Annotated in this window: 52 protein-coding genes (1 of these 52 cut by a window edge); 22 read left to right on the top strand and 30 right to left on the bottom strand. The window is 62.1% G+C overall.

What is annotated here, in order from left to right:
- From GTW23_RS05855 to GTW23_RS05825, 7 genes are all read left to right on the top strand, one after another.
- Positions 1-350 carry the 3' portion of a transglutaminase-like cysteine peptidase gene (locus tag GTW23_RS05855; RefSeq protein ID WP_252915016.1) on the top strand. 220 nt of this gene lie to the left of the window's left edge, so the window shows 350 of its 570 coding nt (coding positions 221-570); its start codon lies off the left edge, out of view; the stop codon is at positions 348-350.
- 108 nt (positions 351-458) lie between these two features.
- The gene (locus GTW23_RS05850; RefSeq protein WP_252915014.1) at positions 459-1,796 is read left to right on the top strand and encodes a metallophosphoesterase family protein; all 1,338 of its coding nucleotides are present in this window, start codon (positions 459-461) and stop codon (positions 1,794-1,796) included.
- Positions 1,796-5,293, top strand: a complete 3,498-nt coding sequence (locus GTW23_RS05845; protein ID WP_252915013.1) for an ATP-binding protein — start codon at positions 1,796-1,798, stop codon at positions 5,291-5,293. Before GTW23_RS05850 ends, GTW23_RS05845 begins: the two co-directional genes overlap by 1 nt.
- Before the next feature lie 218 nt (positions 5,294-5,511).
- Positions 5,512-6,996, top strand: coding sequence for a SulP family inorganic anion transporter (locus GTW23_RS05840; protein ID WP_252915011.1), 1,485 nt, complete (start codon positions 5,512-5,514; stop codon positions 6,994-6,996).
- 13 nt (positions 6,997-7,009) lie between these two features.
- Complete coding sequence (locus GTW23_RS05835; protein WP_252915010.1) at positions 7,010-7,864, top strand: universal stress protein; 855 nt, start codon at positions 7,010-7,012, stop codon at positions 7,862-7,864.
- 285 nt (positions 7,865-8,149) lie between these two features.
- Positions 8,150-9,064 carry a retron St85 family effector protein gene (locus tag GTW23_RS05830; RefSeq protein WP_252915008.1) on the top strand — a complete coding sequence of 305 codons (915 nt, stop codon included), beginning with the start codon at positions 8,150-8,152 and terminating at the stop codon, positions 9,062-9,064.
- Positions 9,058-10,035: a retron St85 family RNA-directed DNA polymerase gene (locus tag GTW23_RS05825; RefSeq protein WP_252915006.1), complete on the top strand. Its 978-nt coding sequence runs from the start codon at positions 9,058-9,060 to the stop codon at positions 10,033-10,035. The genes GTW23_RS05830 and GTW23_RS05825 overlap by 7 nt, the downstream gene beginning before the upstream one ends.
- A 176-nt stretch (positions 10,036-10,211) precedes the next feature.
- Here GTW23_RS05825 and GTW23_RS05820 read toward each other — a convergent pair whose 3' ends face one another.
- The 3 genes from GTW23_RS05820 to GTW23_RS05810 form a co-directional block, all read right to left on the bottom strand.
- On the bottom strand, positions 10,212-11,618 hold the full coding sequence (locus GTW23_RS05820) for a bifunctional enoyl-CoA hydratase/phosphate acetyltransferase (protein WP_252915004.1): 1,407 nt from the start codon (positions 11,616-11,618) through the stop codon (positions 10,212-10,214).
- A gap of 312 nt (positions 11,619-11,930) precedes the next feature.
- Positions 11,931-12,512, bottom strand: a complete 582-nt coding sequence (locus tag GTW23_RS05815; protein WP_252915003.1) for a cytochrome b/b6 domain-containing protein — start codon at positions 12,510-12,512, stop codon at positions 11,931-11,933.
- The gene (locus GTW23_RS05810) at positions 12,512-12,784 is read right to left on the bottom strand and encodes a PepSY domain-containing protein (RefSeq protein WP_152008205.1); all 273 of its coding nucleotides are present in this window, start codon (positions 12,782-12,784) and stop codon (positions 12,512-12,514) included. Before GTW23_RS05810 ends, GTW23_RS05815 begins: the two co-directional genes overlap by 1 nt.
- Before the next feature lie 130 nt (positions 12,785-12,914).
- On the opposite strand from GTW23_RS05810, the gene GTW23_RS05805 reads away from it, so the two are divergent.
- The 4 genes from GTW23_RS05805 (at position 12,915) to GTW23_RS05790 (ending at position 15,708) form a co-directional block, all read left to right on the top strand.
- The gene (locus GTW23_RS05805) at positions 12,915-13,229 is read left to right on the top strand and encodes a PepSY domain-containing protein (RefSeq protein ID WP_193217221.1); all 315 of its coding nucleotides are present in this window, start codon (positions 12,915-12,917) and stop codon (positions 13,227-13,229) included.
- A 4-nt stretch (positions 13,230-13,233) separates the two neighbouring features.
- On the top strand, positions 13,234-13,905 hold the full coding sequence (locus GTW23_RS05800) for a response regulator transcription factor (RefSeq protein WP_152008203.1): 672 nt from the start codon (positions 13,234-13,236) through the stop codon (positions 13,903-13,905).
- Complete coding sequence (locus GTW23_RS05795; protein WP_252915002.1) at positions 13,902-15,317, top strand: sensor histidine kinase; 1,416 nt, start codon at positions 13,902-13,904, stop codon at positions 15,315-15,317. Before GTW23_RS05800 ends, GTW23_RS05795 begins: the two co-directional genes overlap by 4 nt.
- 139 nt (positions 15,318-15,456) lie before the next feature.
- Positions 15,457-15,708, top strand: coding sequence for a phosphoethanolamine transferase domain-containing protein (locus GTW23_RS05790; RefSeq protein ID WP_193217220.1), 252 nt, complete (start codon positions 15,457-15,459; stop codon positions 15,706-15,708).
- Positions 15,709-15,831: 123 nt separating this feature from the next.
- On the opposite strand, the gene GTW23_RS05785 is transcribed toward GTW23_RS05790, so the two are convergent.
- From GTW23_RS05785 to GTW23_RS05750, 8 genes are all read right to left on the bottom strand, one after another.
- Positions 15,832-16,968: an ABC transporter permease gene (locus tag GTW23_RS05785; RefSeq protein WP_252915001.1), complete on the bottom strand. Its 1,137-nt coding sequence runs from the start codon at positions 16,966-16,968 to the stop codon at positions 15,832-15,834.
- Positions 16,965-17,882 carry an ABC transporter ATP-binding protein gene (locus tag GTW23_RS05780; protein WP_252914999.1) on the bottom strand — a complete coding sequence of 306 codons (918 nt, stop codon included), beginning with the start codon at positions 17,880-17,882 and terminating at the stop codon, positions 16,965-16,967. Before GTW23_RS05780 ends, GTW23_RS05785 begins: the two co-directional genes overlap by 4 nt.
- Positions 17,879-18,832: an HlyD family secretion protein gene (locus tag GTW23_RS05775; protein ID WP_252915577.1), complete on the bottom strand. Its 954-nt coding sequence runs from the start codon at positions 18,830-18,832 to the stop codon at positions 17,879-17,881. Before GTW23_RS05775 ends, GTW23_RS05780 begins: the two co-directional genes overlap by 4 nt.
- Positions 18,832-19,509, bottom strand: a complete 678-nt coding sequence (locus tag GTW23_RS05770; protein ID WP_252914997.1) for a CerR family C-terminal domain-containing protein — start codon at positions 19,507-19,509, stop codon at positions 18,832-18,834. The genes GTW23_RS05775 and GTW23_RS05770 overlap by 1 nt, the downstream gene beginning before the upstream one ends.
- A gap of 157 nt (positions 19,510-19,666) precedes the next feature.
- Positions 19,667-20,434, bottom strand: coding sequence for an SDR family NAD(P)-dependent oxidoreductase (locus GTW23_RS05765; RefSeq protein ID WP_252914995.1), 768 nt, complete (start codon positions 20,432-20,434; stop codon positions 19,667-19,669).
- Positions 20,431-21,369, bottom strand: coding sequence for an SDR family oxidoreductase (locus tag GTW23_RS05760; RefSeq protein ID WP_252914994.1), 939 nt, complete (start codon positions 21,367-21,369; stop codon positions 20,431-20,433). The genes GTW23_RS05765 and GTW23_RS05760 overlap by 4 nt, the downstream gene beginning before the upstream one ends.
- Positions 21,366-22,268, bottom strand: coding sequence for a bile acid:sodium symporter family protein (locus tag GTW23_RS05755; RefSeq protein ID WP_252914992.1), 903 nt, complete (start codon positions 22,266-22,268; stop codon positions 21,366-21,368). Before GTW23_RS05755 ends, GTW23_RS05760 begins: the two co-directional genes overlap by 4 nt.
- On the bottom strand, positions 22,265-23,626 hold the full coding sequence (locus tag GTW23_RS05750) for a flavin-containing monooxygenase (RefSeq protein ID WP_252914991.1): 1,362 nt from the start codon (positions 23,624-23,626) through the stop codon (positions 22,265-22,267). Before GTW23_RS05750 ends, GTW23_RS05755 begins: the two co-directional genes overlap by 4 nt.
- A 79-nt stretch (positions 23,627-23,705) precedes the next feature.
- Between GTW23_RS05750 and GTW23_RS05745 the strand changes: the two genes are divergently transcribed.
- Positions 23,706-24,404 carry a TetR/AcrR family transcriptional regulator gene (locus tag GTW23_RS05745; protein ID WP_252914989.1) on the top strand — a complete coding sequence of 233 codons (699 nt, stop codon included), beginning with the start codon at positions 23,706-23,708 and terminating at the stop codon, positions 24,402-24,404.
- A 3-nt stretch (positions 24,405-24,407) separates the two neighbouring features.
- Here GTW23_RS05745 and GTW23_RS05740 read toward each other — a convergent pair whose 3' ends face one another.
- The 6 genes from GTW23_RS05740 to GTW23_RS05715 form a co-directional block, all read right to left on the bottom strand.
- Entirely contained in the window at positions 24,408-25,685 is a 1,278-nt protein-coding gene (locus GTW23_RS05740) for a DUF3422 family protein (protein WP_193217219.1), read from the bottom strand.
- 173 nt (positions 25,686-25,858) lie between these two features.
- A complete protein-coding gene (locus GTW23_RS05735; protein ID WP_252914988.1) occupies positions 25,859-28,066 on the bottom strand; it encodes a TRAP transporter permease in 2,208 nt (735 codons plus the stop codon).
- A gap of 66 nt (positions 28,067-28,132) precedes the next feature.
- Positions 28,133-29,131 (bottom strand): TAXI family TRAP transporter solute-binding subunit, encoded by a 999-nt coding sequence (locus tag GTW23_RS05730; protein WP_152008192.1) that lies wholly within the window; start codon positions 29,129-29,131, stop codon positions 28,133-28,135.
- Positions 29,132-29,252: 121 nt separating this feature from the next.
- Positions 29,253-30,593, bottom strand: a complete 1,341-nt coding sequence (locus GTW23_RS23465; RefSeq protein WP_252914986.1) for a sigma-54-dependent transcriptional regulator — start codon at positions 30,591-30,593, stop codon at positions 29,253-29,255.
- Positions 30,590-32,323: a sensor histidine kinase gene (locus GTW23_RS05720; protein ID WP_152008190.1), complete on the bottom strand. Its 1,734-nt coding sequence runs from the start codon at positions 32,321-32,323 to the stop codon at positions 30,590-30,592. The genes GTW23_RS23465 and GTW23_RS05720 overlap by 4 nt, the downstream gene beginning before the upstream one ends.
- A 205-nt stretch (positions 32,324-32,528) precedes the next feature.
- Positions 32,529-33,920: a CoA transferase gene (locus GTW23_RS05715; RefSeq protein ID WP_252914984.1), complete on the bottom strand. Its 1,392-nt coding sequence runs from the start codon at positions 33,918-33,920 to the stop codon at positions 32,529-32,531.
- Positions 33,921-34,011: 91 nt separating this feature from the next.
- Here GTW23_RS05715 and GTW23_RS05710 point away from each other — a divergent pair, with 91 nt between their 5' ends.
- The gene (locus GTW23_RS05710) at positions 34,012-35,208 is read left to right on the top strand and encodes a citrate synthase family protein (protein WP_252914982.1); all 1,197 of its coding nucleotides are present in this window, start codon (positions 34,012-34,014) and stop codon (positions 35,206-35,208) included.
- 153 nt (positions 35,209-35,361) lie between these two features.
- On the top strand, positions 35,362-35,967 hold the full coding sequence (locus tag GTW23_RS05705) for an NAD(P)H-dependent oxidoreductase (protein WP_252914981.1): 606 nt from the start codon (positions 35,362-35,364) through the stop codon (positions 35,965-35,967).
- A gap of 99 nt (positions 35,968-36,066) precedes the next feature.
- Here GTW23_RS05705 and GTW23_RS05700 read toward each other — a convergent pair whose 3' ends face one another.
- From GTW23_RS05700 to paaG, 4 genes are all read right to left on the bottom strand, one after another.
- Positions 36,067-36,684 (bottom strand): TetR/AcrR family transcriptional regulator, encoded by a 618-nt coding sequence (locus GTW23_RS05700; RefSeq protein WP_252914979.1) that lies wholly within the window; start codon positions 36,682-36,684, stop codon positions 36,067-36,069.
- Between the two features lie 4 nt (positions 36,685-36,688).
- Positions 36,689-37,999, bottom strand: coding sequence for a phenylacetate--CoA ligase PaaK (paaK, locus tag GTW23_RS05695; RefSeq protein ID WP_252914978.1), 1,311 nt, complete (start codon positions 37,997-37,999; stop codon positions 36,689-36,691).
- Positions 38,000-38,077: 78 nt separating this feature from the next.
- Positions 38,078-38,521 carry a hydroxyphenylacetyl-CoA thioesterase PaaI gene (paaI, locus tag GTW23_RS05690; protein WP_252914977.1) on the bottom strand — a complete coding sequence of 148 codons (444 nt, stop codon included), beginning with the start codon at positions 38,519-38,521 and terminating at the stop codon, positions 38,078-38,080.
- Entirely contained in the window at positions 38,518-39,309 is a 792-nt protein-coding gene (gene paaG / locus GTW23_RS05685; RefSeq protein WP_252914975.1) for a 2-(1,2-epoxy-1,2-dihydrophenyl)acetyl-CoA isomerase PaaG, read from the bottom strand. The genes paaI and paaG overlap by 4 nt, the downstream gene beginning before the upstream one ends.
- 112 nt (positions 39,310-39,421) lie before the next feature.
- Between paaG and GTW23_RS05680 the strand changes: the two genes are divergently transcribed.
- The gene (locus GTW23_RS05680; RefSeq protein ID WP_252914973.1) at positions 39,422-41,485 is read left to right on the top strand and encodes a 3-hydroxyacyl-CoA dehydrogenase NAD-binding domain-containing protein; all 2,064 of its coding nucleotides are present in this window, start codon (positions 39,422-39,424) and stop codon (positions 41,483-41,485) included.
- Positions 41,486-41,545: 60 nt separating this feature from the next.
- The gene (paaZ, locus tag GTW23_RS05675) at positions 41,546-43,582 is read left to right on the top strand and encodes a phenylacetic acid degradation bifunctional protein PaaZ (RefSeq protein WP_252914971.1); all 2,037 of its coding nucleotides are present in this window, start codon (positions 41,546-41,548) and stop codon (positions 43,580-43,582) included.
- Positions 43,583-43,649: 67 nt separating this feature from the next.
- On the opposite strand, the gene GTW23_RS05670 is transcribed toward paaZ, so the two are convergent.
- From GTW23_RS05670 to GTW23_RS05660, 3 genes are all read right to left on the bottom strand, one after another.
- Complete coding sequence (locus GTW23_RS05670; RefSeq protein WP_252914969.1) at positions 43,650-44,228, bottom strand: ferric reductase-like transmembrane domain-containing protein; 579 nt, start codon at positions 44,226-44,228, stop codon at positions 43,650-43,652.
- A gap of 38 nt (positions 44,229-44,266) precedes the next feature.
- Positions 44,267-44,755: a peptidase associated/transthyretin-like domain-containing protein gene (locus GTW23_RS05665; protein ID WP_252914968.1), complete on the bottom strand. Its 489-nt coding sequence runs from the start codon at positions 44,753-44,755 to the stop codon at positions 44,267-44,269.
- Positions 44,756-44,982: 227 nt separating this feature from the next.
- Positions 44,983-45,699 carry a hypothetical protein gene (locus tag GTW23_RS05660; protein ID WP_252914967.1) on the bottom strand — a complete coding sequence of 239 codons (717 nt, stop codon included), beginning with the start codon at positions 45,697-45,699 and terminating at the stop codon, positions 44,983-44,985.
- A gap of 164 nt (positions 45,700-45,863) precedes the next feature.
- On the opposite strand from GTW23_RS05660, the gene GTW23_RS05655 reads away from it, so the two are divergent.
- The 6 genes from GTW23_RS05655 (at position 45,864) to paaE (ending at position 50,547) form a co-directional block, all read left to right on the top strand.
- Complete coding sequence (locus tag GTW23_RS05655) at positions 45,864-46,754, top strand: PaaX family transcriptional regulator C-terminal domain-containing protein (RefSeq protein WP_252914966.1); 891 nt, start codon at positions 45,864-45,866, stop codon at positions 46,752-46,754.
- 98 nt (positions 46,755-46,852) lie between these two features.
- The gene (gene paaA, locus GTW23_RS05650) at positions 46,853-47,848 is read left to right on the top strand and encodes a 1,2-phenylacetyl-CoA epoxidase subunit PaaA (protein ID WP_252914965.1); all 996 of its coding nucleotides are present in this window, start codon (positions 46,853-46,855) and stop codon (positions 47,846-47,848) included.
- Positions 47,845-48,138, top strand: coding sequence for a 1,2-phenylacetyl-CoA epoxidase subunit PaaB (gene paaB, locus GTW23_RS05645; protein ID WP_152008176.1), 294 nt, complete (start codon positions 47,845-47,847; stop codon positions 48,136-48,138). Before paaA ends, paaB begins: the two co-directional genes overlap by 4 nt.
- Entirely contained in the window at positions 48,138-48,899 is a 762-nt protein-coding gene (paaC, locus tag GTW23_RS05640) for a 1,2-phenylacetyl-CoA epoxidase subunit PaaC (RefSeq protein WP_252914964.1), read from the top strand. Before paaB ends, paaC begins: the two co-directional genes overlap by 1 nt.
- Positions 48,900-48,904: 5 nt before the next feature.
- Complete coding sequence (gene paaD / locus GTW23_RS05635) at positions 48,905-49,447, top strand: 1,2-phenylacetyl-CoA epoxidase subunit PaaD (protein WP_244615139.1); 543 nt, start codon at positions 48,905-48,907, stop codon at positions 49,445-49,447.
- An 11-nt stretch (positions 49,448-49,458) separates the two neighbouring features.
- On the top strand, positions 49,459-50,547 hold the full coding sequence (gene paaE / locus GTW23_RS05630; RefSeq protein ID WP_252914963.1) for a 1,2-phenylacetyl-CoA epoxidase subunit PaaE: 1,089 nt from the start codon (positions 49,459-49,461) through the stop codon (positions 50,545-50,547).
- Positions 50,548-50,579: 32 nt separating this feature from the next.
- Here paaE and GTW23_RS05625 read toward each other — a convergent pair whose 3' ends face one another.
- The 6 genes from GTW23_RS05625 to GTW23_RS05600 form a co-directional block, all read right to left on the bottom strand.
- On the bottom strand, positions 50,580-50,888 hold the full coding sequence (locus tag GTW23_RS05625) for a hypothetical protein (RefSeq protein ID WP_252914962.1): 309 nt from the start codon (positions 50,886-50,888) through the stop codon (positions 50,580-50,582).
- A 158-nt stretch (positions 50,889-51,046) separates the two neighbouring features.
- A complete protein-coding gene (locus GTW23_RS05620) occupies positions 51,047-52,576 on the bottom strand; it encodes a catalase (protein ID WP_252914960.1) in 1,530 nt (509 codons plus the stop codon).
- Between the two features lie 597 nt (positions 52,577-53,173).
- Entirely contained in the window at positions 53,174-53,314 is a 141-nt protein-coding gene (locus GTW23_RS05615) for a hypothetical protein (protein WP_252914958.1), read from the bottom strand.
- A gap of 559 nt (positions 53,315-53,873) precedes the next feature.
- On the bottom strand, positions 53,874-54,908 hold the full coding sequence (locus tag GTW23_RS05610; protein WP_252914956.1) for a hypothetical protein: 1,035 nt from the start codon (positions 54,906-54,908) through the stop codon (positions 53,874-53,876).
- Positions 54,909-54,912: 4 nt separating this feature from the next.
- Positions 54,913-56,304: an exonuclease domain-containing protein gene (locus tag GTW23_RS05605; protein WP_252914953.1), complete on the bottom strand. Its 1,392-nt coding sequence runs from the start codon at positions 56,302-56,304 to the stop codon at positions 54,913-54,915.
- Between the two features lie 372 nt (positions 56,305-56,676).
- Positions 56,677-57,381, bottom strand: coding sequence for a DUF6656 family protein (locus tag GTW23_RS05600; RefSeq protein ID WP_252914952.1), 705 nt, complete (start codon positions 57,379-57,381; stop codon positions 56,677-56,679).
- Positions 57,382-57,457 lie beyond the last annotated feature (76 nt).

The raw sequence follows: 57,457 nt of genomic DNA, 5'->3' as shown, positions 1-57,457 counted from the left end.
TCAACCGCTCGATAAAGGCAGCAGCCGACCAGACCGCTTTCGGTCGCAAGGAATTCTGGACCGCCAATGCGCGATCGGGCGATTGCGAGGATTTTGCCCTCGCCAAACGCGCAAAACTGTTGCGTAGCGGCTTCAAGCCTTCCCAACTTCTGCTGACGATGGGATACAATGGCAGCGAGGCGCACACCGTGCTGGTGGTCAGAACCCGCGATGGCGATTATGTCCTCGACAATCTTGTCGACGAGGTTATGCCGGTGCAATCCGCGCGAATGAGCTTCCGCAAGATCCAGGCGCCGGATCATGGCGGCAAATGGCTTCAGGTAACCGGCAAGACCGGCCGCGCGCCCTGACACGCATCCGGCTGCAGACTGCCAAGTTTTGCTGATTCCCTCAGGGCCGTTTGAAAAGACGGCCCTTTTGCCGTCCAACCGCTTGCCGTCATACCGATAGCCTGTGCTATGGCTCGGCCTGACCCGATCAACCCAAATCCGGAAAAACCGGAGGACAATTCAATCGCCGGCTTCCGCTTCATTCACACCGCCGACATCCATCTTGATTCGCCGCTGAAATCCCTGGCGCTGCGCAATCGGGACCTTGCTGATCTGATTGGCGGCGCCACGCGGCAGGTTTTCAGCGATATCGTCGACCTGTGCGTCGGCGAACGCGTCGATGCATTGATCATTGCCGGCGATCTCTACGACGGCGACCAGACCTCCATGAAAACCGCCCGCTTTCTGGCAAGCGAGCTCAACCGCCTGGCGACAGCTGGCATTCGCACCTTCATCATTCGCGGCAATCACGATGCGCTGTCGCGCATTTCCCGCGAACTGGTGCTGCCAGACCTCGTCAAACTGTTCAGCGGGCGCGGCGAGCATGTTGTGATCGAACGCGAACAGGGCGAAAAGCCGGTTGTGATCCATGGCCTGAGCTTCGCCAACCCCACGGCGCCCGAAAGCCTGCTGCCGAAATATGGCCGGGCTCACCCCGATGCCATCAATATCGGCATCATGCACACAAGCCTTGGCGGCGCCCCCGGGCATGATCCCTATGCGCCCTGCAGTCCCGCCGAACTGGAGGCAACCGGGTATGACTACTGGGCACTGGGACACATCCACAAGCGCTCGGTTGTTACCGGCTCGGCCACCATCGTCATGCCCGGCATGCCGCAGGGCCGTGACATCAACGAGGACGGCCCCAAATCGGTTACACTGGTGTCAATCGTCGATGATGGGCAGGTGAGCCTTGAAGAGAAACCAACCGCTCTCGCCGAATTTGCCCGCATCACCATTGATGCGTCCGGTCTCAGCGAGTGGAGCGACCTCGCACATGTGCTTGCAGATACGCTGAAGCCGGTCCGCTCCGCTTCGACCGCTCCGCATCTGGTGGTTCGGCTCGCCCTTTCGGGGGAAACTCCGCTCGCCTGGCGCATGCGCCGCGATTCTGATTTGCTTCTGGCAGAGGCTGAGGAACGGGCCGAGCAGATCGGCAACACCTGGATCGAGAAGCTCGACATAGCCTGCACCCCGCCCGTTACTCCACAGGCATCTGCCGCAGACCCGCTTAACGAACTCCGGGCACTGATCGAAAACGACATCCTGGGCTCCGACGCCTACGAGACCGCGTTGGCAAGCGTGGCCGACACCTTGCAGGCGCAGCTGCCGACCGATATCCGGGATCTGTTCGGCACTGATGAGGCGGAGACCAAAGCGCGGCGCATGGAACTTGCCCGCCAGGGCGCCGATGACGTGCTGGCCCGGCTGCAGCCAGGTCAGGCCACCGGCAGCGAGACCGCCTGATGCGCCTCAATCGCCTCGACCTCACCCGCTACGGCAAGTTCACCGATCACGGGATCGATTTCGGATCGGCCGCCAAAGGCGGTTGCGACCTGCACATCGTCTACGGCCCGAACGAGGCAGGAAAATCGACCCTGTTCAGCGCCTGGCTCGACTTGCTGTTCGGGATTGCCGCGCAAAGCAGCTACAATTTTCTCCATCCCTACCCTAACATGCGCATTGGCGCCTGCGTGGAGATCGATGGAAAGACCCAGGAATTCGCGCGCATCAAGCGGCAGCAGAACAGCCTGCTCGACAACCGTGACCAACCTGTCTCCGATGGCGCACTGCTGGCCGGTCTTGGCGGGCTCGACCGCGACAGCTACCAGACCATGTTTTCGCTCGACGACGAAAGCCTTGAACAGGGTGGCGAAAGCATTCTGGCAAGCCGCGGGGACCTTGGAGAGTTGCTGTTTTCCGCAAGCGCCGGGCTCGGCGACCTCTCCCAACGGCTTTCGGGAATCCGTACCGAGACCGAGGATTTCTACAAGCCCCGCGCCCAGAAACGCATGCTTGGCGAACTCAAGGCCGAACTCGCAGAACTCAAGGCCGAGCGCGAGCGGATCGACACCCAGGCCAGCAGGTTTGCCCAGTTGGGCAAAGACCTTGAAGAGGCAGGCTCGCGGCATGACGAGGCAGGCGATCAGCGAAAACGGCTCAGGATCCGGCTTGCGGCAATCGAGCGGCTTCTCGCGGCCTGTCCCCGCCTGGCAGAGCTCGACCGGCTTCAGGACCAGCTTGCCCCCCTCTCCGACCTGCCCGAGGTTGCACCGGAATGGCGCCAGCAGGTCAGCGACCTTGGACAGCAGGAGGCAGCCCTACAGGCGGCAGGCGCCGCGCTCGAAGCCGAAATCGAGCGCCTGGGCTCCGAACGCGATGCCCTCGAGATTGACGTGCAGATCCTCTCACTTAGGGACCGGATGAGCGAACTCGAGCGGCTGCGCACCCGCCATGAAACGGCCGGCGAGGATCTGCCGGAGCGGCGTGCGGCGCTGTCCCGAATCGACGGGCGCATCGAGCAGATCCTGGCCCGGCTCGGGCAGGCATCGGCATCATCAGCCGAAGATCTGCTGCTGGACACGACCAGAACCGCCACGCTCCGCGACCTTGTTGATGCCCGCGCGAGCCTCGACGTCCGCATAACCTCAGCCCGCAAGGAACATGCCGACGCGATCGTCAACCACGACGAAGCCTTGGCTCAACTGCGTGCCGCGGGCGGCGCGCTTGAGCAAGGGGCTCCCCAACAACGCCAGGTCCGGCTGACCGAACTCGCCGAAGCGCTCACGGTCCTGCGCAACGACAATCATGACCTACTTTGCCGGACCGCGAGCCGCACCGTCGCCGCAGCGCGCGACAATTACGAGGCCCTGGTCGAAACTCTGGCACCCTGGAAAGGAGACATCGGCGAGTTGCGCGCCATGCTGCCACCCTCCGCGGAAACGATACGAGGCTGGAAAGCCGGGATCGAGGACCTTGAGCGCAAATGCCTCTCGACCGATGAGGACCGTGCCCGGCTCGACCAGTCGCTCAAGCGGTTAGAGGCGGAAACCGGCGCTCTCAGCCGTTCCGGCGCGCTCCTCTCGGAGGCGGAGACCGAAGCGCTGCGCACGACCCGCGACGACGCCTGGAAAACGCACAAGGCAAGGCTCGACCCCGAGACTGCAACAGGCTTCGAAGCCGCCATGAAGGCCTATGACGGCGCCGCCGACAAACGTGCCATGCACAAGGCCGATGTCGCCAAGCTCAATGAAATCTCGGTGCAAGCGGAGATCACAAAGGCCGCGCTCGAGAGTGCCGGAACCGCCAGATCCGCGCTGAAACAGGCAATCGCCGAGCTGCGAGAACGGATCGCCACCGCACTCGGCCAGCTGTCGCCCACACTGCCGGCCGGCATGACGCCCGAAGCCATCGCGGACTGGCTGGCCCGCCGCGAGCAGGTGCTCGACGCCGACGAGGCACTGCGCGCCCGGCTTGGCGAGTTGCAAGCCGTTGAGGAGGACCGGCAGGCCGCAGCCTCCCGTTTGCAGCGGTTGCTTTCACCGCTCGACCCCGAAGCAACCACCGGCGACAGTCTCGAAAACCTGCAAAACCGTGCCCAGCATCTGCTCAACCGCGAAACCAGGCTCGACGGCTACCGTCAGGCATTGGCCGAACAGGAGCGCCTGCTCACCCGCCGGCAGCGCGATGTCGAGAACGCCAAAGCGGAAGCCGATGCCTGGATGCTGGCATGGAAGCAGGCCTGTGACGGTTGCTGGCTCGGCAAAGGACCGCAGGCGCCAACCGCCGCGGTGGTTCGCGAGGCTCTGCCGCTGCTTGCAGAACTCGCAACCGCGATCCATGAACGCGACGGACTTTCCGACCGCATCGCCAAGATGCAGCGCGATCAGGCCGACTACACCGCAGCGCTTCACGCAACAGCATCCGAGGCCGGCTCCGACACCCGGGACACCCCGGCCGGCACCATCGCCCGGCAGTTGGCGGACCGGCTGGCAATGGCTGAGAAGGCCGGTGCCCGCAATGATGATCTGACACGACAGTTCGAGGAGGCTTTGGCCCGGCAGCGCCAGCATGATGAAACCCGCGCGGCCCATGCCGCCAGGAAGACGCAGATGCTCGATGCACTCGGCACAGATACATTGCCCGATGCGGCACTCAGGATCGACCAGGCTCTCGAACGCAAGCAGCTTGGCCAGCGGGTCAGCCAGATTGCCGCCGAGATCTGCGAGACGCTCGGCGTCGGCTCGCTTGAGGAAGCCCGCTCCCGGTTGAGTGCAGCCGATGCCGACGAGTTGAACGCGGAACGGCAGGAACTCGAGGCCTCGCTTGAAAGGCTCGACGCCGAAATCCAGCACCTGTTCGCCGCTCGCACCCGCGCCTCGGATGCGCTTGATGCTGTCGGCGGCGACGACGCGGTAGCCCGCATCGAACAGCGTCGCCGCACCACGCTGGAAGCCATCGCCGAAGGCGCCGAGCGCTATCTGAGGCTATCCGCCGGCGTCATCGCCATGGAGCAGGCGCTGACGCTTTACCGCGAGCGCCACAGCTCCTCAATGATGCAGCGCGCCTCGGAAGCCATCCGCACCATCAGCCGCGGCCGCTATACCGGCCTTGCATCCCAACCCGACCATGGACGCGACAAGGGGCGCGAACTGCTGATGGCCATTCAGAATGACGGCACCTCGAAACAGGCGGCAGAAATGTCCAAGGGCGCCCGCTTCCAGCTCTATTTGGCGCTTCGCGTCGCAGGCTTCCACGAGTTTGCCGCAACGCGCGACACGGTGCCGTTCATCGCCGACGACATCATGGAGACCTTCGACGATTTCCGTGCCGAGGAAACCTTCCGCCTGTTTGCAGGCATGGCCAATGTCGGCCAGGTGATCTATCTCACCCACCACCGCCATCTCTGCGACATCGCCAGAGCCGTCTGCCCGGACGTGACCATTCACGAACTGACCGCCTGATTTAGGGCTTTTGGTCAGTTTTTCCGCAGCTGCGAACAGGCTTGGCTTGGCATCAGCGGCTTATGCCTGTATCGAGACGGCACTCTCGTTGATCCGCATTCGGATCATTTGCCTGCAGGACGCAGGAACGCAGGGCCTGGTTCAGCTTTGCATCGGCCCACTCCTGCAAGCACAGCATCATCGAAACATCCCTTCACCGGACAGGACGCCAACTCTCCATGATCTCGTTCAACAGCTATGCGTCGCAATGGACCGGCAATATCCGCGGCGACATTCTCTCGGGCCTCGTCGTAGCCCTTGCCCTGATCCCCGAGGCAATCGCGTTTTCGATCATCGCCGGTGTCGACCCCAAGGTCGGCCTCTACGCCTCGTTCTCGATTGCGGTCATCACCGCGATCGTCGGCGGCCGGCCGGGCATGATCTCGGCTGCCACGGCCGCAACCGCGGTGCTGATGGTCACGCTGGTCAAGGAGCACGGGCTTGAATATCTGCTCGCAGCCACCGTGCTCGCCGGCCTGATCCAGATTGCGGCGGGCATTGCCCGGCTCGGCTATGTCATGCGCTTTGTGTCCAAATCGGTGATGACCGGATTCGTCAACGCGCTGGCGATCCTGATCTTCATGGCGCAGCTGCCCGAACTCATCGGCGTCCCCTGGCTCACCTACGTCATGGTCGCGGGCGGGCTTGCGATCATCTACCTGTTTCCGCTGATCACCACCGCCATCCCCTCGCCGCTGGTCACCATCGTCGTTCTTACCGCCATCACCTGGTTCTTCGGTTTCGACCTGCGCACGGTGGGCGACATGGGCGCCCTGCCCGACACGCTGCCGGTGTTCCTGATCCCAGATATCCCGCTCAACCTCGAGACCTTGTGGATCATCCTGCCCTATTCGGTCGCGGTCGCAGCCGTCGGCCTGCTTGAATCGCTGATGACGCAGACCATCGTCGATGATCTCACCGACACAACGTCCAACCGCAACATGGAATGCGTCGGCCAGGGCATCGCCAACACCGCCACAGGTTTCATCGGCGGCATGGCTGGCTGCGCCATGATCGGACAGTCCATCATCAACGTGAAATCCGGCGGCCGCGGTCGCCTGTCGACCTTCGTCGCCGGCGCCATGCTCCTGTTCTTCATCGTCGTGCTCGGCGACTCGGTCGCTGAAATCCCGATGGCGGCCCTGGTGGCGATCATGATCATGGTCTCGATCGGCACTTTCTCCTGGTCCTCGATCAAGAGCCTCAGGACCCATCCGCGCTCATCCTCCGTGGTGATGCTGGCGACCGTGCTGTTCGTCGTCTTCACCCACAACCTCGCCATCGGCGTGCTGGTCGGCGTTCTGCTGTCGGGCCTGTTCTTCGCCTGGAAGATCGCGCAGCTGTTCGGCGTCCGTTCGACGCTGTCGGACGACGGCCGCACCCGCACCTACATCGTCGAGGGCCAGCTGTTCTTCGCTTCCGCCGAAGATTTCATGAAGGCCTTCGATTTCCGCGAAGTGCTGGACAAGGTCGTCATCGACGTCTCCCGCGCCCACATCTGGGACATTTCCAGCGTCGCAGCCCTCGACATGGCGGTCTTGAAGTTCCGCCGCGACGGCGCTGAAGTGGAGATCATCGGCATGAACGAGGCATCGGAAACCATCGTCGACCGGCTGGCAATCCATGACAAGCCGGGCGCCATGGACCAGCTATTATCGCATTGAGGAGGACCTGATCATGACCAACATTCTTTTGGCCCTTGTTGATGGGTCCACCTATTCGAAAAGCGTCTGCGACCATGCCGCCTGGGCCGCGGCGCGGATGGATGCGGCAGTCGACCTGCTGCACGTGCTCGACCGGCAATCCGGCGCCGGCAAGTCCGATCTTTCCGGCTCGATTGCGCTCGGCGCCCGCACCGCATTGCTCGAAGAGCTCTCCACCCTCGACGAGCAGCGCGCCAAGCTCTTGAGCCAGAAGGGCCGCGCCATTCTCGACGATGCCCGCGCCATCATCGAGGCCGCGGGTCAGAAGGTCGCCGGCGCTCACCTGCGCCAGGGCGAGATCGTCGAGACAGTGATCGAGCAGGAAGGCCCCGCCGGCATGATCATGGTGGGAAAACGCGGTGAGGAAGCCGATTTCGCCAGCCTCAGGCTCGGCGCGCATCTGGAGCGCTTCATCCGCGCCAGCCACAAGCCGGTCTTCGTCGCCTCGCGCGCCTTCAAACCGATCAACACCGCGATCGTCGCCTTCGACGGCGGCGCCTCGAGCCAGCGCGTGGTCGACCATATTGCCGGCAACAAGCTGTTTTCGGGCCTCAGGATCGATCTGGTCACCGTCGGCCAACGCAACCGCGACACCGAGAAGGCGCAGGAAAGCGCCAAGGCCATCCTCACGGGCGGGGGCCTAGAGGTCGAGACCACCATCCTCGCAGGCCAGCCCGATGAAGTGCTCGGCAAGCGCGTCGAGGAGCACGGCGCAGCCCTCGTCGCCATGGGCGCCTACGGCCACTCCCGCATCCGCGCCTTCGTGCTCGGCTCGACCACGACGGAAATGCTGAGATCCTGCAAGGCGCCGGTGTTGTTGATGCGGTGAGGTTGGGGGGACGTTGAGTAAAGAAGGCTTCGGACTTTTGCTCCTATAGGCGCTTGTTACTCAATGTACGAATGATATCAAACCACTTGCAGTTATTACCTAATTGATTATAGTATGATTTGCTCTTAGCTGGGTGTTTTCTGAACGCTCTAGGCCGGGTGATTTGCCAGGCTGATTTCAATTGAACGATATCGGGCGCCGACTTCGAAAAGTTTGTCGTCACCGGTCGTTCCTCCTCGGAGCCGACAAACTTTTCGAAGTCGGACGCTTAAGTAAGAGAACTGAATGGACCATCCTATTCGCGAAGGCACAAACAAGGTGTTACGCGGTAGGATGGTCCAACTTCTAAAGGATGGTTACAACATCCTCAATCAATCAAACATCGTCTTTGTGTGTGGTGGAAACAGCCCAACTGACATGAGAAGCCTTTTTGAAGAGGCTTTTCCCAGTTTACTGCCTGATTACGAATTCTTTAAGCCCGAATTTGCAATGGAGAACTACTTCTCATTTGGCGATACTGAACCATTCGATATCGCTGATTTCGAGACGATGGTAGCAGACCTTTCGGTTGCAATAGTCCTCTTTCCTGAAGCCCCTGGCTCGTTTGCCGAGCTTGGCTATTTTTCTGGACAGCTCCCGCTGGCGAGAAAGATCGTTCTCGCTTTGGATTTGAACCATCAGCGTTCCGGAAGTTTCATTTCGCTTGGCCCGGCTACAAAGGTCTCAAAGACGTCCGTGTTCGGCTACCCTATCCAACTTGACTACAACAAACCTGATTTTTCCATGGTCTCAACTCGAATAACGGATCACGCAAAACTATCAAAAAGAAAACGAAAATTTTCTCCTAAAGAATTTAATAGATTGAGTACGTTCGAACTATTTGCCCTTATTCATCGACTCGTAAGCCTTCTTGTTGTCGCTACTGGAGAAGATATTGAATCGATCCTTCGAAGCGCGTTCAAGAGCCAAGTTTCTCCGAGTCGCATAAAAAAAGTTGTCTCCATTCTGGTGGGCTCTGAACGATTGGTGGAGGTTGGTGACTTTGGGCATTTGACGGCATCGGATAAGCGTCCATTTGCACTCTCGTTGGTAGATGGCGCTAAGACCGAACTAACGGAAATCTCTGTCGAAACATCAGCTTTGCTGTACTCAAGTGAAAATGGCTTTGGCCCAATTCTGGAAAGCCTAACGAAATGCTGATCAATCAAATTGCCAGATCAACCCAACTTCAGGAGACCGAGCTTTTGCGTTTGGCACAGAACGCAAGCCGCCACTATAAACTGTACGATATTCCAAAGAGGAATGGCGAACCCAGACGAATTGCTCATCCGAGCCGCGAATTAAAGGCGATTCAGAGATGGATTGTTAAAGTAATAATTCAACGGCTACCCATACATGATGCGGCTACTGCTTATAGAAAGGGGGGAGGCATCAGAGTTAATGCTGAACGTCATCGTAAGTCACTTTACACGAACAGATACGACTTTGCGAATTTTTTTCCATCATTCAGGAGAAATCATGTACAGGCATTTATTCAATCAGAAGGTAAGAAAATTGGTATTATTCTCAATGAAGAAGACATAGAATTCGTCGGAAATATTGTCTGTCGTTACGATCGATTGACTATTGGTGCGCCAAGCTCTCCATCTATTACAAATGCAATGATGTTTCCATTTGATCAAATGCTATTCAATTACTGCGTTGAACGAGATCTGATTTATAGCCGCTATGCCGATGACATTTTCATTTCGGCAAACAAACCAGACCAACTTGTTAACCTTGAGGCAAAAATCGCAGATGTTAAGAGGAATGTCCCTCACCTCTCGATACGCCTCAATCGCAAAAAAACTACGCACCTTTCGAAGAAGTACCACAGAAGCATAACTGGTGTTGTCATCACCCCACAACATCGACTTTCGATCGGAAGAAATCGGAAAAGAGAAATTAAGGCACTAATACATCGCTGGATTAATGGGAAGCTCGATACGTTTGAAGTAAGTTACATGCGCGGCCTCCTTGCCTTTTCAAGAGATATTGAACCGAGCTTCGAAGAAGCTCTGAGGGCGAAGTATGGTCAACAGAGAATTGAAGAAATCCTGAGAAACCCCGAGCTTTCCGATACTCCGGGTTGGCCGACTGAAGGCCATATCGACGATGAATTTCCGTTCTGATAAGCGATTTCGACTAGCTTGAACCGGTGCACTTTGCAATCGGTAATAGATGCACTAGTCACGATTGAGCGAGGATTAACGGGGTTGGTTAAAGCCTCACTGTCCCCCGCGGCTGTCTCACCTGGAAATGGCATCCGCCACAATGCAGTCTTTCATCTCAGCCCCACGCCCCAGCCCTACCCCGGCAACCCCAGCGGCCTTAGCCGCCGCCAGTGATAGAACACCTTGGCCAGCGCCGCCGAGACGATTCTTGCGTCCACCGTGTCGGAGCGGCTGGTCAGCATGATCGGCACCCGGGCGCCGAGTGCTATGCCGGCGGATGAGGCGCCGGCAAGGTGGATCAGCTGCTTTGCGATCATGTTGCCGCTTTCGAGATTGGGCGTCACCAGGATGTCGGCATGGCCGGCGACATCGGAGACGATGCCCTTGGCGGCGACCGCGGCGGGCGAGATCGCGTTGTCGAAGGCGAGCGGCCCGTCGACCTTGCCGCCCGTGATCTGGCCGCGGTCGTGCATCTTGCAGATGGCGGCGGCGAGCAACGTCGAGGGCAGCTTGCCGGTCACGGTTTCCACCGCCGACAGCAGCGCCACGAGCGGCACCTCCACGCCGATAGCGATGGCCAGATCGATGGCGTTCTGCACGATGTCTTTCAGAGCTTCGAGATCGGGCGAGATGTTGATCGCCGCATCGGTGACAAACAGCGTCCGGTCCTGCCCGGGCACGTCGAGCGCGAAGACATGGCTCAATCGCCGCTCGGTCCGCAATCCCTTGGTCTTGTCGAGCACGGCCATCAGAAGCTCGTCGGTGTGCAGCTTGCCCTTCATCAGCGCGCCGGCGCGACCCTCGTGCACCAGCGCCACGGCCACTTCCGCCGCCGCGTGGCTGTGCGGCGCATCGACAATGTCGAGACCCGCGAGATCCAGCCCCGCAGCGTCCGCCGCGGCCTCGATCTTGGCCGTGGGCCCGACCAGCACCGGCGTGATCATGCCCTCGTCGCGCGCGGCCAGCGCCCCGCCGAGGCTCAGCGCATCACAGGGGTGGACAATGGCGGTCAACAGCGGATCGAGCGCCCTTGCCCGCTCGACCAGCGCGCCGAAGCGCACGCCCGGAGCCTTGAGATGGGAGACCGGCATGCGGGCGATGCGCCGGCGGATCCTGGTACGCGGCGCCTGCACCTCGGCCTGCCCTGACACGATCGTCTCGCCCTCGGCATTCACACATGTACAGTCCAGAGTGATCCGCCCCGTGGCCTTGTCGATGCCGGTCACTTCAACGCGAACCACGATGCGGTCGCCGACATTGACCGGTCGGTGAAATGTCAGCGTCTGACCCAGATGTACGGTTCCCGGACCCGGCAGCCGCGTCGCCAGAACCGCAGAAATCAGCGTGCCGGCCCACATGCCATGGGCAATGCCCTGCGTGAGTTCCGGACCTTCCTCCTCGCCATCCACGAGAGTTGAGGGGTTGATGTCGGCGGACACCGTGGCAAACAGCGCAATGTCGGGCTGGGTCAGCACCCGTTCGATCTCGGCCCGGTCCCCGACCGCGATTTCGTCAAGCGTGCGATTCTCGATCAGATCCATTGAGACACTCCAAAGGCGCTTGGTTTGACCGCAACCGGTGGGGTGCGCGGAGACGGGCGTTGCAGGACGGTGTTCCAGCCAGGTTCCGGTTGCGGACCCGGACGGCAGCGAACTTGCCCCAGCAGTGCAACAGACACAAGACACCGGGGCTGCCGCGGCCCCTGTTTTCAGGTCTGCCGCCACAGCCCGGCCTCATATCCGCGGGCATGCGTTCAGCCTCGCGCGCCGCTGGCGGCGAGCAAGCACAAAATGACCTGCCAGCGCGGCGGCAACTGGCAGGTCGGCCCAAACTTCGTGCGGGGGCTTTGACGCTCAGGCGATGTCGTTCGGGCCAGGCGCGCGCTTGCGGCCGGTCACCATGGCGCGGACCAGGTTCTCGCTATGCTCGAAACTGGCGACAAGGACGCCGCCGACATGCAGCGCCACAAGACCAACGGCGCTGAAGGCAGCCGCTTCATGCAGTTCCTGGACCCAGCCCACGCCCCAATAGGCATCGGTTGTCATCATCCATCCACTCAGCGAGATCACAGCGATGGCCAGAAGCAACCCGAGCACCATCAGCCCGCCCGCGGGATTGTGCCCGAGATAACGCCGGGCTTTCATCCGCATCGTGTCGGCGAGGAACCCTGCCACGGTCGATGGGCGATAGATGAACGAGGAAAACCGTGCGTGGCGGGAGCCGGCAAATCCCCAGATCACCCGGAAGCCGATCAGCCCGGCAATGATGTAGCCTGCCACCTCGTGCGGCTTCTGCCATTCATCGCCGGTGAGAAAGGCGAAGGTGAACAGGCCGACAAGCGACCAGTGAAAAATCCTGACCAGCGGGTCCCACACCCGGACGGTCGCAGGCGACTGAATGTCGCCTGCTTCCATCGTGGCCTTGAGCGGTACCATCAGTCGTCTGCCGAGACCTTGAGAACGTCACCGGTAGCCGGGTGGAAATAGACCTCGACGCGCTTGCCGTTCTTGTCCATGGCATAGGCTTCCAGACAGCCGTCATCGACCTTGATCGAGCGCACGTCATAGCCGAGCGCCTTGGCCTTCTCGGTGATGGCGGCATCGCTCATCCACTGGTCACGCGGCACGTTCGGGCAGTCCTGCGAGGCGAACGCTGCGGCCGGTGCGATGACCGAAAAAAGGACGGCGGCGATAAGCGGTGTTTTCATGGTGTGTCTCCTTCGATAAAGTGGTTTGGCCGTCTGGCCGTTGACGCTGGCTTTATCGCAGAGCCATCATGACAATCCGCTGATGGGGTCTGTCAGCATTTTGTCATCTTCAAACAGCGATGCTGCACACATGAACCCTGCAATATGCCGTCTCTTGCTGATCACCCTACTCGCGCTGGCGCCCGCAGCGGCACGCGCTGACGATGACCATCGTCAACGCGAAGACATCGAGGCCGCGGTAAGAAAGGGCGAGATAATGCAGCTTTCGGAAATTCTCGAGAAACTGAAACCGCAGATCAACGGCAAGATCCTCGAAATCGAGTTCGAGAACTCGAAGCACAGCCCGGTCTACGAGATCTATGTTCTCGACCGCAGCGGGCGCCGCGTCGAGTACGAGGTAGACGCCCGGACCGCCAGAATTCTCAGCTTCGAAGCCGACGACTGATCCCATGCGCATCTTGCTAGTCGAAGACGATCAGAGAATCCGCCAGGATGTCACCACCGCACTCGAGGCGGCGGGCTTCGTCGTCGACAGTGAAGCCAATGGCGAGGAAGGCTGGTTTCTTGGCGACAGCGAAGCCTATGCCGCCGCTATTCTCGATCTTGGTCTTCCCGGCATGGACGGTTTGACGGTGCTCAAGCGCTGGCGTGCGGAAGGCCGTGATTTCCCGGTGCTGGTGCTCACCGCCCGCGGCGCCTGGACCGAGCGGGTCGAAGGCATCGATGCCGGCGCAGATGACTACCTGCCCAAGCCGTTCCGCATGGAGGAGCTTGTTGCCCGTCTGCGCGCCATCATCCGCCGCTCCGGCGGACAGGCCAACCCTGTCGTCATCGTCGGCGATGCCGAACTCGACACCCGGCAGATGCGGCTCAGCGTCCGCGGCGTTCCCGTCAGCCTGTCCCCGCAGGAATACCGGCTCGTCGCCTATCTGATGCTTCACAAGGGCCGTGTGGTGTCCCAGCAGGAACTCTCAGAGCACCTGCAATCGGTCCATTTCGAGCGTGAATCCAACGCCGTCGAGGTGCTGGTCGGCCGCGTCAGGCGGAAACTGCCCGCAGCCCTCATCGAGACGCGCCGCGGGTTCGGCTACATCGTTAACGAGCCGGATGGCTCTTCATGAGAACCGCCCGCTCCCTTCGCTTCCGGCTGTTTGCATATGCGGCAATCGTCGTCGCCGCCGCCCTGCTGGTCACGGGCTTCAGCCTTTCCGCGCTGTTCTCGCGCCATCTCGAACGCCGCGTCGGCCAGGAACTCGACACCCACCTCAACCAGCTGACCGGTGGGCTGCGCTTTGACCGGGAGTCCGGGCTTTCGCTCGACCGCGAGCCGGTCGATCCCCGCTTCCAGGCCATCTTCGGCGGGCTCTACTGGCAGATCGACGACACCGGAACCGGCACCCGGCTCAAGTCGCGGTCGCTGTGGGACACCTATCTCGATATCCCCGGTGATGTGCTCAGCCCAGGAGATACCCATGTGCACGACACCGGCGGTCCGCAAGGCTCCACGCTGCTGGTGCATGAAATCATGCTGGTCATTGCCGCACCGGACGGAGATCACACGCTCAGAGTATCGGTCGCCATCGACCGCGCGGAGATCAGCGCGCTGGCGACAGGCTTTGCCAGGGATCTCGCGCCGGTGCTGGCAATCCTGGGTATCGTCCTGCTGCTCGGCTTCCTGCTTCAGATCGGCGAAGGCCTGAAGCCGGTCTACCGGGTGCTCTCGGGCGTCAGCGCCATCCGGAGCGGTACCCTCAAACGGCTTGAGGCAGACCGCGTGCCGCAGGAGGTCGCCCCGCTCGTTGAGGAAGTCAACGCCCTGCTGGAGGCCCAGGATCAGGCCATCAGCCGCGCCAGAGACCGTGCTGCCAACCTCGCCCATGGCCTCAAGACACCCCTGTCCGCGCTGGTCTCCGATGTCGAACGGCTCCGCGCGAAGGGCGAAACCGGCATCGCCGATGACATTTCCGAACTGACCGGACGTATGCGCCGGCATATTCAGCGGGAACTTGCCCGTGCCCGTTTGCGTCATGGCCGAAGCCAGGACCGCACGCCGCTGCGGCCGGTTGTCGATGGCATCTTGCGTGCGCTCAAGCGCACACCGGAAGGGGAAAGTCTGGATTTGGAATGCACAGTCGAAGCAGCCCTGACTGTCCCGGTCGATGCGGACGATCTCAATGAACTGATCGGCAATCTTGCCGAAAATGCCGTTCGGTATGCAAGTTCACGGGTCCTGATCGCGGCCAAGGCATCACCGGACGCAATCATGATCCGGATCTCAGACGACGGCCCGGGGCTTGATCCGGACGCCGGAGCCGAGGCCATCAGCTCCGAAAAGCGGCGGGACCAGTCCGATCTCGGCGCGGGGCTGGGGCTCGCCATTTCCGGTGACATCGTCGAGTCCTTCGGCGGCCGGCTTGAACTCGGCACGGCACAATTGGGTGGGCTGGAGGCGCGGATTGTCATACCGCTGACCTCACCGGATGCACCCTCCGGGCGGGCGCTCCCAAAAAACACCCAGGAACACAACCGCTAGACTTCATGGAATTCCTCTGATCAAACTCGTTCGGCCGTCAATAGGCAGCCTTCCGCTCAGCCTGCTGGTTGCCGCCTGAATCATCCTTGCCGTCAACGATGACTTCTGGGCCAACACGGTCAGGGCCTTCGCGATCGGCATGTCGGCACTGCTGACTGCACTGTCGATCAGCGTGACCGTGAAATACATCACCAAGCCGATTTACATCGTCGCCCTTTTCAGCGCCGCGGCTGCGTCCTGGATCATGCAGAAACTTGGCGTCATCATCGACAACCACATGATCCGCAACGCCACCCAGACCACCCCCGCCGGAGCCGGCCACCTGATGACCCCGGCCTGGTGGACGAGACCCTGTCGCGTGACAAACTCTTCCACACTGTGCTTGGGCTGATGGATGTGAACGCGAAGCACTACGACCAGGCTCTCGATGTCACATCAGGCTGTCGTGCGCCGTCGAGATGAGCGGGATACCAGGGTCGGACTGAACCGCCCAGGCTTGCTTGCTTGCGTGATCCTAATCCAGCGTTCGGCGGAACCGCATCAGCGCCAGCACCATGTAGGCCGCGACAAAGACCATGAGCGCGCCGAGCGGTGTCGCCACGCCCTGCAGATCGGCTCCCTTGAGCATCACCGCGCGGATGATCCTGAGGAAATGCGTGAGCGGGAAGATTTCTCCGAGCGCCTGCGCCCAGGCCGGCATGCCGCGGAACGGGAACATGAAACCCGAGAGCAGCAGCGAAGGCAGGAAGAAGAAGAAAGTCAGCTGCATCGCCTGCATCTGGGTCCGCGCCAGGGTGGAAAACGCGTAGCCGAGCAGAACCAGCGCCAGCACGAAGATCAGGATGCTGACCAAGAGCAGCCAGAGCGAGCCGACAAACGGCACGCCGAACAACGTCTTGGCCGCCACCAGCACCACGAGGACCTGCACGCCGCCGACGACCAGGAAGGGCAGAACCTTGCCGAGCATGATCTCCAGCGGGCTCGCCGGCATGGCAAGCAGGTTCTCCATGGTGCCGCGCTCGGTTTCCCGCGTCAGTGCCATCGAGGTCATCATCACCATGGTCAGTTGCAGGATCACGCCCAGGAGACCCGGGACAATGTTGTACTGGGTGATGCCCTCCGGGTTGTAGAGCTGGTGCACGACCACATTGAGTGCTGCGGTTGATTGCTCGGCGGCCTGCGCTTCGGCGGACTGCTCGCGCAGCAATGCTTGCGCCGCCACGGTCCCGAGCGTCGAGATCGCTCCCGAAGCCACCGACGGATCGGTTGCATCAGCCTCGATCAGGATCTGCGGATGATCGCCGCGCTCCACCCGCCGCGCGAAATCCGAAGGCACCGTGACCACGAAGGACACGGCACCTGACTTGATCAGCCGGTCGGCCTCCTCGGCGCTCGCCACCACGTGATCGAAGCGGTAGTAGCCGGTGTTTTCCATCGCCGAGACCATGGCGCGGGTGTAGTGGTCCTGGCTGGTGGTCACCAGCGCCGCCGGCAGCCCTTTGGGATCATTGTTGATGGCAAAGCCGAACAGCACCAGCTGCATCAGCGGCACGCCCAGCATCATCGCGAAGGTGATCCGGTCACGCCGCATCTGGATGGCTTCCTTGGTGATGATGGCCATCAGCCGGCGGAACGAGAACAGCGTGTTCATGCCATGTTGTCCGTCGATTTGCCCATGAACTGGATGAAAACATCCTCGAGGCTGGTGCTGCCTTCGATGTAGCTGATCCCGGTTTGCCCGGCCACGCTCGCGATCGCCGCCGAAAGCGCTTGCCTGTCCTGACCGACCACATGCAGGGTCAGCCCGAATGGCGCCACCTGGTCGACGCCCGCCATGCCCTGCAGCATCCTCGCGGCCTCGGTGACTTTACCGCCCTCGACAACGAAGGTGGTCAGCGCCGCATCGCGGATGACCTCCGGTACGGTGCCGCTGGCCAGCAGCTTGCCATAGGAAATGTAGTGGATCCGGTGGCAACGCTCCGCCTCGTCCATGTAGTGCGTCGATACCAGAACCGTCAGACCGGCGCTGGCCCGCATGTGGATTTCATCCCAGAACTCCCGCCGCGCCTTGGGGTCGACCCCTGCGGTCGGCTCGTCCAGCAACAACAGCTTCGGTTTGTGCATGATGCAGGCGGCAAGCGCGAGGCGCTGTTTCCAGCCGCCCGAAAGCGTGCCGGCCAGCTGCTTGCGCCGCGAGAACAGCCCCAGATCCTCCAGCGTATCGCGCACGACGGCGGAGACCGGATCAAGATCGTAAAGCCAGGCGACGAAGGTCAGGTTCTCCTCGATCGACAGGTCCTCGTAAAACGAGAACCTCTGCGTCATGTAGCCGACCTCGCGCTTGATCCGCTGCCCATCGGTGCGGATGTCATGGCCGAGTACCCTCCCCTCGCCCTCGTCGGGTGTCAGCAGCCCGCACATGACCCGGATCGTCGTGGTCTTGCCCGATCCGTTCGGCCCGAGGAATCCCGAGATCTCGCCTTCGGCCACCGACATCGAGACATTGTCGACAACGGTCTTGTCACCGAAACGCTTGACCAGCCCCTGGACCTCGATCGCGTTCACTGTCCGCTCCCGGCAAGGTCGACGTCAACGATCTGCCCGGGCATCAATGCGCCGGCATCCGCAGCGGGGCGCGCTTCGACCAGATAGACCAGCTTCTGGCGGTTTTCCAGCGAGTAGATAACCGGCGGGGTGAACTCGGGATCGGGCGAAACATAGCTCACCGTTGCCCGCATGCCGTCACCGCAACCGTCACACCGCACCACAAGGGTTTCCCCCACCCCGATGCTGGAAAGCGCGGTTTCCGGCACATAAACCTTGAGCTTGACCGCACCTTCAGGCAGCACCGACAAGACCGGCGCCTGCGGCCCTGCCACCTCGCCGGCATTGCGGATGATGTCCGAGACGACTCCGGACAAGGGGACCGACAGCACCCGCTTGGAAAGCCGCCACTCAGCAGAATCGAGCACCGCGGCGGCCTGGTCTACCGCAGCCTGCGCGGCCCTGATCTCGTTTTCGCGTGCCGGCAGCCTGGCGACCGCCAGATTGGCTTCGAGCTCACTGACCTTGGCCTTGTTGAGCTCGACCGCGGTCGCGGCTGAGTCAAAGGCCGCCTGGGTGGAGATGCCCTGGCTGAGCAGGTCCGACTGGCGTTGCAGGACCCGTTCGGCCTCCGCCGCCTGGGCCTGGGCCGATCTCAGCGAGGCGACGATGCTGGCTATTTCTTCCGGACGTCGTCCTTCCTGCAGATTGGCCAGCTGCTGTTCCGCCTGCGCCAACCCGGCTTCAGCCTGCGCCACGGCAATCTCCGCATCCCGCCGCTCAAGCCGCACCAGCGCCTGTCCATTGGCGACCCTGTCGCCACGCCTGACCGCAAGATCCACGACCTGGGCCGTTTCGATGGGGGCGACCAGGACATATTCGCCCTCGACATACCCGACCGCGAGCGGTCCGGCACTACCGCAGGCAGCAAACAGGCTGGCAAGGATGGGGAGGGCGCAGATGAAGGACATCATGGCTGCTGCTTTCTGTTGGTGGCGATGAACGCGCGAATATTGGCCAGGATCACCGCCTTGATGGTGCCAACCTCATCCGGTCCGACGGCTTTCCACTCCATCCGCCTTGCGACGATGGCGTGCCCGATACGGAAATAGACGACCTGACCCGCAATGCTGAAGGTGCCAAGGCGGATCAGGTCGCTTTCCGGATCCTGGCCGGTGGCCAGTCCCAGGAGGTCGCACAGGCTGCGATGCACAGGCAGGATGAAATCGGTGTAGACCCGGTCGAAAACGGCGCCTGGAGCTCCCAGCTCGCGCACCATGAAGCCTGCAATGTCGCGGGCCTCGACCTGCCCGAGCATGAAATCGGTCACCCCCATGAGGACCCGCTCGAAGGCGGCCTGCGCCAGCACCGGGTCATCCTTGGGATCGATGGCCATCAGCGCCGGACCGACAACACTCTGGATCCGGCTCCCGACCATTTCCGCGCAGGCCAGTCGCAAGCCCTCCTTGCCTCCGAAATGATAGGCAATGGAGGCAATGTTTGCCTCCGCGGCAGCGGCGATCTCCCGCGTCGACGTGGCTTCGAACCCCTTTGTCCCGAACAGGCGGATGCCCGCCATCAACAGCGCGATACGGGTCTGGTCTCCGGCTTTCGCGGTGTTGGGTGAGGTTTCGGCACTTTGGTTCATGGTACCTTCCGGAACGTGATCTGGCAGAACCCTAACGCCGTTCCAAAAATTAATCAATCGATTGATTGAATTTTGTGGAAAACCTGCTTCTTCACCAGCCACCCGCCCATGGAAAGCCGGGTCCCTTCTCAAGCAGCGTCTCGGAAAGACGCTTGGGTTAGGGCTGGATCTTCCGCATCATCAGCCAGTTGTAGAGCCTTGGAGAGAGCCGGTTGATGCGCCAGCCAAGGCTTGCCACCCGGCCGACGGGAATGAAGTCTTTCCCGCGCCGCCAGCCATCCAGGATGATACCGGCGGCCTGCTCCGGGCTCATCTCGTCAAACCCGTCCGTGGCCGCCCCCGGCCTGCCTATGCCGTCCTCTCCAGCATCAAGGCGTCCCGGATTGGTCGCAACGAACGACGGAGCCGCGATCACAACCCTGACCCCGTGCTGCGCCTCTTCCGAGGCAAGCGAGGAGAAGAAGCCATTCAGTGCATGCTTGCTCGCGGCATAGGCCGTGCGTTTGTAGAGCGGCGCGAAGCCCGCCACCGACGAGACCGCCAGATGCGTCCCCTTACCCGCCCGCACCGCCTTGAGCAGGCCCGCCGCAACCCGGACGGAACCGAAATAGTTGATTTCCATCACCAGTCTTTGCGAGGCGAGAGTGGTTTCGTCAAAAAGCCCGATCTGGGTGACCCCGGCATTGTGGATGACAAGATCGAGTGCCGGATGCCGCGTCGAAATCCCGGCGCAGACCGAGGCAACCGCCGCTTCATCGGTCAGATCGCAGGCGACACGCTCCACCCGCTCGCTTTCAAGCTTCAAAACCTGCAAGGCACCCGGCAGGTCCATCAGAACGACACGCCAATCCTCCTTGAGAAGCTGATGAGCCAGCGCTTGTCCAAGCCCGCCGGCGCCGCCGGTGATGACTGCGACGCGGCTCATAGACCCGCCGCCTTGCGCCAAAGCTCAAATGTCTCGGCACTGCTGAGCTCCGGCTTGTACCCGAACACGGTCTTCAGGGCCGTATTGTCGAGCACCGGGCGGTATTGCAGAAACCGGACCTGCTCGGGTCCGTAGCGTGAAAGGCCCAGCGGCCGAGCGATGCCGAGCGCAGCCTTGAGCACCCAGGCCGGCAGCGCCATCACCGGTTTGCCGAGCGCTTTCGCGAGGTCGTGCACCGACAGCGCCCCGTCCCCGCAGACATTGAAGATGCCCGCCGGCCCCGCGCCCGCCGCGCGCTTGAGAATCCGCGCCAGGTCCCGCGTCCAGATGAACACGAAGGGGCTGTCCGATCCCGTGACCGCGATCAGTTTGGGCCGGTGAAACAGCTCCGTGATCTGGTTTTCAAGCCCGGCGCCGAGCACCGTGCCCACCCTGAGCACAACCTGCTCAAGACCGGGATGAAAAGCGCGCGCCTGAGCCAGCATTTCCTCCACCTGCCGCTTGTGGTCCGAATAGGGAAACTCGGGATTGCCCCGCACCGGATCGCTTTCGCGAAGCGGCACCGGACTGTCCGCGTGATAGCCGTATGCCGCCCCCGACGAGGTTACCACCAGGCGCTTCACCCCGTGGCTGAGGGCCGCATCAAGCACGTTGCGCGTGCCGTTCACATCGACATCATGGGCAAACTCGCGGGTCATGCCGCGCGACGGCGAAACGATCGATGCCAGATGCACGATCACGTCGGGCTTGAAACCGCTGATGACGCGTTTCGCATCATTGCCGCGCACATCGAGCTTCGTGAACCCGACACCATCGGGCATGTCGCCAGGCCTGCGAATGTCGGTCGCCAGCGTCTCGACACCGGCGGCCGCCAGTTCCTGGATGAGCACTTGCCCGACCGCTCCGGCAGCGCCAGTCACCAGAACGCGGCTCATCGCCGGGCCTCCCGGCGCGACCAGAGTGCCGCTAGGGCAAGCCCGGAGATCGCATGCCAGACACCCCAGAATGCCGCGGCCACCGCCATGCCGCCGAGCCCGCCGAAGAACGCAAAGATCAGCACCAGGCCAAGACCCGAATTCTGGATACCGGTCTCGATCGTGATAGCCCGCCGGTCATATTCTGACAGCCCTGCCAATCGGGCCGACAGATAGCCGCCCGACAATGCCAGCGCATTGTGCAGGATCACCAGACCCGCGACAGCACCGGCATAGGACAGGAAAAACGCCCAGTTCGCGGCAAGCGCCAGCACGATGAAGCTCACGAAGATCGCCATCGAGATCCGCTGCATGGTCTTGCGGATCCTTGCGGCAAAATCCGGCAGCCGAACATTGAGCAGAACACCGAGCATCAATGGCAGCAGCAGCATGAAGAACACGGTGATGGCAATCGACACCGGGTCCAGGGTGGTCTGCCGCAGGATCGCCCGTGTCGGCTCGTAGAGATTGCCCCAGAAGGCGACGTTGAACGGCGTCATGATGATGGCCGCTAGCGTTGCAACCCCGGTCATCGAGACCGAAAGCGCCGAATTTCCGCCCGCCCGGTGGGTGATGAAATTGGAAATGTTGCCACCCGGACAGGCCGCCACCAGAATCAGACCCAGCGCGATCGATGGCTGCGGATTGGTCGCAAGCAGCATCGCGAATGTCAGCGCCGGCAGCACCACGAATTGCGACACCATGCCGGTGAGCAGGGCTTTCGGCGTCCGCACCAGCGCACGGAAGTCGGATGGCCTGAGGTCAAGCGCGATCGAGAACATGACGATCGCCAGGATGGCATTGAGCAGCATCAGGCTCTCAGGACTGAAGTTCAGCCTGATGGCGTCGATATCGCTCATTTGCCGCCCCCCTTCAGCGCCGCGACCCAGTTGGTCACGGCATTTCGGTAGGTCGCCTTGTCGACGTAGTAGGCCATGCGCGGCAGATCGATATAGTTCATGCCGCCGGTGGCGCGCTTGAAGCCCGCGGCCTTTTCCCCCCGCAGTGCTGTGGCGGCCATGACACCGTTTTTCAGCCCGGCAATGTAACGCGCCACCATCTCGGCCTGCTCGTGGCGCCCCTGCCAGCCGAGGCCGGAAGCCTCCACCATGCCAAGCACGAACAGATCATCGCGCTCGGGATGCATGCAGTTGAGAAACAGATGCGGCGCATCGCCCTGCCAGTTCAGAAGTGCCTTGTCGATGAACGTATAGTGCAGCTTGTAGCCGGTCGCGGCCAGTATGAGATCGTATTCCGCCTGCGTCCCATCCTTGAAATGCACCGTGTTGCCATCGAACCGGTCGATATCCGGACGCACGGTGATATCGCCATGGCCAGCATGGAACAGGATCAGCGAATTGACCACCGGGTGGGATTCGTAAAGCGCATAGTCCGGCTTCGGAAACCCGTATTTGGACGGGTCTCCGGTAAACCATTTCAGGATCATGCCGTCGATCCGGCGCTTGAGCCACATCGGCAGCTTGATCGCCCCGCCCATCGTGTCTGCGGGCCGGCCGAACACATATTTCGGCACGAAGTAATATCCGCGACGCATCGAGATGTCGCAGCTCTTGCCGTGATGGATGGCGTCAACGGCAATGTCGCACCCCGAATTGCCCGCCCCGATGATCAGCACCCGCTTGCCCTTGAAGACCTCCGGGTCCCGGTAGGCGCTCGAATGCATCAACTCGCCCGAAAAGCTGCCTTTGAATTCGGGCATGTTTGGTTCCGACAAAGTGCCGTTGGCGATCAGCACCCCGGCAAACTCCGCGCTATGTTCGGAACCGTCCGCGTCCCGCCATGTCACCCGCCAGCCATCACCGGATTCGCCCAGAGGTTCGGCGCTCAGCACCTCGACGCCAAAGCGGTAGTGATCATAAATCCCGAAATGCTGTGCAAACTTGCGGAAGTAGTCCTTGAGTTCGCGGTGCGACGGATATTCGGCCACTTGGCTGTCCATCGGGAAATCCGTGAACTCGGTCATCTTCTTTGAAGAGATCAGGTGCGCGGTCTCGTACATGGTCGACTTCGGACCGTCGATGTCCCACAGGCCGCCGACGTCGGAATGCAGCTCGAATCCGGTAAAGGGGATGCCCTGTTCTATCAGCGTCTTGGCCATGGCCAGCCCCATCGGGCCCGCGCCGATCAACGCATAATGACCGCGCAGATCTCCGGGCCCGGCCGCATCCTTCTGGGCCGTCTCAACTCTCGTGTCCAACTGTCCCCCTCCCTGGCTTCAGTGGATTTCTTCCTCGACTCAATATTGAACGATCGTTCAATTTAAGGCAAGATGAATCATGAACCTTAGATCATCAAGCGCCTCAGCACCGGAAAAGCCGCGCCGCCGCGCCGTTTCCAAACGGTCGCTGGCAACCAGCCTGAGCATCCTCGATGCCGCCGAGCGGCTGTTTGCCGAGCGTGGCTATGACGGCGCCTCGGTGCGCGACATAGCCAAGGCCGCTGGCACACAGATCGCCTCGATCAGCTTCCACCATGTAAGCAAGGAAACGCTGTTCGAGCGCGTCGTCGAACGGCGCGCTTCGGAACTGTCGCAATTGCGGCTTGATGCACTGTCGGCGCTGAAGACACTCGACACCGAGCCAACGCTTGAGGCCTTGTTGTCTGCCTTTCTGCGCCCCTATCTCGAAAAGGCTGTCGCCGGCGACCCGCAATGGCTGGCTTATGCACGGCTGGTGGCAATGGTCTCAGCCGACGCCCGCTGGCACAGGATCTCCGAGCGTTGCTTCGACCCGACAGCCGGGGTCTTCATCGCCGAGATCGCGCGGCTGTTCCCGCATGCCGACAGGTCGACGATCGCTGTGAGCTTCATCTTCTCGGTTTCCTCGATGCTGTCGCTGTCAACCTCGACATGGCGGATCGAGGCCCTGTCCAAGGCTGCCGGCAATCAACCCGCCATGGACCGGCTCGCCGATCATCTGGTCAGGTTCTGCGAAGCGGGCATGCACGCCGCGCTTGGTGCTGCTCCAAACCGCTGAATTCTATTCCCCGGCCTTGTCTTCGACCGCATGCCCCTTGCGGATCGAGCGGACCACCATCCAGGTAAAGCCGATTGCCACCGGCACGAACAGTGCCGACATCATGCCCGCCTTGATCGGCAACCCGAGACCGTCGAGCGGCTTGACCAGGTAACCGAACAGACCGACGATGTAATAGGAAATCGCCGCCACCGAGAGCCCCTCGACGGTCTGCTGCATCCTGAGTTGCAGCTTCACCCTGCGGTTCATCGAACTCAGCAGCGCGCTGTTCTGCTGTTCCAGTTCGACGTCGATCCAGCTTCGAAGCAGCGCCGTGGCGCGCGACAGCTTGCGCGAAAGGTTCGCCTGGCGCTCCTCGATCGACTGGCAGGTGCGCATTGCAGGAGCCAGCCGCTTTTCCAGGAAGGCACCTATAGTCTCGAAACCGGGCTGGCCGCTCTCGTTGAGCGACGAGATGCGCTCCCCCACGATGTTGTAATAGGCCCGGCTTGCCCCGAACCGGTAGAGGCTGAGCGCTGCATTGGCCTCAAGCTCGGCGGCAAGCACGGTAATGTCGGCCAGCAGGCTGTCGGCATTTTCCCTGGCCCCGGTCTTCATGCCCTGCGTGATCTTGGTCAGCCCGTCCTCGATCCGCCGCATCTCGGGCGACAGCGATCGCGCCAGCGAAAGGCCGAGTGCGGCAAGCGTGCGGTAGGTCTCGATATCGAGAAGCCGCTGCACCACCGCGCCACGACCGGCATCGGTCATGCCCTTGTCGATCACCAGGATCCGGGTCAGGCCGTCCCCGTCCTGACGGAAGTCGGTGGCGATCAGCGCCTGTCCGTCCTTGACCTCGCTCAGGCAAAGACTGGTCGGATCGAAACTCTCGAGCGCCGCCTGTGTTTCCGCCGATTCCGGACGGACTTCCAGCCGCACCCCGGCAATCAGGCTGCCAGGCGGCGAAAACTGGTCGCCGAAGGGATGGGTATCGAGTGCATCGCCGAACCGTGACGGCGCTGGCGCATCCCAGAAATAGGTCGAGAATTCCGTGTGCCGTTCCCAGCGCAGGGTGCCCTGCCCCCAACCCATGGCGAAATGCGCGGCATCGCGACCGGGCGCGGCAACGCCCCGGGCCCGCGCCAGACCGGCCAGGACCGCGTGATCGACTACCGAGCCGCCCTCGGTGAGAAACGCCAGCTGGAAAATTACCCGGGACTGGCCGACGAGAGCAAAGGGGCGGGCGTGGATTTCACCCAGCGCTTCCGCGCGTCCCTGCGCCATCGGAAAAGAAAATCTGCCCATGCTGCTCATCCCTGTCATCGCCGGCCCGATCGGAATGCCCGATTGCTGCCCGCCCCGAATGGTGTGCATTTAGAGCCAGCATATAGATCACGTAAAGGCCATATGTGACACCATACGCGGATCGGACGCAAAGGGATCAGTTTTGCAACCCGAAGCGACAGGCTGGGGGCATTTCAACTGGCCGCAACGCCTGCCCGCACGCGACCGCGGCGGCCGGAGATAACGACAACCATCACGACAAGGCAGGCTCCGATGAGATTGGCCGTCCAGTTGAGAGGCCAGTAGGATCCAGCCGCACCGAGGATGACCATGCCGTAGAGCAGCGGAGTGAGCGGCCCCTCGGAATAGCGCTGGATCAGCACGTTGGTGGCATAGATTCCGAACAGACCGAAGAAACCGATTTGCAGCACCTCGTCCAGAGACCCGGTGATCAGCGGCGTGTAGGCAAACATCAGCGGCACGATGTAAAGCCCCTTGGCGATCTTCCAGCTCTCGAACCCCGTTGCCATCGGCTTGGAGCCTGCAATACCGGCAGCGGTGAAGGCAGCCAGACAGACCGGCGGCGTCACATTGCTGTCCTGGCTGAGCCAGAAGATGATGAGGTGCGCTGTCAGCAAAAACGCCGCCTGGGCCGCCGGGTCGACCAGCAGCGGCCGCACGGTGATCGCCAGTTCGAACGGCATTGCCGCCATCAGTGCAACCGCCTCCTCACGCAACATGCCGGTGGCAATCTTTGCGGTATGGGGACTGTCGACCAGCATGAACATCGCCGACTTGGCCGGATCGGCAATGCCCTGGACCAGCTGATCGATGATCAGGCTGTCGGCCAGGATGCCGGCCAGCGCCGGCGCGGTCAGGATCGCCAGGATGATGTAGGCCGCCGTCACCGGAAGCCCCATGCCGAGCACGAGCGACGCAAGGGCGATCAGCAAGATGGCGATGACCAGTGAACCGCCGGACCACTGCGCGATCATCAGCGAGAACCCGTTGCCGATACCGCTGGTCACGATCGCGTTGTTCATGATGCCGATGGCCACCAGCAGAATGCCGGTCATGATCGACGATTTCATGCCGATCAGCAGCGCTTCGCCAATTTTCGACGGCCCCATCTGCACCGGTTCGAACGTACCGGGCCCGACAAAACGCGCGGCAATGGAGGTGAACCACGACACCGCCACCAGGGCGCCGATGGCCCATGACGCTGCATAGCTCGGGGTCACCCCGCCCATCAGCAGATAGATCATCACCGCCAGTGGCAGGACGAAGACAAGGCCTCCGGAAACCAGCTTGCCCTTGTTGACCACCAGGTCGACGCCCTCACCGACCTGATGCTTCACCGCTTCAATGCGGACGATGAAAGCCACGGAGAGGAAATACAGAAAGGCCGGAATGATCGAGACCGAAACGATGGTGGAATAGGGTATCGAGGTGTAGCTCGCCATCACGAATGCGCCCGCGCCCATGATCGGCGGCATCAGCTGCCCGCCGGTGGAGGCGGCGGCCTCGACGCCGGCGGCAAATCTCGGACGGAAGCCGTTGGATTTCATCAGCGGAATGGTGATGACCCCGGTCGAGGCGGTGTTGGCGATTGCCGATCCGCTGATCGTGCCGGTTAGCGCGGATGAAAGGACGGCGACGAATGCCGCGCCACCGCGCGTGCGCCCGGCCACGACCTTCGACAGCTCGATCACGAAATCACTGGCGCCGGAGGCGACGAGGAAGCCGCCAAAAATCATGAAGAGGGTTATGTTGGTCGAGGAAATACTGGCAAGGATGCCGAACATGCCCTCGTCATTGTAAAGCGTTCTGAACAGGACATCATTGAGCGGCAGACTGGCGGCGCGGAACACGCCGGGCAGATAGCTGCCGAGATAGAGGATGTAGCTCAGCGAGATGATGATCAGGATCGGGATGACCCAGCCCGAGACGCGGCGCGAAAGGTCGAGAGCCGCAAATATAAGCAGGCCGCCAGCCGCCCAGTCCACCCAGGTGAACTGCCAGGACTGACCGGTGACTGCCAGGGTACGTTCGTAAACGCCATTTTCCGCATAGGCGACCCACAGCGCTGCGGAGGCGATCAGGATGCCGTAGGTGACATCGAACGCGAGCGCCCAGGACTTGTCTGCATTGCGGCCGAACGGGCTGATTGTCACCGCGGCGAGAAAGGCAAACCCGCCGAAATGGATGGCGTTCTGCCATTTGCCCGGCTCGTTGAGCCAGATGTTGGTGGCGATGTGCCAGAGCGCGAAACAGATCGCGAAGGCAACAACCAGCATTCTGAGCCGATTGCCCTGCATCGGCAGCGGCCCGAGCCAGGACGCCCTGTCATCGATAGGTGGGGTGAGTGCCGGATCTGCGGTCTTCATCCTGATGCCAATCATGTTTGTTTCAGGCAGTACCAGAGAGGCGGGAGTTTCCCCCCGCCCCAGATTGGTTGGTCCGCGCTGTTACGGCATCAGGTGTGCTGGGATTTCCAGGCCGGCTTCCTTGTAGAAGCGCGCCGCACCCGGATGCAGCTTCACCGGCAGGCCGGCCATGGCCTTCTCCACCGCCATCACCTTGGTGGCCGGGTGGATCGCTGTCAGGAAGCCGAGATTCTCGTACATTGTCTTGGTCAGCAGATAGACGTGGTTTTCGTCAACGCTCGCGTTCACCGCCAGGAAGTTCGGCTGTGCAATCGTGTTGATGTCCTTTTCCTGACCGGGATAGGTGCCTGCAGCGATCGTGTAAGGCACCCACAGATTCCGGCCGCCGTCCATTTTCGCAAGCTCTTCATCGCTCACGTCGAGAACCGTGAACTTGCCTTCGTTGGAAGCCATCAGCTTGGTGATCGCGCCGGTCGGCGGCCCCGATGGGATGCCTGCTGCGACAACCTGGCCGTTGGCCATAGCGTCCGTGGTCGGGCCATAGCCCGCATAAACGAGTTCGAAATCGGTATCGATGTCGATACCCAGCCCCGACAGCAGCACGCGGTTCGAGCCGATGGTGCCCGAATTCTGGCTGCCCATGCCCGCCGACATGCCCTTGAGATCAACAAGATCGCTGACCGTTCCGGTTTTTGCCTTGTCCGCGGCAATGACGAACTGCTCGACGTTCTGCCACAGCATCGTCACCGAGCGCAGGTTTTCCTGGGGTTCGGTGATCGGCCCGGTCCCTGTTGCGGCGTAGGAACCGAACAGCCCCTGCAGAATGGCGAAATCGGCAGTGCCTGCGCCCATCGCCTGCACATTCGCGCCGGAGCCCGCGGAGTTGACTGCGGTCAGGCTGAAGTTCTCCTTCGGCAACAACTTGACCTTGGTCAATGTCGAGATGGCGGTGCCGACGGGGTGGTAGGTGCCACCGGTCGAAGCCGTGTTGAGAACGTAGTCCTTGGCATCCTGGGCCAGGGGTGCGGTCGCCGAAAGCGCCAGAAATGCGCCTGCAGCCAGAAGTGTAAGTTTCTTCATGTTTTCCTCCTTGAAGCGTCGCCTCCACGGCGCCTGAGTAACTCTTAGATGATAAAGCAAATCCGGTACCATGAGAAATTCCGCCAGTACCGGGAAAACAGCCTGCGGAAATCCGCAGAGCTCAACTGTTCAGGATGGTTTCCTTGTCCAGCCCAAGTTTTACGATCTTCTCGTTCAGCGTTCGCCGGCCAATACCCAGACCGGTGGCGACATCATCCATCCGGCCCTGGTGCCGGGCCAGCGCCTTGCCTATCAGCTGCCGCTCGAACGCAGCCACCGCCTCGCGCAAGGTTTCCGGGGCTTCCAGACTGTCCCGGTTGTCGTTGAGCGCACTGTCGACAGATCCGGCACCGCGCCGCGCCGCAAGCACGTGGCGTTCGCAGACATTGCGCAGTTCGCGCACATTGCCCGGCCAGTCATAGGCGAGCAGCCTGGCGACATCGCCGGATGTCAGTGTCGGCGTCTCTGTCTCGTATGTGGCGGCAAAGACGTCGAGATAGTGCATGTACAACGTGGTTATATCGTCGCGCCGCGCCCGCAGAGGCGGCATTGTCAGCATGATGGTGTTCAGCCTGAAATACAGGTCCTCGCGAAACGTGCCTTCCTTCATCATGTCTTCCAGCCGCTCATGGGCCGCCGACAGGATGCGGATATCGGCATTGATCGCCTTCGAGGTGTCGATCGGCGTGTATTGCTTGGTCTCGATCACACGCAGCAGCTTGGCCTGTACTTCAAGCGGAATCGCGCCGAGCTCGTCCAGGAACAGCGTGCCACCCTCAGCCTGCGCCAGCAGGCCCGGGCCGTTCTCCGCGGTACCGAACAGCATCTCTTCAAACCTGGTGACCGGCACCGCCGCGCAATTGAGCGGCACGAACGGTTCTCCGGATCGGTGACCGAGATCATGCAACGCCTTTGCCACGAGTTCCTTGCCGGTACCGGTTTCGCCAAGAAGCATCACGTTGACATCGGTCGTGCTCAGATCGACGATCTCTGCCCGCAACGCCTTGATCGAAGGCGCGTTGCCGATCATCACCCGGTCCAGTCCGGACAGTTCCGCCAGCCTTGTCTTGAGTCTGTCCGCATTGCGTGTCAGGCGGCGCAGTTGCGAGGCGTTTTCAAGCAGCTTGATCAGCCTCCGCGGATCAAACGGTTTTTCCAAGAAACTGTAAGCGCCGTTCTGGATGGCCGAAACCGCCATCGGAATGTCGCCATGGGCCGACATCAGCACGATCGGCACATTGGTCTGGCCCTTGAGCTGCATCTGCAACTCCGTGCCACTCATTCCCGGCATCCTCACATCGCAAAGCAACACGTCGGCATCCTGCTTCTGGATGCAGGCAAGCACATTTTCCGGCCGGGATAGACACACCACCTCGAAACCGGCGCTCTCCAGCAAATGGGAAAGCGATTCCCGCATTGTCCTGTCATCATCGACAACCGTGATACGATATCCCTGGTTCACGCCATAACTCCGGATCTTGCCGCCACCAGCGGCAACCTGATTGTAAACACAGCGCCGCCTTCAGCCCGGTTTTCCGCGCTCAACTCGCCATTGTGCTCCCGGACGATGGAAGAGGCGATCGACAGCCCGAGGCCCATGCCGTCTCCCGAGGCCCGGGTCGTGTGGAATGGCTCCTGCAATTGCGAAAGCAACCGGTCGCCAAAGCCGACGCCCTCATCCTCGACCGAAAGAACGGCTGTGTCTCCGGACTGGGCAAGCCCGATCCTCAGCTGCGTTTTTGCCTCTTCCTGCAACGAATAAAGCGCGTTGTTGATGAGATTGATCAGAACCTGCTCGAGCCGCAGCCTGTTGCCCATGACCTCCGCTGTCCCCTCGATGTCACAGCTGACCTCGATCCCCGCCATGGCAAAATCATGCTGCATCAGCTCGAGTGCGCCCGCGATGACCTCGTTGAGCACCACCCGCTCCATCTTCACTTCACCCGGCTTGATGAAGAAACGCAGCTGCCTGGTGATGCTCTCCATCCGGTCGACCACGCCACTGAGCTTCTGATGGATGGGGTAAGTGTTGCCGTTGCCGGCAATCTCCGCGGCAGTGAGGTAATTGCGCAGCGCCGAGATCGGTTGTCCGAGCTCATGCACCACGGAGGCCGACAATTGCCCAAGCGCCGCAAGCTTGCTGGAGCGCGCCAGCTCACTGTGAGCCTGTTCGAGCTTCCTGTTGGCTTCGCGCAACTGGTCGCGGTCCGATTGGGAGATCGCCAATGCCGTCTGGATCCGCTTCGATCTGAGGTAGGTTGCTATGCCGACCAGCAACGAAATCGCCGATCCGAAAACGATTGTCGTCAGCAGCGCCCGCTCATAGGCCCGCGCCTCGCTGAGCAGGTAGTGCACCTTCCAGCCGAGATAATCTGCTTCTGCCTCCGAATAGATGTAGCTGTTGTCGCCCAAACGCACCGACGCGTCACCCGCAGTCTGCCAGGGCAAGCGGCGGATCGTCCTGCCGCCGAACTGTTTGGTTGCCTTCATCCTTGCAACAGCTTCATCGGTGAGGTCTTCCAATCCGCCGAACAGCCAGTCACGGTTCGACGCCAGCACGACGATGCCATCCGCATTGGAGGCAAGCACCGTCTCCTCGCCTTGCTCCCAGGTTTGCTGAAGCTCGCTGATATCCAGCTTGATGGCCATGACGCCAAGCACAGTGCCGCTGGCGTCGACCACCGGCTCGGAGACGAAGTAGCCCGGCCTGCCGGTCGTTGCGCCGATGCCGAAATAGTTTCCCCTCATGCCCTCGATGGCTTCGGTGAAATACGGACGGAACGCATAGTTCTGGCCGAGAAACGAAGGCGACTGGTTGAAATTGGATGAGGCCAGAACCAGGCCGTCCGCATCCATGAGATAGATGGCCTCGAGTTCCGATTCCTCGGCAAACCGCTCCAGCCGCAGGTTCAGTCTCAGGTCGTCGGCGCCGTTCAGCGTTTCCCGGGTGAGCGGATCCTGCGCCAGAACAAAGGGAAAATACTGATAGCGCTTCAGCGTGTCATTGAGCGAGCGCTTGTACAACAGCAGCCGCGTTTCCGCCGCCTCCCGGTCGAGGGATTTGAAATAGGCGAGCGAAACAACGAACAGCAGTCCGATGGACAAAGCCGTCATCGAGATCAGGATCACTGCCACGCTGCGGCGGGCCGTCCCCATGATCGGATGGACATTCTGTGTGGCAGGCTGGAGCATGATATCCTGCTTCTTGGTTCTGCGGGTTCTATATGCCCCACACAAAAGCACTTCTGCAACTTCCGCCTTCGCCAAGGCTGATTGCCGCGTGGACTGCCGCGCCCGCAGCGGTGAGCGGGGCGGAGCGCGACAGCCACATCAGGAGCCGATGAAATGAGCAGAAGGTGGCTGAAGCCGTCAGGACCTAAGGGTGGCCATCCGGAAGCTACCAGACCGCCGCCGATGCCCCGAGCTCTCCCGCAGGCCTGCCCCAGTGCATCTCCGCGTCGCCCACCGACAAGGGAGACCGCAATCGAAGCGCCGGCCCCCAGTCAGTACTCTCCACCTTCTGTGCATAATCGGCCGGCTCGGCCTTGCCGATCGGATCGGCGACCGGCCCCTGCGGGCAGGCTGCGAGAAACCCGCCAACCCGCGCCAGCGATGTGCGCCACCGCGATCCCGTCCCCGTTTGGACGCGCAGCGCCAGGCCGCGCAGCACGGCGGCCGCCATCAGGTAACCCGCTCCCTGATCGAGCGCCTGAACCGGCAACGGCACCGGCCGGTCGGCTCCCGCCTGTCGCATACCGAGCTCGGCAATGCCGCAACTCATCTGCACCAGGCTGTCAAACCCGCGCCGATTGACCCATGGCCCGCTCCAGCCATAGGCATCGAGCGACACATCGATCAGGCCGGGGCGGATCGATGCGCGCACCTCCGACCCCAATCCCAGCGCTTCCAGCGCCTCCGACCGGTAGCCATGCACCACCACATCGGCCTCTAAGAGCAGCGCCCTGAACCGCTCCCGGCCGGCGCCGGTCTTCAGATCCAGCCGCGCACAGCGCTTTCCGGGCGTGACTTCCGGGACCACGCCCGGCTCCTGCCATGATGGCGGATCGATGCGCAGCACATCCGCCCCGAAACCGGCCAGAAAGCGCGTCGCAACCGGTCCGGCCAGCACCCTTGTCATGTCGAGCACCTTGAGACCCCTGAGCGGCCGCAAGAGATCAAACGCGCCCTCAAAAGCCGCGGCTTCATCTCCCGTTTCCATCCGCATCAACGGTTCCGCCAATACCGCGCGCCCCTGTGGATGCTCCGCCCATTGCCGCGTGCTGCGCATTGCAGCCGCGCATCCCTGCTCGGCCACGATGGCCGCTTCCAGTTCGTCCCCGCGCCACCGCGCCACCGCCGCCGCCACCGCACTGCGCTCGGCAGCAGTCCCGAGCACCTTCAGCGCCGCCTCGCGGTGGTGCGGCGCGTTGGTGTGCAGCCGGATCCAGCCGTCGGCCGACGCGTAATCTCCGGCAACCGGGTCCCAGGCCGGTGGAAGTGCCCAGCCCTGCGGCGCAATCGAAAAGCCGAACCACAGCGACGCCAGCCGCCGGTCGACAGTGACGGATGCCAGCGTGCCCGACCGCGCGTCGATCCATTCGGCAAGCGCCATCCCCGCCGAAGCCACGGCAGCCGCAGCGAAATCGCTCACGGCAAAGGCCGACGGAAGCGCACCGCGCCCCACGATCTCTGCGGTCCCGGACATCCCCGGCTTTCCGCCGAGCGCGTCCCAAAGCTCCGAAATCATCGGATAGACCACGTTTGTCTCGGCTGTTGATCTCAGCGGCATGGCAGGCTCCTTTCGGTTTCGAGCTTCACACAACCGCCAGATCCGTATATCGTCAATATTGATCATATAAATCAACTATCAGGTTTCCCGAATGGCGGATTACATCGACGCAAGACAGGCCGCCCACCGCCTCGGCGTCTCCCGCCAGACGCTCTATGCCTATGTCAGCCGCGGCCTGATCAAGGCACTTCCGGGAGACGACCCGCGCCAGAGCCGCTACCTCGCCGATGCCGTCGAACAGCTTGCCGAAACAAGGCGGCGGGGCCGCAAGCCAAGGGAAATCGCCAGGGCGACGCTCGACTGGGGCATGCCGGTGCTGGAATCGTCACTGACGCTGATCGAGAATGGCGAGTGTTACTATCGCGGCCAGAGCGCGGTCGAGTTGTCGCAAGGCGCTTCGCTGGAAGACATCGCCGCCCTGCTCTGGCAGGCGCCGGTTGAGACCGCCTTTCCACGCCGCGCGCCCATCACCATCAAGGCCTATCTCGAACTCGCCTCGCAGGCGGGCAACACCCTGGCCGCCGAAAGTCTGCTGCCGCTGTTCGCCGTGGCGGCACGTGACGAACCGACTTCGGCCTGGCGGACCGATCCGGCGGCGCTGGCGCGCGGCAGCGGGGATCTGGTGCGCATCCTGGCGGCCTGTGCGATCGGGCAGGCGCCCTCCTCCGCCCCGGTCCACCAGCAACTCGCAGCAAGCTGGGGCGTCGACGCCGCGGGCGCCGGCCTGATCCGCCAGGCGCTGGTTCTCTGCGCCGATCACGAACTCAATGCCTCGAGCTTCACCGCGCGCTGTATCGCCTCCACCGGCGCCTCGCTGAAAGCGGTCATTGTCGGCGCTCTGGCGGCCCTGAGCGGCATCAAGCACGGCGCCACAACGACAAGCGTCGAGTCGCTTTGGACCAGCATCGATCCCGACGCCCCGGCCAGGAGCCTCCGCGACCGGCTGCAGGCCGGCGGCGCGCTTCCCGGCTTCGGTCATCCGCTCTATCCGGACGGCGATATCCGCGCCAGGGCGCTGCTCTCGGCAATGGGGGCTGATTTCCCGGAAGCCTTAAAATTGACGGCCGCTGTCGACGATTTGTCCGGCGCTGCCCCGTCGATCGATTTCGCCCTTGTCGCACTCAGGAGATATCTGCGACTCCCCGAAGGATCAGCCTTCCTGCTGTTCGCCATCGGCCGCTCGGTCGGCTGGATCGCGCACGGGCTGGAACAACGTACGACAAACCAGCTCATCCGACCGAGGGCGCTTTATACGGGCAAACGCCCCACTCATCGTCAGAAGACCTAGCCATTTTCCTCTTGACCTCAAGTTGGCTTGAGATCTCACACTACCTCGGAACAGGCGCTGTGGCCTGGCTTTTTCGTGTCCGGGAGTTCATTCGATGCTGCACCTGTTTCTGCTGACCCGTTGCCAGAACACTTGTTTCTGCGGAGTTCGATTATGCATGTACTGACTGTCCTTGATCACCCAGACCCTGGCTCATTCAGCGCTGCTGTTGCGCAACGGTTCATGGATGGCGCCGAAGCTGCTGGTCATTCCGTTGAGCTTGCGGACTTGAATGCCGAAGGGTTTGATCCACGCTGGTCAATGGCCGACATCGAAGCAGGGAACCAGGCAATCATACCGGCAGATGTGGGCAAGGAGCAGGAGCGCATAGCGCGAGCAGATGCCATCTGTCTTGTCTTCCCCCTGTTCTGGTGGGGCATGCCGGCTATGACCAAAGGGTGGGTTGATCGTGTCTGGAGTTGGGGATGGGCTTACGATCAGATGGACAATCCGGAAGGATCACTGCAACGCCCCCGTTCCGGAGTGCTGCTGATACCGGCGGGCGCCCGCTCGGACGAAATGAAGAGGTCCGGTTATCTCTCCGCATTGGAAGCGGCCTGGATCAAGGGAACCTTTGGCTACTTCGGATTCTCTCCCCGCAGGCTCGAATTGCTCTACGGTTCAACCGGGTCATTGAAGCGCCGACAATCGCTGCTGGAAAAAAGCTATCAAGTTGGTCGTAATCTGGCAGCGCCCCGGAAGACCAAGGGTGCAAGCTGATACCTTTTTTTCGGGGGTGTCTGCAAACACGCGACAGATCATGCCCCGCAGCGGTGAACATGCGGCAATCCGTTGCCAATCGATAAGCTGGCGCTGTCCCTAACTCTTGACAGCCCCCGAACACACCGCCGGCAGCCCGCCGATGACGAGATCCGCGACGATGTCGGCATAGGCGTCGCGGTCCACCGGCCCGCCCGGCTTGTACCAGAGATAGAACCAGTTGAGCATGCCGAACACCGACATCGTCACCGGCGCCAGCAGTTCCGGCCGCGCCGTGAAGCGTTCGGGCTCGATCTCGCGCACACAGTCCGACATGCACGCAACCAGCCGCCGCTGCAGCGCCCGCAGATGTGTCTGCTTGTCTTCAGGCAGCGACGACAGCGCATCGAGCTGCACCTTGTGCTCGGCGTCGGAATCCCGGTAGGCGATCAGGATCGCGCGGACCAACGCCCGTAGCCGCTCCGAGGCGGTCCCCGGCTGCGCAGCGGTTGTCTCCACCACCTCCACAAGCGCGGTCAGATGCGTGTCGAGGATGTCGAACAGCAACGCGTCCTTGGATGGATAGTAGTGATATATCAACGCTTTGGAGACACCACATGCATCCGCGAGCTTGACCATCGAGGCCCGGTCAAACCCCTGTTTGGCAAAGAACACCGCGGCGGTCTTCAGGATCGCCTCGCGTTTTGCCTCATGATCCTTGGCGATGGTCCGGGCCATGGCCTCAGGTCCGGTTCCGGTTGTCGACCACGCGCTTGGCCTTGCCTTCCGAGCGCGCCACCTTGCCCGGCTCGGCGACATTGATCCGGGCAGTGACCCCGACCACGCTCTTGATGTGGTGCGCCAGTTCCTTGCCCGACGCCGTGCGCGCCTCTTCGGACGCACTCGTGATGGTGCACTCCACATGCACGGTCATATCGTCCATCCGGCCATTGGTGGAGAGCTCGATCTGGAAATGCGGCGCAAGGCCTGCGCATTTGAGGATCTGCTCCTCGATCTGGGTCGGAAACACATTGACGCCGCGCAGGATGATCATGTCATCCGACCGTCCGGTGATCTTCTCCATCCGCCGCATCGAGCGCGCGGTGCCGGGCAGCAGCCGGGTCAGGTCGCGGGTGCGGTAGCGCACCATCGGCAACGCTTCCTTGGACAGCGTCGTGAACACCAGTTCGCCGATCTCGCCATCCGGCAGCACCTCGCCGGTGACCGGATCGATGATCTCGGGATAGAAATGATCCTCCCAGATGTGCAGCCCGTCCTTGGTCTCGACGCACTCGTTGGCAACACCTGGCCCCATCACCTCGGAGAGCCCGTAGATGTCGACCGCATGCATGTCGAAGGCCTGCTCGATTTCGCCGCGCATCGAATTGGTCCACGGCTCGGCGCCAAAAATACCGACGGCAAGCGAACTCTCGCGCGGATCGATACCCTGCCGGCGGAACTCGTCGAGGATCGACAGCATGTAGGACGGCGTCACCATGATCACCTGCGGCTTGAAATCGGTGATCAGCTGCACCTGCCGCTCGGTCATGCCGCCCGAGATCGGCACCACGGTGCAGCCGAGCCGCTCGGCGCCGTAATGCGCGCCAAGCCCGCCGGTAAACAGGCCGTAGCCATAGGAGACATGCACGATATCGCCCGGGCGCCCGCCCGAGGCCCGGATCGACCGCGCCACGAGATCGGACCACATGTCGATGTCGGAAGCCGTGTAGCCGACCACGGTGGGCTTGCCGGTTGTGCCCGAAGATCCGTGGATCCGCACCACCTTCTCGCGCGGCACCGCAAACATCCCGAAGGGATAGTTGTCCCTCAGGTCGATCTTGGTGGTGAACGGAAACTTGGAAAGATCCGCCAGCGTCTTCAGATCGTCCGGATGCACACCCTTTTCGTCAAACGACGCCTTGGTGTGCGGCACGTTCTCGTAGGCATGGGCCAGCGACCATTTCATCCGTTTGAGCTGCAGCGCGGCAATCTCGTCGCGCGAGGCGGTTTCGATCGGATCGAGACTTGCCCGGTCGGGCGTCAAATCAAGCATCGGGTTCTCCTGCAATACCGGGGCGGCGGCTCCTGCGAAACCGGCACACCCTCTCCCAAATTCTGTTATGCCGCCGCTTCAGGCGGCAGGCTCCTCGAAATGCGTGCCCGATACGGTCCGCGACAGCCCGCGGAACTCGGCGATCGTCACCCCGTCCTGCCGGGTCACGCTGACATCGTAGACGCCGGACCGTCCGGCCAGCGTCACCTCGCGCGCGGTTGCGGTCAGCCGGTCGCCTTCCCGTCCGGGCGCCAGAAACGTCACCGAGCAGTGCTGCGCCACGGTGATCGTGTTGTGGCTGTTGCAGGCAAACGCAAATGCGCTGTCGGCGAGCGTAAAGATCGCACCGCCATGGCAGGATCCATGACCGTTGAGATGGTCCTTGCGCACCACCATCGACAGCGTCGCCCTGCCCGGCCCCACCGCATCAATGTTCATGCCCATGCCCTTGGTGGTGTGATCGTCCCTCAGCATTGCCTCCGAGGACCGCTCGGCGCGTTCCTGATCCGAGATCGGGCTCATTTGCTGCCCTCGAACTTGGGCTCTCGCTTTTCAAGAAAGGCGCGCACGCCCTCGGCGTAGTCGGCGGAGAAGCCGGCCTCGCGCTGGGTCTCGGCTTCAAGATCGAGATGCGGGTCGAGTTCCTGCCCGGCAGCCGCCTGTATCAGGTCTTTCATCAGGCCCAGCCCGAAGGTCGGTCCCACGGCAAGGCGGGCGGCGAGCGCTCGCGCCTCGTCCATCAGCTCGGCGTCGTCATAGGTCTTCCAGATCATGCCCCAATGCTCGGCGCGCTCGGCGGTCACCGGCTCGGCAGTCATGGCAATCGCCTTGGCCCGCGCCTCGCCGATCAGCCGCGGCAGCATCCACGAACCGCCGGCGTCTGGAATGAGCCCGACCCGTGAGAACGACTGGATGAACTTGGCGCTGCGCGCCGCCAGCACGATGTCGCAGGCAAGCGCCAGATTGGCTCCGGCCCCCGCCGCCACTCCGTTGACCGCGCAGACGATGGGCTTTTCCAGCGTCCGGATGCGGCGGATCAGCGGATTGTAGAACCGGGTCAGCGTGTCGCCCAGATCCGGTGGACCGTCCATCTTGGCCGGGTCCCGCGCCGACAGATCCTGGCCTGCGCAGAACCCGCGCCCCGCACCTGTCAAAAGCACTGCCCGGCAGCGCGCATCATCCCGCGCCATGTCGAAACATTCGGCCAGGGCGACATGCATGTCGTCATTGAAAGAGTTCAAACGATCTGGCCGGTTCAGCGTGATTTCAAGCACACCGCCGTTCCAGGAATGCAGTACCGGTTCACTCATCGATGGGTCCTCCTGAAAAATAATGGTTGCATAAGCCGACCGGTTGGTCAATTAATAATCGTACGGTATTTGACACTTAAAATTTCCCGCCTGCCATCGAGGAGCCACCACTGTGACCACGCCTTCATCCACCTCTCGGACAATTCAGGAGAAGAAGGTGGTCGATGTCGCGATAGAAAATGGCCATGCACTGGTGACCATCGACAATCCGCCGGTCAATCCCCTCTCGGTCAGCGTCAGACAAGGCCTGATGGACGCCGTCCGCCGGGTCAACGAGGGCAAATGCGAGACGGCGGCGATCGTTTGCGCCGGGCGCACCTTCGTCGCCGGCGGCGACATTTCCGAGTTCGCCGGCCCGCCACCATTGCCGCACCTGCCCGACGTGCTCGACGCCATCGAGGCAAGCCCGACCCCGTTCATCGCCGTCATGCATGGCACCGTGCTGGGCGGCGGACTGGAACTGGCTCTCGCCTGCGCCTGGCGCATCGCAGACGAGAAAACCAGGTTCGGCCTTCCCGAAGTCAACCTCGGCCTGATCCCCGGCGCCGGTGGCACCCAGCGCCTGCCGCGCGTGATCGGGCTCGAGCGCGCCGCCCGCATGGCTGCGAATGGCAACCCGGTGAATACAAAGACTTTCGAGGAGTTCGGCGGTCTCGATCTCGTCTTCTCGGGCGATCCGACGCAGGCCCTCGCGGCTTTCCGCGCCGCTCTGCCCGCCCGTCCCGTCAACACCTCGGACCGCTCGGTCGAGAACGCCGACCTGACGGCGCTGAAGGCGGAAATCGCAAAATCCGCCAAGGGCGCCGACGCGCCGATGATCGCGCTTGAAACCACGGCGCTGGCGGCAACGCTTCCATTTGCCGAAGGCAGCAAGATCGAACGCCAGACCCATCTCGAGCTGCGCGCCAGCGCCCAGTCACGCGCGCTGCGCCGGCTGTTCTTCGCCAGCCGTTCGGTCACCAGGCCCGATCGCCTGAAAGCCTTCACCCCGGCCGCGATCAACCATGTCGTCATTGTCGGCGGCGGCCTGATGGGTGCGGGCATCACGGCCGCCAGCCTCGCCGCCGGCCATCGGGTGACCATTCTCGAACGAGACACCGAAAGCGCCGAGGCCGGACGCGGACGCGTCGAAGCCATAATCGCCAAGGATCTCGAGTCGGGCCGCATCACCGAATCCAAGGCAGAGGCCCGCCGCGCCAGTCTCTCCGCCGGCGCCAACTACGCCGCAGCCTTTGACGCCGACATCGCCATCGAGGCGGTGTTCGAGGACCCGGACGTCAAGCGCGCCGTGTTCGCCGAGCTTGCCGCCGTCATGTCCGAAGACGCGCTGATTGCCACCAACACCTCCTATCTCGATCCCAACCTGATCAGTGAAGGCTTGCCCGGACCGGGCCGCTTCCTCGGCCTGCACTTCTTCTCGCCCGCCAACATCATGAAGCTCGTCGAAGTCGTCGGCACCTCCGCCACTGCCGACCAGACCATGGCCACCGCCTTCGCCTTTGCCCGCGGCCTCGGCAAGATCCCGGTCGAGACCGGTGTCTGCGACGGTTTCATCGGCAACCGCATCCTCTCGGCCTACCGCCGCCAGGCCGACTACATGATCGCCGACGGCGCCTCGCCCTACGAGGTCGACAAGGCCATGCGCGCACTCGGCATGCCGATGGGACCCTATGAGCTGCAGGACCGCACCGGGCTGCAGATCAGCTGGGCCAACCGCAAGCGCCAGCTCGCCGCCGGCACCTGGCCAGGCCGCTATGTCGATATCGCCGACAGGCTCTGCGAGATCGGCCGTCAGGGCCGCGGCAGCCCGATGAAGAAGGGCTGGTACGATCACACCGGCGGGGCCGGCCAGCCGGACCCGGAGATCGAGACCATGGTCGCCGCATGGCGCAGCGAGCATTCGACCGGCGGGCAATCCTTTACCTCCGACGAGATCACGATGCGGATCATGGCGGCCATCGTCAACGAGGCCAACCTGATCCTCGAAGAGGGCATCGCGACAAGTGATGCCGCGGTCGATATCGTCTGGACCGAGGGCTATGGTTTCCCCAAGCATCTCGGCGGCCCGATGTTCTGGGCGGAAGAGACCGGCATCGAGCGGATGCGCGAGGCCTTTGCCGCGATCGAGGCCCAGAGCCCCGGCTCGTGGAAGGCCGCGAAAATATTTCAGGGATAATCATCCCGCGCCGCATGGGCGCAAGACAGATGGCGGTCAGCCGCCAAAAGGGAGAGAGACATGGGTTTGATCAATGTGAACAGCTTCGTCGCAGGCCAGTGGCTGCCGGCCGATGACGGCGCCCGTCCCATCGCCAGCGCGGTCACCGGCGAGCCGCTGGCCACCGCCGGTCAGGCCTCGCTCGACACGCAAGCGATGATTGAGTTCGCCCGCACCAAAGGCGGTCCCGCGCTCAGGGCCATGACCTTCCACGACCGCGCCCGCATGCTCAAAGCCCTGGCGCTGGAACTCGGCAAGTTCAAGGACGAGCTCTACGCCCTGTCCTACACCACCGGTGCCACAAAACCGGATTCGATGATCGACATCGACGGCGGCATCGGCACCATGATGGTCTATGCCTCCAAAGGCCGCCGCGAAATGCCCGACGGCCACATCTATGTCGACGGCGAGCTGGAAATGCTCTCGCGGGGCGGCACCTTTGTCGGCCAGCATGTCGCCACTTCGCTCAAGGGCGTCGCCGTCCACATCAACGCCTTCAACTTCCCGGTCTGGGGCATGCTCGAGAAGCTCGCGCCCACCCTGCTCGCGGGCATGCCGGCGATCGTCAAACCGGCGACCGCCACCTGCCATGTCACCGAGCAATGCGTCCGCCGCATGGTCGAGAGCGGCATCCTGCCCGAAGGCGCGGTGCAGCTGGTCTCGGGCGGTCTGGGCGATCTGCTCGACCGGCTCGATTACCAGGACGTGGTCGGCTTCACCGGCTCGGCCAAGACCGCGCTGATGCTGCGCTCCAGTCCGCATCTGCTCGAAAACTCCGTCCGCTTCGTCGCCGAGCAGGACAGCCTCAACGCCTCCGTGCTCGGCCCCGACGTCACGCCGGGGAGCCCCGAATTCGACATTCTGGTCAAGGAAGTGGTGCGCGAGATGACCGCCAAGGCCGGCCAGAAATGCACCGCCATCCGCCGCATCATCGTGCCTCAGGCCCTCATCGGCCCGGTCGGCGACGCCGTTGCCGGGAAACTTTCGACAATCCGCATCGGCGACCCGGCGCTCGAGACCACCCGGATGGGCGCGCTGGCGTCTGCCGCGCAGAAGGCCGACGTGCTCGACAAGGCAAGCCGCATCGCCGCCGAATGCCGCCAGCTCGCCGGCGACCAGGACGCGTTCGCGGTCGATGGCGCCGACAAGGCCAAGGGCGCCTTCGTCGCCCCGATGCTGTTTGCCTGCGACGATCCGGATGCGGCTGAGGCCGTGCACTCGGTCGAGGCCTTCGGCCCGGTGGCAACCCTGATGCCCTACCGCGACCTCCCCCATGCCGGGCAACTGATGAACCGCGGCAAGGGCAGCCTCGTTGCCTCCGTCATCACCCATGATCCCGCCGTCGCCCGCTCGCTGCTCATCGACGCCGGCGCCGCCCATGGCCGCATCTATGTCAACAACCGCGACAGTGCGAAGGAAGCGACAGGCCACGGCTCGCCGCTGCCGCACATGGTCCATGGCGGCCCGGGGCGCGCCGGCGGCGGCGAGGAACTGGGCGGCATCCGCGGCGTCATGCACTACATGCAGCGCACCGCCGTCCAGGGCAGCCCCGACATCATCTCCGGCATCACCGGCACCTGGATCAAGGGCGCCGCCAGGCCGAAATCCCCCGTCCACCCGTTCACCCGCACCTTCGACGAACTCGAAATCGGCGACACCATCGAAGCCGGCCCGCGCGTGGTCACGCTCGAGGACATCGAGCATTTCGCCCATTTCACCGGCGACACCTTCTACGCCCACATGGACGAGGAGGCGGCCAAGGCCAACCCGTTCTTCCCCGGCCGCGTCGCCCACGGCTACCTGCTGCTATCCTTTGCCGCCGGCCTGTTCGTCGAGCCTGCCCCCGGCCCGGTGCTCGCCAACACCGGCCTCGACGGCCTCAAGTTCATGAAACCCGTCTCGCCCGGCGATGCGATCTCGGTGCAGCTGACCGTCAAGCGCAAGACCCGCCGCACCGACGAGTACGGCGAAGTCCGCTGGCACGTGGCGGTCCTCAATCAGGACGGCGACGACGTCGCCGAGTACGAGCTGCACACGATGAACGCCTACGAGAAATGACGGGCAAGGGGCCGCTCGTTTTCCCGGCAGAAGCTGGGGGAAGTGGACCGTCCATTGTCAATGGTTTTCAGCGCCGCTTGATCGTCCAGGCCCGCGCCCCGGCCACGGCCTTGAGTGTCGCAACCAGCACTAGGGCACAGAGTGCGACCTTTGAAACGGTTTCCATCGTTCCATCGATCAAGAGCGCATGCACGATGCTTCCCGCGACGATGACCAGTGCAAGTGCCGTGTGCACGCGCCGCCACAGACGTGGACGCAGCCGATGCCGCAACCCGGCCAGGACGGCAGCGCCAAACAGCGCCCACATGGCGATGACGCCCCACGCGGAAAATGGTGTCGGCGACGTGAACAGCAGAGCGTCAACGACATCAGGCGGGCTGGTAATCCAGAGCCCACCAACGTGCAGCACCACCAAGGCGACCAGAGCACCACCGATCCAGCGATGGATTCGGCGCGCGCGCTGGAGCGTCAGTCCCGGCAGCAGACCCGCTGCCAGGAGCGGCTGCAGCAGGAGAAGCGCCATGGCCGCGATTCCCGCGAAACCGGCAATGATGTAGACCGGCTGCCGCCATGCCAGCAGCGGGCTGGCTGCTGCCGCGGCAATCGGCACGCAGATCGTGATCGCCAGCACGGCCCAGACCAGCATGGAACGGGTCCGGCCGCCGGCTCTTGCAGCCACCTCGCTCAAACGGGCTTGAGCACGAAGTCTGCATGAAGGGTGGTATCGTTCGGGCTCGCCATCACCGGACGCAGAAACACGGTTTCGAATCCGTCACCCTCATAGGCGAGATGGCCATGGGCCTGGCCGAAGGCCGGGACGATCTGCGGCATTTCCAGCCGGAATTCGCCGTTTGCGTCTGTCAGCGTGGCGCCGTGGCTTTCGGGATCGCGCTCGTGGCCCTCGGTCGTATGCGCCCAGATCTGGACCCGCTGGCCTGCAAGCGGGGCCCCGTCACCGGCGCGGCGCACCGTGCCGGTCATCCAGAAGCCGCCCGCCCCGATCCGCTCGACGATCGGCGCGCCCGGAAGATAATTGTTGGCCCCGCCCCGCATCGTCGGCGTCGGAGCCAGGCCTGCGGCCCGTGCCGGCAGGATCAGTCCGGACATCCCGGCGGCAACCGTCGCACCCGTGGCGGCAAGCAGTCTGCGGCGTGTGGTGAAGACTTCGGTCATGCAGCTTTCTCCTGTCGCATAGTGTCAGCCGATCGGCCGCAAGCTTCGCGCGACCGTACATGCCCGAAAGGATAGTGCACATGTCGGCAATCCCAAGGCAGCTTTACCGTCAGGCACAGAAAACCAGTTCACAGCTTCGTGAGCCGGTGCATAATGTCTGCAGTCCGACAGCCAGTCACCGGAATTGAACCGAAGGCAATTGTTCTATGCGCAGGCGCTGCGCAGGTTCAGAACCGCGCCTTCCGCGCCACCAGAATGCGCAAGTTCCCCACCGGCAAAAAGCCTGCATTGAGCGCATGCGCGAGATCATCGCCGGATTCATACCCCACAATCGGCGAATCCGGCGCCAGGCCGCTCACAGCGGCGGTGGCTTGCGCAAAAACCTCGCTTGAATTGGAAACCGAAAACACATTGGAGATGCCGACACAGTCATCCGAGAGTGAGGCGATGCAGCCCGCCAGGATCGCGCCATCAACGACATGGCCAAGGAAGACCGTGTCGGCCCGTTCCAGCAAGGCTGCAGGAAACATGATATGCGGCGTCGGCGATCCCGACTGTTTCCATGCCGCTTCCCAGCGTTGCAGCCCGGCCGCTCTGTTGATCCGGATCCAGCCGGGGACCTCGTCGCGACCCGGCCCCCGCCAGATCCACGAGGCTCCAAACAGGACTTCGAAGCCGTTCCACTCAAGAGCCAACTCGCAAAAACTGTCCTTCACACCGATGCCTGCAACGAATTTTTCCGACAGCGCCCGAAGCTCGGCAGTCACCTCGTCGGCATGACCGGGCAACGACACGGACAGATTGGAGTAATAGGGCGGCGGCCTGTCCTGACCGATGAAGCCATACGGCTTTCGCGTAAACTCCAGCCCATGGGCGGAGAACACGGCGGCGTAAAGGTCCGCATTGTTTTTCGCCGCCATTATGGCGCGCGGATCGGCATTCATCCTGTGCCCTCGCAATCCGGAAAGAGCAAGCAGTATGGCAGGGGGATTGGTAGCGTCAAACAAAGCCGCCCCCTATCGCATGCCGGCAAACCCGGAACATCCGGAATGGATCAGCGTGGCACCCTCTTCCACAGGGACACCAAACCGGCTATTGCCCTTCCCCCATGCGCGACCCTGATCCAATCACAGCGGCCATTTCGACTCGCCTCGAAGCCCTTCAGGCCGCACAGCAGCTTTCGGCGTGGTCGATGATCGTCACCTTCATGGGTGACGCGATCGGGCCGCGCGGCGGCGTGGTGTCGGCTGCGGCCCTGCAGGGCTTGATGCAGCGCATGGGCATCGGGGCGGGCGCAGTGCGCACCGCCGTCTCACGGCTTTCCGCCGAAGGCTGGATCGAGCGCAGCCGCGAGGGCCGCAACAGTTTCTATCAGCTCTCCGGCGCCGTTGGGGAAACCGTCCGCGCTGCCGAACGCCGCATCTATGCGGCTTCCTCGCTGCTGCCTGCCGATACGCCGCGAACCCTGGTGATCGCACCGGGACCTCTGCCGGAAACGGCCTTGCAGGCGCTGGAAGCGGAAGGTGCGCTGCAGATTGCATCGCAGGTGATGCTGGTCTTCACCCGCCTCGACGCTCTTCCGGCGGATCTGGTCCATACCGGCGCGACGCTGGCCGAAGCGCCCGTGATCCTTGCCGGCGCATCCATGTGCACTCACATCGCCGCAGTCAGGCAGGCCGATGAAATCGAGAGCCTGCGCCAGTCCTATCTCCCGGTTGCCGCGGCCCTCAAGCAGGTCCCTGCGCCCTCGCCCGAAGACGCCATGGCGCTCAGATGCCTGATGATCCATGAATGGCGCCGCGTGGCGCTCCGGGTTCAGTCGATCCCCGCCGATCTGATCCAGCCGGACGATCCCGAGCCCGCAACCCGCGCACTCATTGCCCAAATCTACGCTGAGTTGCTGCCCGCTTCTGAAGCGTGGCTTGATGACAACGCCACGACACCGTCAGGAGCCCTGCCGCCGCCCGACGCCCGACTTGCCTCCCGGTTCGGCGGCTGAACAACAGGCCTGCCATTTTGAGTCATATGTTACAAGTTGGTATTGACATACTTCAAACCTGTAACATATAACGGACTCAACATCGGAGGACGTCAGCCATGTACAGTCAGGGCCTTATCGGCGCGGATTCAAGCACCACGGAATCGGAAGAGTTTCTCGCAACCTTCCAGGCGCGGATCGACCGCGAGGAAAAGATCGAACCCAACGACCCGATGCCCGAAGGCTACCGCCGCACGCTGGTCCGCCAGATCGGCCAGCATGCGCATTCGGAAATCGTCGGCATGCTGCCCGAGGGCAACTGGATCACCCGCGCGCCGTCGCTCCGCCGCAAGATCGCGCTGCTCGCCAAGGTGCAGGACGAAGGCGGCCACGGCCTCTATCTCTATTCCGCCGCCGAGACGCTGGGCGTCTCCCGCGAGCAGATGACCGAGGAGCTTCTGTCGGGCAAGGCCAAGTACTCCTCCATCTTCAATTACCCGACGCCGACCTGGGCCGACATCGGTGCCATCGGCTGGCTGGTCGATGGCGCGGCGATCATGAACCAGATCCCGCTCTGCCGCTGCTCTTTCGGCCCCTATGCCCGCGCCATGATCCGCGTCTGCAAGGAAGAAAGCTTCCACCAGCGCCAGGGCTACGAGATCATGATGACGCTCGCCCGCGGCTCGGAAGAGCAGAAGCAGATGGCACAGGACGCGCTCGATCGCTGGTGGTGGCCGTCGCTGATGATGTTCGGTCCCTCAGACACCGACAGCACCAATTCCGACCAGTCGATGAAATGGAAGATCAAGCGCTTCTCCAACGACGAGTTGCGCCAGAAGTTCATCACCGCCACCGTGCCGCAGGCCGAATATCTCGGCCTCACCGTTCCCGATCCGGATCTCAAGTGGAACGAGGAGACCAAGCTCTACGACCACGGCGAGATCGACTGGGCCGAGTTTAAGGCAGTGGTGTCCGGAAACGGCCAGATGAACCGCGACCGCATCCGAGACCGCAACAAGGCCTGGGACGACGGTGCCTGGGTGCGCGAGGCCGCCCTCGCCCACGCCAAGAAACGCGCAGACAATCAGCATATCGCCCGGGAGGCCGCAGAATGACCGACAAGCACGACCTTACGCCGCTCTGGGAAGTCTTCATCCGCCCGCGCAACGGCCTGCACCACCGCCATGTCGGCTCGCTGCATGCCGCCGATTCAGCGCTTGCGCTTCAGGCCGCCCGCGATGTCTACACGCGCCGCGGCGAAGGCAACTCGATCTGGGTGGTCCGCTCGTCCGATATCGCCGCCTCCGATCCGTCCTTTGCCGAACCGAATTTCGAGCCCGCCGACGACAAGATCTACCGTCACCCGACCTTCTACGACATTCCCGATGAAGTGGGGCACATGTGATGGCCGCGCCGGAAACCTGCGTCCCCGCCATCCTCGAAATCGCCGATGACTGCCTGATCCTCGGCCATCGCCTGTCGGAATGGTGCGGCCATGCGCCGATCCTGGAAGAGGAACTGGCGCTTGCCAATATGGGTCTCGACTTGCTCGGCCAGGCCAGCGCGCTCTATGCCCATGCCGGCAAGCTCGAGGGCAAGGGCCGCAGCGAAGATGACTTCGCCTTCCTGCGCCGCGAGCGCGAGTATCGCAATTGCCTGCTGGTCGAACGCCGCAACGGCGACTTCGCCCACACGATGTTGCGCCAGCTCTATTTCGCAGCCTTCATGCAGCCGTTCTGGCGCACGGTCGCCGCCACTTCGTCGGACGAGACATTGCGCGGCATCGCCGCCAAGGCCGAGAAGGAAATGGCCTATCATTTGCGCCATTCCGGCGAATGGGTGATCCGCATGGGCGACGGTTCGGATGAGAGCGCTGCGCGCATGGCGGACGCCGTGATCGAACTGCACCGCTACACCGGCGAATTGTTCATGGCCTCGCCGGCCCGGGCTGCGGCCATCGCCGACGGCCTGCTGCCCGACCCGGACACCTTGCGCGCCGAGTGGGACGAGACCGTCGCCACGGTGTTCAACGCCGCCAAACTCGAGCTGCCGGAGATCCGCGTCATGCAGAAGGGCGGCCGCGACGGCAACCATGGCGAGGACATGGGTCACCTTCTGGCCGAGTTGCAGTTCATGCAGCGCGCCTATCCCGGCCATACGTGGTGACCACCGTGAGCCAGTCACCGACCATGAGCGAAGGCCGGGACAATGGTGCGCGCAACGACGTTGCCGATTTCGAGCTCGCCCGCGCGCTCGAGGTGGCAAGCGGCGTGCCTGATCCGGAAGTGCCGTGCGTCACCGTTGCCGATCTCGGCATCCTGCGTTCGGTCACCCGTGATGACGCGGGCCTTATCGTGGTCAGACTCACCCCGACCTATTCCGGCTGCCCCGCGGTGATCGCCATCGAGATGGCGGTGCAATCCGCGCTGCTCGACGCCGACATCGAGGCCAGGATCGAGCGCGTGATCTCGCCCGCCTGGACCACCGACTGGATCAGCGAGGAAGGCCGAGAGAAACTGCGCGCCTACGGCATCGCCCCGCCGGTGGGATCCTCCGGAGGCCGCCGCGCCTTCTTTGCTGAAGACGTGATCGCCTGCCCGCGCTGCGGCTCGGCGCACACCACCAAGGTTTCCGAATTCGGCTCGACAGCCTGCAAGGCGCATTACCGCTGCGACGACTGCGCCGAACCCTTCGATTATTTCAAGTGCATCTGAGGATCTGACCGATGGCCGCACCCCGCTTCCACACGCTCGAAATCGCCGCTGTCCGCAACGAGACCCCGGATGCCGTGGCCATCAGTTTCGCCATCCCCGAGGACCTCGGCGACGCCTTCGCCTTCCTGCCGGGCCAGTACCTGACGCTGCGCGCTGAGGTGGACGGCGAGGACATGCGCCGGTCCTATTCGATCTGCTCGCCATTGAACGAGAAAGACCGCCGTACAGTCGGCGTCAAGCGCATCGCCGACGGACGCTTCTCGAGCTTCGCCCAGACACTGAAGAAGGGTGACCGCATCGAGGTGATGCCGCCGCAGGGCCGTTTCACCGCCGAGATCGGCGGCGACCATGACTATCTGCTGCTCGCTGCCGGCTCCGGCATCACACCCTGCCTGTCGATCGCCAAGTCGGTGCTGGCCGGCGAGCCGGACTCGAGCGTCACCCTGCTCTATGCCAATCGCAATTCCTCGAGCGTCATGTTCCGCGACGATCTCAACGATATCAAGGACCGCTACACCACCCGCTTCACGCTGCTTCACGTGATGGACGAAGAGACCCAGGACGTCGAGATCATGAACGGACGCCTCGACGCCGAAAAGCTCGAAAACCTGGCGGCTCTCGGCGTCATCGATCCGAAAGCCGCAGACGCCATCTATATCTGCGGCCCCGAGCCGATGATCCGCTCGGCTTCGACCGCCATGGCCGCGCTCGGCGTTGACGAGGACAAGATCAAGTTCGAGCTCTTCACCCCCGCGCCCGGTTCAACCCCGAAGCCCGCCCCGGCCAAAGCCAACGGCGCGGCCAATGGCGCGAAACACGGCGCCTCGGTCGAGATCATCCTCGACGGCGCCCGACGCACCATCGAAGTCGACGCAAGCGCCGACACCGTGCTGACCGCCGCCATGAAAGCCGGGCTCGACCTGCCCTATTCCTGCGCCGGCGGCATGTGCTGCACCTGCCGCTGCAGGATCGTCGAGGGTACGGCCACCATGGACGAGAACTTCTCGCTCGAACCCTGGGAAATCGAGGCCGGCTTTACACTCTCCTGCCAGGCGCGCCCCGACACCGACAGACTGGTGCTGGATTTCGACGCGCAGTAGCAAATCGAGATCCTGCAGGCAGACGGGTCAGCTCAGCCCGGCGCGCGGCGGTTGCGGCCGAGCGCCCAGCCGAGCGCCACGCCGACGGCGAACACCGGCACCCAGATCGGTGCGTCGAACCTCATGTAGCCCAATGCGCTGTCAAGCCGGGTCGAGCCGTCCGGATTGACGCCGGGCGAAACCTGCAGGAAGAACAGCACGGCCACCACCAAGAGCAGCGGAACCAGCGCCAAAGCCACCCCGCGCACGGCACCCCATCGATAGGCGAAGACGAAGCCCAGGATCGCCGGCGCGATAAAATCGGCCAGGAACGCCATCGGATTTTCCAGCCAGAAGCCCATTCCCGTCTCCATCCCATGGCCTGATATGCAGGCGATCGCGCCAGGCTGCACCTTCGACCGCTCACCGCAATTTACGGCCATGCGGGCAAACAGGCAAGATGACCCGCTGGTGAGGCGGCCCGCCTGAGCCCGCCTCACCAGGTCCGGTTCATTCCGGCCTATTTCCCGCCGATGCTTTCGGCCGAGGCCATGCCCGGCGCGTCGGACTTGCCGCCGAGCTTGTCGCGCACGCCCTTCTCGATCTTCTCGCCGGTCTCGCCATCGATGTTGCGCCAGTACTCGAAGGCGCGCTCGAGCACCTTCTCGCTGACCCCGTCGCAGAGATGGCCGACGACACTGTCGACCAGGCGGCCGCGCGCGTCCTCGTCCATCACTTCGCGCACCAGCGCGCCGGCCTGGCTCCAGTCGTCATCATCCTCGCGCAGCGTGTAGGCCGCACGCACCATGTCGCCGTCCGAATGCCAGAGGCCCGCCTCCTCGGGCGCCGGCTGCGCCGCAGGCCCGCCATAGGAATTGGGCGCGTAGACCGGGTCCGAAACATTCTCCGTCCGCCCCGCGCCGTCCTTGGAATAGCTGTGCACCGGGCTCCTGGCGGCATTGACCGGGATCTGCTTGTAGTTGACGCCAAGCCGCGCCCGGTGCGCATCCGCATAGGAAAAGCCGCGCGCCAGCAGCATCTTGTCCGGCGACAACCCGATGCCCGGCACCATGTTGTTGGGCTCGAACGCCGCCTGTTCGATCTGGGTGTGGAAGTCGGTCGGGTTGCGGTTAAGCGTCAGCTTGCCGACCTCGATCAGCGGATAGTCCGCATGCGGCCAGACCTTGGTCAGGTCGAACGGGTTGATGCGGTAGGTCTTGGCGTCCTCGAAGGGCATCACCTGCCATTTCAGCGTCCAGCTCGGATGGTCGCCGTCGCGGATCGCGTTGAACAGGTCGCGGCGGTGGAAATCGCCGTCGGAGCCCGCCAGCCTGTCGGCCTCGTCCTGGCTCAGATAGGCATTGCCGTCGCCCTGGTCAGTGTGGAAATGGAACTTGACCCAGAACCGCTCGCCCTCTTCATTGACCAGCGAATAGGTGTGGCTGGAATAGCCGTTCATCTCGCGCCAGGTCTTCGGGATGCCGCGGTCACCCATCAGGTAGGCGACCTGGTGGGCGCTTTCGGGCGACAGCGTCCAGAAATCCCACTGCATGTCATGGTCGCGCATGTCGTTGTCGGCGCGCCGCTTCTGGCTGCGAATGAAATGCTGGAACTTCATCGGGTCGCGGATGAAGAAGATCGGCGTGTTGTTGCCGACCATGTCGAAATTGCCTTCCTCGGTGTACATCTTGACCGAGAAGCCGCGCGGATCGCGCCAGGTGTCGGGGCTGCCGCGCTCGCCGGCGACCGTCGAAAACCGCATCGCCACCTCGCAGGACGCGCCGGGCTGGAAGATCTTCGCCTTGGTGTAGCGCGACACGTCCTGCGTCGTCTCGAATCGGCCGAAGCCGCCCGAGCCCTTGGCGTGCGGCTGCCGCTCGGGGATGCGCTCGCGGTTGAAATTCGCCATCTGCTCGAGAAGGTAATGGTCGTTGAGCACGATCGGTCCGTCGGGGCCGATGGTCAGCGAATGCTCGTCGCTCTGAACCCGGATCCCGGCATCGGTTGTCGTGTGGGGGGTGGTGTGCGGAATGTCTTGCTTCTTCGTCATGCTGCGCCTCTCCTGTGTCTCAAGCGAGGACAACTCAACCGCTCCGCGAATGTTCCCCCGGCAACCCGAAATTGCCGGCCCGGGCGATGAGGTGCCCGGATGCCGGTTTCGGACGAAGGTTTCGGGCGCCCAGCGGGCCGTCCCCCGCAGCCATCGCCCGACGCCATCGCCAACCGCCATCGCCAGCCGCCATCCGGACAGCCGGAACCGGCCCGCGCGGCACCGCCGCCGGGATGTGGGAAAGGATAGTCCGGAGGGCCGCGCGCGGGCAGTGCCTCAGGTAAGAGGTTTTTAGTGGTGCATGTACGTTATCGTTCAAATGAAACCATTTGAACGCGACATGCACTTGGGTGGCGCTGACAGCGCGCGGCCCGGAACTCACCGGATGGTGTCCCCACCCGACAGGCGTCGGCCTCGCACGCACGTGGAGGTTGGCTTACTCACCCGCCCCTCTTCAGGGCCCTCCACCCGGGTTGCCCCGGCCGCGGCCTGGACGGGCCGCGGGAGATGCTTTGGGCGCGTGTTCCGGCACGGACCCTGACGCGAGAAGATGCGCCATGTCCGCCACAGGCCCGCGCCGGTGATCCACCCCGCCCGTCAGGCAGGCAACAGGACCCCGGCCCGGTGGCTGGCTTTGCACGGCGCTCCCGAAGGAGCGCCGCCCGCCAGCGGAACCACGTTGGCCATCGCCTCCCCCTGCCCGACACGCTGACGTTTGCGCACCAGATCAGGGGGCATTCCCTCCCGCCTGGCTCGAAACGTTCGCGATCCATCCGGCAGCGGGAGCGGACCGAGTCTGCCACGGGGATGGGAGGTGTGGAAAAGATGGGGTGAATTTTGTGGGGAATGGGCGGGATTGCGGGGGTGGTGGGTTGGGAAAGTGCACGAGCCTACCCGACCTCCCGGTCGATAACCTCAGCCTCTCTTGATCGTCATCCTCGGCCTCCGAGCCGAGGAACCATGCTGTCCTTGTTGCATAAGCAACCAAGTAGAGATCATCGTCTGCTACCGCTTTGCGCCGCCACCTCGGTCTTTCGCGATTTTGCACCGAGTACGCGTTTGCAGCATTCGCCATTGACCGCGCTTAAGCCCTGACAAGGCGGAGAGCCGCCATTTGGCATAACTAGAATCGCATCTTGATTTTGCGGAAAGCAGCAATTGCGGCTTACCAAGTTCGTCACTTACATTTCTGTCCAAAATTTAACCCGACTTGGGCCAACACATTTCGATGATGGGCTAGATTTGTTCTGTCTTGCGGCTTTCGGCATGGCAAAATCTTTACTGAAGCTGTCTGCATCTATTCATCTGGACTTTTGATGTGAAAAACCCGGCGCACCATTGATGACGCCCTTGAAGGTCCGACCGTTTCGCTACCAGTGATTTCCTTTGCAACTGCAGAACCTTCAGCTGCAATCCGTTGCAGAGATTCTGACAAACCTCCGACCTCCTTAGTGTTCATAACCATGCGAACAGCCGTGCCTTGGCATCCAGCCTCGACTAAATGCTCGGAACCTTCACTTATGAGAAGGCCGTTATTACCACTGGCCAAGAAGAAGTTACCACCGCGAGCGCACAACCGGCTTAACATGAACAACCCAAAACCGGAGTTTGCCCACGGGTCTTCATAGCTGGCCTTTCTCGATATTGGTTTGCCTGAAATTCCCGGCAAAATGGCTGCTTTAATAGCATCGGCGTCGGTTTCGATTGTCAGATGTGGATTTTCTTTTAGTGTCTCAAGCAATCCGACACCGCAGTCCGCTATGCAAACCTCAATCCGCTGCTTGGTTGGCCAGAATTGAGCGCAATAAAGCAGGCTGGGAGAGCTGCTGTGTTCTGCAATGTTCCTCCCCAACTCGCGAATTGAATATTGAACAACGTCGATCAAATTGGTTTCGGTTGGGTCGCGGATCAAAAGAGCCGCCAGTTTTTGCGCGGCGGCTTCAATCTCATCCTGCACAACCGTTTTGTTCGAGAAAGCCCTCGCTTCCAATTCAGACAGCTTAATTTCTGTAATTGGTGAATAAGTCTCGCTACCAGGGGTAGATCTCCAACGGTTACCTACAGAAATTCCGCAGTGCTGTAGAAAGCCCATATGAATAGCATAGCCCTGATCATGATATTTTTGAGCAAAAACGCGTAGTCTTGGAAACCTCACACGAACTGACTGAATGGTCATTGAAATGTACAACATTCCAAATGGCTCAACCCAAGAGACATTGCCGAAATCAAGCATGATCGCATCCGCGTCGGAGTGATCAATCAACTCTCGTGCGATACGTAGTGACGCCGGAGTATCTACTCTTGCCGGTAGTGTTAGTTGATAAACTGCCATTGCCTTACTCAAAGGCACCATCTGCAAGCGAAATCAGGTAGTCCTTGATTTCTGAAATTTGATCGGCCTTTTCGGGGTTGGCATTCATTAGGTCGTTTGCTTCGACAACTGCTTTTGTTACCGTTGTCCATGGAACTGCATCGCTCGTGGTTTTGCGATAACTCACCCATTGAGCATACTCATCAAGTTGGGTTTCTGTTGCAAATTGAGGTGCTTCTTCGCAGATAATCATATTGCCAATTTCGTGAAGGCGTTGATCTGAGAACTTTGTGACGATCGAAGTACGTTCAGGCCAATCTGAATGATGGAAAAGATTCATGAGGGCGACGTCTTCGTCGGCGAAAAAACCATCGAATATCTGCTCTTCGACGTATGCTGACTTATCCTTTGGCAAATATCGTTGCGGCAAGGCCTCCCCGACGGCTTCGGAAAAGTGGGTGGCATTCACCACCACATTTGCCCGACGTTGCAACTCTTGAAGGTCGGGCCCATTAGGTTTCAAAAAAGCTCCCGGAAGCGTCGGAGGCATGAGAATTGGCTGTTTGTTTGCCTGCGCTACTCGAATCACTTTAGGGGATTTTCCTAGGACCCTAATCAACTGCATTACGCCGAGGTTCACGTAATCATCGGGATTGTGCGCTAGGTCAAAGAGCGCGATTTCCTTCTGATTATCTACGCTCCGACCGATCTCTGCCACAGCAAAGCCAAAAGGTCGACCAAAGTACACGGCTGACATATAGTTAAGAGAACTTCCTTTGAGAAGCTCGTTGATTCCCGCCAAATTCACATTCTTAAGCATTTGGTCCCATACGACGGGAGATGCATCGCGCATGTACTTGGCCAATTCTAGAGTCGCGACAATGTCGGCAAAGGCATCGTGAGCTGTCGATTCATCGAAATCGATGCCGTTCAGCCTTGCCAGCGGACCGAGTCTAAAGCTGGGTTTCCCACCGACTTCAGGTACTGCAATATTCTTAGTGTCATGATGATGTAGCGCGTGCGCAATGATCATCGTATCTGCGCGAGTGTTTCCGTTCTGCAGCGTTAGGTAGGGGGCTTCCAGTGTTCTATAGAAACAACGGCGGAGGAAATCTTCATCGAAATCCAAACTATTGTGACCAATGAAAATTGCTGGAACTTTATCTGAAATCCAAGCCACAATCTGCCGGACCATCTCGTAGTGAGAGAGGTTGGGTTCTTCTAGGTCACTTGGTTTTAAGTTTGTCACAAGCATCGCACCAGGAGAAGGCACAACCTCCGGCCGTCTTCTGCATCGAAGATCGATCTGATCGATTACATTCAGATCATCATCGGCATAAATTGCGCCGAACTGGAGTATTTGGTCGAAAGGTTTTGAGAGGCCAGAAGTTTCTAAATCATAAAATATGAACGGCATCGCAACAACTCTCGCTTTGAGAAACGTATGATTTAACACTAACCTCGAACGAATTTCAGGTCCAGCGGAAAGCGGCGCTAGAGAATCAAGCACTAATTACCAAATTCAAAAATATACAGCTGCGGAGAAGCCTTATCATAAAGACGGCCTCTATTATTTTTTTTACAATACTTTGAACTATTTATGTTGGGGAATTAATTCGGAACACCGCAGAGATCATTGATTGGGGAAACTTGGTTCGAGCCACCAACGTCTGCTCCGTCAATTTATGTTTCAGGTGCTTGCCACCCTTTAAGGCCCGCTTCCAGCCCCATTGAAGCCGTACGTACCCAACGCGCCAACCGCCTGCTCCCATTGCTTACCTTGAGCCCCTCACCCGATCGCTTCGACGATCTTCCTCAGCTCCGCGTTCCGGGCGCCGAGCATCAGCACGTTCTTCAGCGCGGTCTTCGGGTCGGCGGTGCGGAACAGGACGCCGTTGTCGCGGATGTCGCGGTTGATCACCTGGCGGCGGTTTTCGCCGCCTTCCGCGTTTTTCATCGCCACGGCGAAATACATCCGGGAGTAGCCGGGTTTGACGTGGTGGAAGAAATGTTCGCGCGCTGCCTGCTCGGTGATGCTGTCGCCGGCGCCGGCCGCCACAGGCTCCGCGGGGAGGACCACGGCCTTGCCTGCGTCGATGTCGTCCCCACTCTCGGCGCCGATCTCGGCCGAGAAATTGGCGATGTAGAAGCCCCAGGTGACATCCTTGTGGTCGGCGAAATCGGCCTTCGAGGCGGTGACGTGGACGTAGCCGAGATGCGGCGCGGTCGCCAGCGTCTTGTGAAAGATGATCTCGGGAAAGCGGATCTTGCGGTGAAAGCCGTTGAGCCGCTGGTGCGTCTTCCTGCCGGCCTTTTCAAGCCGTTTGCCGGTGCGCTCCGCCACTTCCTCCTCGGTCAGGTAGCGGCGTTCTTCCGCGACCCAGTCGTCCTGCCGGTTGATCCGCCCGGTTCTGAGAAAATTGGTGTGGATCGCCTTGGCGGGAACAAGCGCCTGCCCCTTTGACTTGGCGGCATAGTATCTGAACATCGACATTTCGCGCCCGGGCTCCGGTTTCCTGAGCAAATCTATCGGCTTAAATGGTTAACCAATTGCTTCACCCCTCCCCCCA

This window comes from Parahoeflea alexandrii (genome assembly GCF_024105735.1).
Classification (GTDB): domain Bacteria; phylum Pseudomonadota; class Alphaproteobacteria; order Rhizobiales; family Rhizobiaceae; genus Hoeflea; species Hoeflea alexandrii.
Note: the sequence above shows the minus strand (reverse complement) of the source record. Positions and strands in the feature narration are given on the sequence as shown.

Bases quoted from the DNA above. Each gene is read 5' to 3' on its own strand.
- GTW23_RS05665 (WP_252914968.1), bottom strand. From the start codon at position 44,755: ATGACCGAAGTCTTCACCACACGCCGCAGACTGCTTGCCGCCACGGGT.
- GTW23_RS05775 (WP_252915577.1), bottom strand. From the start codon at position 18,832: ATGTCCTTCATCTGCGCCCTCCCCATCCTTGCCAGCCTGTTTGCTGCC.
- GTW23_RS05660 (WP_252914967.1), bottom strand. From the start codon at position 45,699: ATGAATGCCGATCCGCGCGCCATAATGGCGGCGAAAAACAATGCGGAC.
- GTW23_RS05700 (WP_252914979.1), bottom strand. From the start codon at position 36,684: ATGGCCCGGACCATCGCCAAGGATCATGAGGCAAAACGCGAGGCGATC.
- paaC (WP_252914964.1), top strand. From the start codon at position 48,138: ATGGCCGCGCCGGAAACCTGCGTCCCCGCCATCCTCGAAATCGCCGAT.
- GTW23_RS05600 (WP_252914952.1), bottom strand. From the start codon at position 57,381: ATGTCGATGTTCAGATACTATGCCGCCAAGTCAAAGGGGCAGGCGCTT.
- GTW23_RS05830 (WP_252915008.1), top strand. From the start codon at position 8,150: ATGGACCATCCTATTCGCGAAGGCACAAACAAGGTGTTACGCGGTAGG.
- GTW23_RS05615 (WP_252914958.1), bottom strand. From the start codon at position 53,314: ATGCCCCCTGATCTGGTGCGCAAACGTCAGCGTGTCGGGCAGGGGGAG.
- GTW23_RS05840 (WP_252915011.1), top strand. From the start codon at position 5,512: ATGATCTCGTTCAACAGCTATGCGTCGCAATGGACCGGCAATATCCGC.
- GTW23_RS05845 (WP_252915013.1), top strand. From the start codon at position 1,796: ATGCGCCTCAATCGCCTCGACCTCACCCGCTACGGCAAGTTCACCGAT.
- GTW23_RS05755 (WP_252914992.1), bottom strand. From the start codon at position 22,268: ATGAGCGATATCGACGCCATCAGGCTGAACTTCAGTCCTGAGAGCCTG.
- paaI (WP_252914977.1), bottom strand. From the start codon at position 38,521: ATGAGCCCGATCTCGGATCAGGAACGCGCCGAGCGGTCCTCGGAGGCA.
- GTW23_RS05655 (WP_252914966.1), top strand. From the start codon at position 45,864: ATGCGCGACCCTGATCCAATCACAGCGGCCATTTCGACTCGCCTCGAA.
- GTW23_RS05800 (WP_152008203.1), top strand. From the start codon at position 13,234: ATGCGCATCTTGCTAGTCGAAGACGATCAGAGAATCCGCCAGGATGTC.
- GTW23_RS05670 (WP_252914969.1), bottom strand. From the start codon at position 44,228: ATGCTGGTCTGGGCCGTGCTGGCGATCACGATCTGCGTGCCGATTGCC.
- paaG (WP_252914975.1), bottom strand. From the start codon at position 39,309: ATGAGTGAACCGGTACTGCATTCCTGGAACGGCGGTGTGCTTGAAATC.
- GTW23_RS05850 (WP_252915014.1), top strand. From the start codon at position 459: ATGGCTCGGCCTGACCCGATCAACCCAAATCCGGAAAAACCGGAGGAC.
- GTW23_RS05735 (WP_252914988.1), bottom strand. From the start codon at position 28,066: ATGATTGGCATCAGGATGAAGACCGCAGATCCGGCACTCACCCCACCT.
- GTW23_RS05765 (WP_252914995.1), bottom strand. From the start codon at position 20,434: ATGAGCCGCGTCGCAGTCATCACCGGCGGCGCCGGCGGGCTTGGACAA.
- GTW23_RS05720 (WP_152008190.1), bottom strand. From the start codon at position 32,323: ATGCTCCAGCCTGCCACACAGAATGTCCATCCGATCATGGGGACGGCC.
- GTW23_RS05770 (WP_252914997.1), bottom strand. From the start codon at position 19,509: ATGAACCAAAGTGCCGAAACCTCACCCAACACCGCGAAAGCCGGAGAC.
- GTW23_RS05820 (WP_252915004.1), bottom strand. From the start codon at position 11,618: ATGGATCTGATCGAGAATCGCACGCTTGACGAAATCGCGGTCGGGGAC.
- paaE (WP_252914963.1), top strand. From the start codon at position 49,459: ATGGCCGCACCCCGCTTCCACACGCTCGAAATCGCCGCTGTCCGCAAC.
- GTW23_RS05795 (WP_252915002.1), top strand. From the start codon at position 13,902: ATGAGAACCGCCCGCTCCCTTCGCTTCCGGCTGTTTGCATATGCGGCA.
- GTW23_RS05825 (WP_252915006.1), top strand. From the start codon at position 9,058: ATGCTGATCAATCAAATTGCCAGATCAACCCAACTTCAGGAGACCGAG.
- GTW23_RS05815 (WP_252915003.1), bottom strand. From the start codon at position 12,512: ATGGTACCGCTCAAGGCCACGATGGAAGCAGGCGACATTCAGTCGCCT.
- GTW23_RS05625 (WP_252914962.1), bottom strand. From the start codon at position 50,888: ATGGGCTTCTGGCTGGAAAATCCGATGGCGTTCCTGGCCGATTTTATC.
- GTW23_RS05710 (WP_252914982.1), top strand. From the start codon at position 34,012: ATGGCGGATTACATCGACGCAAGACAGGCCGCCCACCGCCTCGGCGTC.
- GTW23_RS05740 (WP_193217219.1), bottom strand. From the start codon at position 25,685: ATGGGCAGATTTTCTTTTCCGATGGCGCAGGGACGCGCGGAAGCGCTG.
- GTW23_RS05745 (WP_252914989.1), top strand. From the start codon at position 23,706: ATGAACCTTAGATCATCAAGCGCCTCAGCACCGGAAAAGCCGCGCCGC.
- paaZ (WP_252914971.1), top strand. From the start codon at position 41,546: ATGGGTTTGATCAATGTGAACAGCTTCGTCGCAGGCCAGTGGCTGCCG.
- GTW23_RS05730 (WP_152008192.1), bottom strand. From the start codon at position 29,131: ATGAAGAAACTTACACTTCTGGCTGCAGGCGCATTTCTGGCGCTTTCG.
- GTW23_RS05760 (WP_252914994.1), bottom strand. From the start codon at position 21,369: ATGAGCCGCGTTCTGGTGACTGGCGCTGCCGGAGCGGTCGGGCAAGTG.
- GTW23_RS05810 (WP_152008205.1), bottom strand. From the start codon at position 12,784: ATGAAAACACCGCTTATCGCCGCCGTCCTTTTTTCGGTCATCGCACCG.
- GTW23_RS05790 (WP_193217220.1), top strand. From the start codon at position 15,457: ATGTCGGCACTGCTGACTGCACTGTCGATCAGCGTGACCGTGAAATAC.
- GTW23_RS05715 (WP_252914984.1), bottom strand. From the start codon at position 33,920: ATGCCGCTGAGATCAACAGCCGAGACAAACGTGGTCTATCCGATGATT.
- paaA (WP_252914965.1), top strand. From the start codon at position 46,853: ATGTACAGTCAGGGCCTTATCGGCGCGGATTCAAGCACCACGGAATCG.
- GTW23_RS05785 (WP_252915001.1), bottom strand. From the start codon at position 16,968: ATGAACACGCTGTTCTCGTTCCGCCGGCTGATGGCCATCATCACCAAG.
- paaK (WP_252914978.1), bottom strand. From the start codon at position 37,999: ATGCTTGATTTGACGCCCGACCGGGCAAGTCTCGATCCGATCGAAACC.
- paaB (WP_152008176.1), top strand. From the start codon at position 47,845: ATGACCGACAAGCACGACCTTACGCCGCTCTGGGAAGTCTTCATCCGC.
- GTW23_RS05605 (WP_252914953.1), bottom strand. From the start codon at position 56,304: ATGCCGTTCATATTTTATGATTTAGAAACTTCTGGCCTCTCAAAACCT.
- GTW23_RS05610 (WP_252914956.1), bottom strand. From the start codon at position 54,908: ATGGCAGTTTATCAACTAACACTACCGGCAAGAGTAGATACTCCGGCG.
- GTW23_RS05835 (WP_252915010.1), top strand. From the start codon at position 7,010: ATGACCAACATTCTTTTGGCCCTTGTTGATGGGTCCACCTATTCGAAA.
- GTW23_RS05620 (WP_252914960.1), bottom strand. From the start codon at position 52,576: ATGACGAAGAAGCAAGACATTCCGCACACCACCCCCCACACGACAACC.
- GTW23_RS05805 (WP_193217221.1), top strand. From the start codon at position 12,915: ATGAACCCTGCAATATGCCGTCTCTTGCTGATCACCCTACTCGCGCTG.
- GTW23_RS05705 (WP_252914981.1), top strand. From the start codon at position 35,362: ATGCATGTACTGACTGTCCTTGATCACCCAGACCCTGGCTCATTCAGC.